This window comes from Priestia sp. P1_B12_1, assembly GCF_056406695.1.
The window spans coordinates 281,559-339,229 of the sequence record NZ_JBFTZR010000001.1 but is presented as its reverse complement, the minus strand read 5'-3'; the positions used below and the strand labels follow the sequence as shown (position 1 = coordinate 339,229).

Sequence of the window (57,671 nt, the reverse complement as noted above, 5' to 3'; positions counted from 1 at the left end):
AGTTCATTTTAAAACTGAAAAGAAAACAGCGACTCCAAAAGAAGCTGTGTTAACAATAAAAGAATTAGTAGTAGAAGACAGCCGAGGAGTAGAGGCTGTAAGTTCACTTAATCTAAGCGTTCGAGCAGGCGAAATTGTAGGCATCGCGGGTGTAGATGGAAATGGTCAAACAGAGCTGATTGAGGCAATTACGGGTCTGAGAAAAATAAAGTCGGGTTCGATCACATTAAAAAATCAAGAGCTGTCTACGTTATCCACTCGTAAAATTACGGAGTCAGGAGTAGGACATATTCCGCAGGATCGCCATAAGCACGGACTGGTATTAGATTATACAATTGGTGAAAATATCGGTCTTCAAACGTATTATCAAAAGCCGATGTCTAAATCAGGTATTTTGAATTATAAAGAGCTGTATAAAAAAGCAAAAGAGTTAATTGCAGAATATGATGTGCGAACGCCTAGTGAATATACGCAAGCGCGGTCGCTATCGGGCGGAAATCAGCAAAAAGCCATTATTGCCCGTGAAGTAGACCGCAGTCCGGAACTATTAATTGCAGCTCAGCCAACGAGGGGGCTTGATGTAGGAGCCATTGAATTTATTCATAAAAAGCTGATTGAAGAACGAGATAAAGGACGGGCAGTGCTGCTCGTTTCGCTAGAACTAGATGAAGTAATGAATCTAAGCGATCGCATTGCGGTTATTTATGAAGGGGAAATAGTCGACATTGTAGATCCAAAAGAAACCAATGAACAAGAGTTAGGATTATTAATGGCAGGCGGTACGCGTGAGAAAGCGGGTGGAACAGCATGAATAAACTTGTGAAAAATGAACGTGTAATGATGATTTTGATTCCTGTTGTATCGGCCATATTAGGACTCATTGCCGGAGCGGTTATTATGTTACTAGGCGGCTATGATCCGATGCTTGGCTATCAATCTCTTTTTGACGGGATGTTTGGAACGCCAAAAGCCATTGGAGAAACGATTCGTGCCATGACTCCTCTTGCTCTGGCTGGTATTGCGGTTGCGTTTGCTTATAAAACCGGTCTCTTTAACATTGGAGTAGAAGGACAGCTTTTAGTTGGCTGGTTGGCTTCAGTATGGGTTGGGTATGCGTTTGATTTACCAGCAGTCATTCATATTCCTTTAGCTGTATTAGCAGCAGCTGCAGCTGGAGCAGTTTGGGCGTTTATTCCAGGATTTTTAAAAGCAAAATTTCATGTTCATGAAGTAATTGTTTCCATCATGATGAACTATATTGCCCTTTATACAACGAGCAGCTTAATCCGTACGTATTTATACGCGGGTAATGAAAAATCGTATGATATTAAAGAATCGGCATCTTTAGCATCAAGCTTTTTAGCACAGTTAACCAATAACTCTCGCCTTCATTACGGCATTCTTATTACCATCGCTGCAGCCGTCGTAATGTGGTTTATTTTGAATAAAACAGCTAAGGGCTTCGAGCTAAGAGCTGTTGGTTTTAATCAACATGCTTCACAGTATGCAGGAATGAATGTAGGCCGAAACATTGTGTTATCCATGGCGATTTCAGGCGCTTTTGCCGGGCTTGCCGGGGCAATGGAAGGGCTTGGAACATTTCAGTATATGGGTACATTCACTGCGTTTACAGGTACGGGATTTGACGGTATCGCCGTAGCCCTTTTAGGAGCTAACAGTGCAATTGGAATTTTATTAGCTTCATTCTTTTTCGGAGGATTGCAAACTGCGGCTCCTCAAATGAACTTTATGACAGGCGTACCGTCTGAATTAATTCAAATTGTCATTGCGCTTATTATCTTTTTTGTTGCATCTAGTTATTTAATTCGCTGGGTGCTTGGCCGTGCAGGCAAGGGGGGAGCAAAATGAACTTCTTAGAGGTGTTAGCCATTATTATTCCAGCGGCGCTTTATTCAGCTGCACCGCTGATCTTTACCGCGCTAGGAGGGATATTTAGTGAACGTTCCGGGGTCGTGAACATCGGATTAGAAGGGCTGATGATGTTTGGCGCGTTCACAGGTATTGTTTCAACCCTTTTACTTCAGGATTCATTAGGTGCTTGGGCTCCGTGGGTAGCGATAGTAATTGCGGCTGTTGTTTGCGCTGTGTTCTCGCTGATTCATGCTGTTGCAAGTATTACATTAAAAGCAGATCAAACTGTAAGCGGGGTAGCGCTGAATTTTCTAGCTGCGGGTCTTTCAATCTTTTTAATCAAAAAGATTTTTGGGAAAGGACAAACTGATTTTATCCAATTCCGTATCGATAAAGTAAGTATTCCAGGTCTATCAGACATTCCAGTAATCGGTAAAATTCTGTTTTCGAATGTTCCTATTACGTCTTATATTGCAATTGTGCTAGCTTTTGCTGTATGGTACATCATTTATAAAACGCCGTTTGGTCTTCGTCTTCGTTCAGTTGGTGAACACCCAATGGCAGCAGACACAATGGGGATCAAAGTTGTGAGAATGCGTTACGTTGGGGTTATGATTTCTGGCATGTTCGCTGGAATCGGCGGAGCCGTGTATGCTACGTCTATCGCTACAAACTTTGCAGCAGGAACGATTGCTGGACAAGGGTTCCTTGCTATTGCAGCTATGATTTTTGGGAAATGGCATCCTATTGGTGCTTTAGGTGCAGCCATGTTTTTCGGATTAGCACAGTCTTTGAGTATCACGGGAGCTCAGATTCCGGTTATTCAAGATATCCCATCCGTCCTTTTAACTATTGCACCGTACGTATTAACAATCTTAGCACTTACTGGTTTTGTAGGACGTGCTGAGGCTCCTAAAGCGCTAGGCGTTCCTTACGAAAAAGGCCGCCGCTAATAAATCCACTATATAAGGTCTAACAATGACTAAAGTTGGATAAATATAGAAGGTGGAGACAAAGAAATCATATTCTTTTCTCCGCCTTTTTTTCATTGAGAGAAAGAATATGAAAAGAAATGAGGAAGCGCGCGGCAAGTTACTTGAAAATGTTTCCTTGAATTCGATATAGTGGTTATAAGACTAAAATTAGCGTTAAAGATTCAAAATAGAAGTATTGTCTAGTTAATACATCAAAATTTAAAAGGAGGTTTATATATGAAATTATTGACTGAACAAAAACATGAACTAGAAGGATTGACTGTTCATACCATTCAAACAGCTAAGTACAAAACAAACACGTTCATTTTAAAACTAAATGCCCCTTTAGATAAGAAAACGGTGACAATGCGTGCCCTTTTACCTTATGTGCTTCAAAGCGCTACCGAGTCGCTGCCGTCTACGACAAAGCTTCGTACATATTTAGATGAGCTTTATGGTGCTACTTTACAAGTAGACTTAACAAAAAAAGGTGATAACCACGATATTACGATTCGCATTGATATAGCGAACGAAAAATATTTGAAAGATTCAACTCCGCTTTTGCAAAAAGCGTTAGCGCTTCTTGGCGATATTTTATTAAAGCCAGCAGTTGAAGGGGACTCTTTTTTAAAGGATATTATGACAAAAGAAAAGCGTTCGCTTCGTCAGAGAATTCAAGCCGTATTTGATGATAAAATGCGCTATGCTAATTTAAGACTAGTTGAAGAAATGTGTAAAGAAGAACCTTACTCTTTACATGTAAACGGTCAAATTGACGACGTGGAAGAAATTACAGGTGAAAGTTTGTACGCCTATTATCAGCAGGTGTTAAAAGAAGATGCCATTCACCTTTATGCTATTGGAGATTTGCAAGTCGAAGAGGTTTTACAAACAGTAAAAGAAACATTTACGTTACCAAAGCGCGAGCAAAAAGACATTGAAGATTCTATTACGTCTAAAGATATCTCAAAAGTAAATGAAGTAGTGGAAAAACAAGAAGTAAAACAAGGGAAATTAAATATTGGCTACCGCACAAATGTTGTATACGGAGATAGGCAGTATTTTGCTCTGCAAGTATTTAACGGTATATTCGGAGGTTTCTCACATTCTAAGCTATTTATCAATGTGCGTGAAAAAGCAAGCTTAGCCTATTATGCCGCTTCAAGGGTAGAAAGTCATAAGGGGTTACTGATGGTGATGTCGGGTATTGATGCTAAAAATTACGACCAAGCCGTGACCATTATTAAAGAACAAATGCAGGAGATGAAGCAAGGGTCGTTCACAGACGGCGAAATCGCTCAAACAAAAGCCGTCATTCACAATCAGCTGCTTGAAACGGTGGATACTCCACGAGGACTAGTAGAGGTTATGTATCATAATGAATTAACAGGCAAAGACATTTCAATTGACGAATACTTAAAGCATATTGATGCGGTATCTAAGCAGGAAATTATTAAAGTGGCTGAGAAAATTGAAATGGATACAATTTATTTCTTAACAGGAACGGGCGGTGAAGAAAATGGAGAAAATTGAATTTTCGCAGCTTCAGGAACAGCTGTATCATGAAAAAATGGATAACGGGCTACAGGTATATATTTTGCCAAAGCCGGAGTTTAACAAAACGTTTGCTACCTTTACAACGAACTACGGATCGATTGACAATCAATTCGTACCGCTAAATGAAAATGAAATGACAAAAGTTCCGGACGGAATCGCACACTTTTTAGAGCATAAATTATTTGAAAAAGAAGACGGGGATGTCTTTCAGCAGTTTAGTAAACAAGGCGCTTCGGCCAATGCATTTACTTCTTTTACCCGCACAGCTTACTTATTCAGCTGTACGTCAAATTTTGAAGAAAACCTTGAAACATTAGTGGACTTTGTACAAGAGCCGTACTTCTCAGAAAAAACGGTCGAAAAAGAAAAAGGCATTATCGGTCAAGAAATTACAATGTATGACGACAATCCGGACTGGCGCTTGTATTTTGGCACCATTCAAAATATGTACAAAAACCACCCTGTTAAAATTGATATTGCCGGCACGATTGAATCGATTTCACATATTAATAAAGATTTGCTGTATACATGCTATGAAACATTCTACCATCCAAGCAACATGCTGTTGTTCATTGTAGGTCCTGTTGATGCGGAAAAGGTAATGAAGCAAGTTCGAGACAATCAGCAGAAAAAAGATTATAAAGAAATCTCTGACATACAGCGTCATTTTGACGAAGAGCCTGAAACGGTGGATCAAGAAAAACAAGTACTAAAAATGCCGGTGCAGTCTTCTAAATGTATGGTGGGTCTAAAAGCGAAAAAACCGCAGCGTTCAGGTGGAGAAATGCTTAAATATGAGTTAGCAATGAATATTATTTTAGATTACGCATTTGGTAAAAGCTCTTCGTACTATGAGGAGTTATATGCAGACGGGCTCATTGATGAAACATTTGCTTATGATTATACGGAGGAAAGAGGATTTGGTTTTGCTCTTATCGGAGGAGATACGGACCAACCGGAGCAGCTGTATGATCGTGTTAAACAAATTTTACTTGAAATGAAAACAAAATCACTAACAGAAGAGGAGCTTGAGCGTATCCGTAAAAAGAAAATCGGCGGATTTTTACGTTCATTAAACTCACCTGAGTTTATCGCTAATCAGTTTACACGCTATGCATTTAATGATATGAATTTATTTAATATTGTTGAAACGCTGGAAAAACTGAAGGTGAACGAAATAAAAGATGTGCTAAACGAGATTATTGATGAAAAGAACTTTACGGTTTGTGAAGTAGTACCTAAATAAAGATGATTGTTGCCAAAAAAGCTGATGTTCATCAGCTTTTTTGCATGTAAAGGAGAGAAGGTTATGGAGAAATTTGCCCTTGTGACAGGTGCAAGCGGAGGAATTGGCACAGCGATTGCCAAGCAATTGGCTGAGGATGGATATTCGCTTATTTTGCATTACCATCAACGAAGAGACAGAATAGAGGCGCTTGCACATGAGCTTGCTGAAAAGGTAAAAACCGTGTTTACGGTACAAGCGGATTTATCATGTAAAGAGGGAGTGGAGAAGTTTTTAGAGGAAATTATTGTTCCGGTAGAAGTTATTATTCATAACAGCGGACGAAGCGTTAGCGGGTTAATGACAGATACTCCGGCAAAAGAAACTGAAGAAATGATCTATCTTCACATCACGGCTCCCTTTGTTATTACCAAAGCTTTATTACCTAAAATGATTAGTGCTAAAAGCGGGCAAATCATCATGATTTCTTCCATTTGGGGACTTACAGGAGCTTCATTTGAAGTCCTTTATTCCATGGTAAAAGGTGCACAAAATACGTTTGTAAAAGCTTTGGCAAAAGAGGTTGCACTAAGTGGGGTTCGAGTAAATGGAGTTGCCCCCGGAGCGATTGAAACGGATATGATGGCCAGCTATTCAAAAGAAGAGGTTAAAGAGCTGGCTGAAGAGATCCCTTTAGGAAGAATAGGATATCCAAAAGAAGTGGCAGATGCCGTTTCATATTTAATATCTTCACGAGCTTCCTACATAACGGGACAAATATTATCGGTTAATGGCGGTTGGTACATATAAAGTGTGCATAAAATCAAAAACACGGTACAAACTATGATATGAATAAACCTTAAGGAGGGCTACTCATGTCAGTATTAGAAAACTGGGATAGCTGGAAAGATTTTTTAGGCGACCGTTTACATCATGCGCAAAACGAAGGAATGCAAGAAGAAGTTATTCATGATCTTGCTTATCAAATTGGTGGATATTTAGCAAACCAAGTTGATGCAAAAAATGATCAAGAGCGAATTTTAGCAGACCTTTGGAGCGTTGCTTCTAAAGAAGAGCAGCATGCGATTGCGAGCAGCATGGTGAAATTAGTTCAAAATAACGGATCAGTAAAATAAGTTATCGTTTCTAAAAAGGAGCTAATTCACCGCGTGTGAAAGCTCCTTTTTTCTTAGAATTAAATAGTACAAATAAATAAGCGCTTACATACATAACAAATGTAGAACTACTTGTCTTTAGGGTTTATAATATAATGGAAATCATTTATAGTTAAACTAGGTGAAAAAAAGGGGGCACCTCTCGAAGGCCAGCCAAGAAATGGGAGGGGTTTGATGGAGAAAATTGAGTGGTATTTAGAATATCAAATACAAAAAAATCGTCCGGGTCTTTTAGGTGATATTTCATCGCTTCTTGGAATGTTGTCAATTAACATTGTCACAATTAATGGAGTGGATGATATTCGCCGTGGATTATTGCTGCGCTGTGATTCACATGAGCAAATAGACAGGCTTGAATCTATTTTGAAAACAATGGATAATATCATTGTGACAAAAATGAGACCGCCTAAATTGCGTGATAAGTTAGCAGTGCGTCACGGTCGCTATATTCAGCGGGATGCAGATGATAAAAAGACGTTCCGTTTCGTAAGAGATGAATTAGGTTTGCTCGTAGATTTTATGGCGGAACTGTTTAAACAAGACGGTCATAAGCTTATCGGCATTCGAGGTATGCCGCGAGTAGGCAAAACCGAATCCATTGTAGCAGCTAGCGTATGTGCGAACAAAAGGTGGCTTTTTGTGTCTTCTACACTCTTAAAACAAACGATTCGCAGTCAGCTTATTGCTGACGAATACAACGCTGATAATATTTTTATTATTGACGGGATTGTATCGACAAAACGAGCGAATGAAAAGCACTGGCAGCTTGTTCGAGAAGTAATGAATGTACCCGCGACAAAAATTGTGGAGCATCCGGATGTATTTGTACAAAATACCGAGTATTCGTTAGATGATTTTGCCTACATTATTGAAATAAGAAACGACCCCAATGAGAAAATTACATATGAAATAATGGAAGGTCCTCAAATGTTTCAAGACGGTGGATTATCGATGTTTGATTTTTAGCATAATTGGTAGGTGTTAGCATTGACAGAGTTAGGACAAAGGTTAAGACAAGAACGAGAAAGCAAAGGATTGTCGTTAGAGGATTTACAAAAACTAACGAAAATTCAAAAACGCTATTTACTTGGCATTGAAGAAGGCAATTATGAGGTTATGCCTGGGAAATTTTACGTACGAGCGTTTATTAAGCAATACTGCGAAGCAATTGGGTTGGACACAGATGCTATCTTTGAAGAATACAAATCAGACATTCCTTCAACTCAAACAGAAGACATGCCGCAGCAGCTTTCGCGCGTTCGCAGCCGCAAAGAAATTCCTCAGCATACAAAAGGAGTTTCAAAAGCATATGACTACCTTCCAACTGTTCTAGTGGTGGCGGGAGTTGTAGTTGTTGGGATTATTATTTGGGTAATCGCTCAAAATATCGTCTCGGATAAAAACAAGGAGCAGGCTAACCAAGAAGCTCCAAACAGTGAAGTTCAGCAGTCTAACACGCAGGAAGAAACGAATGAAACTACTGCAAAAAATGACAATAGCAAGTCAGAAGATGAACAAAGTGCTGCTGATAAGAAAGAACAAGAAAAAGAAAAAGCTGAAAAAGAAAAAGCCGCAAAAGAAAAAGCTGAGAAAGAAAAAGCGGAAAAAGAAAAGAAAGACAGCGGTAAACAAGAATACAAGGAAGTTCAAAAAACAGGCAGAAGTGCTACGTATGCTCTTTCCGGTACAGATGCATTTAATCTAGAAGTAACATCCACTCAAGCAGATACTTGGTTAGATGTGAAAAATGGAAAAGGGAATGCCTTCTTTAGCTCCATTCTAAAAAAAGGTGAAACAAAAGAATTTGATTTGACGAAAGAAACTGAAGCTCGTGTCAACATCGGTTATTCACCTGGAGTAGAGTTAAAAGTAAATGGAAAAGCGGTTGACTTGCCGTTTGATTCATCCAAGCAAGTTCGACAAGTTGTAACGATTCAATATCAGCCGGCAGAAGCACAGTAAACAGCCTGTTTTAAAAAGTGATCAGGGTGTAAATAAAGATAATATGTGAATTAATTACTCATTCACGCTATAATAAAACCAAAGCCGTGCAAACAACTTCGTTTGCACGCTTTCAGTTTGTAACAGTAATTGGAGGCAGAAGAAGTGAATTTACCAAACAAGATTACCATTTCGCGAATTTTTCTAATTCCCGTATTCCTCATTTTTATGATGGTGCCGCTACCATTCGGTACAGTGGAGGCAGCAGGAAAAGAGATCCCGATCGCTCACCTATTAGGGGCAGCATTATTTATTATTGCATCTACAACAGACTGGATAGACGGATACTATGCTCGAAAGTACGATTTAGTCACGAACTTGGGCAAATTTTTAGATCCACTAGCAGACAAGCTATTGGTTTCAGCTGCGCTTGTAGCTATTGTTGACTTAGATTTAATTGCAGGTGCAGGATGGGCTGCTATCATCATTATTAGCCGTGAATTTGCTATCACAGGTTTAAGACTTGTACTAGCAGGGGAAGGGGAAGTTGTAGCAGCAAATATGTTAGGTAAAATTAAAACATGGACTCAAATTTTAGCTATTTCAGCTATTCTGTTGTATAACTTGCCTTTTGAATGGGTTTCCATTCCATTTGCTAGCGTAATGCTTTGGATCTCAGTGATTTTTACGGTTATTTCAGGCTGGGACTACTTTGCTAAAAACAAACAGGCTTTTGTTAACTCAAAATAAGTAAGATGGAGATGATATGATGAACGCTGAAATTATTGGAGTCGGCTCTGAGCTGCTGCTTGGACAAATTGCCAATACAAACGCTCAGTATTTATCGAAAAAATTAGCCGAACTTGGAATTAATGTTTACTATCATACGGTAGTAGGAGATAATGCACAGCGCTTAAAAGAAGTGATTGCTACAGCTCAAACGCGTGCGGAGTTAATTATTTTCACAGGCGGGCTTGGTCCTACAAAAGATGATTTAACAAAAGAAACAATTGCGAGTGTGCTAGGAGTAGAGCTGACAACAAATGCAGAAGCCCTTGAAAGTATTGAAGCCTATTTCAAACAGTCAAATCGTATCATGACACCTAACAATAAAAAACAGGCAATTGTGCTAGAAGGTTCGGCAGTGCTCCCTAACGATTACGGAATGGCTCCAGGTATGGGGCTTACAGTAGAGGGAAAACACTATATGCTATTTCCAGGGCCTCCAAAAGAGCTTTATCCAATGTATGAATCGTATGGCCAAGAATTTTTAGCTCAAAAGCTTGAATTAAAAGAAAGTATTGAATCACGCGTTCTTCGCTTTTTCGGAATAGGAGAATCACAGCTTGAGACGGAAATTGAAGATTTGCTTGATGCACAAACCAACCCGACGATTGCACCGCTAGCAGGAGATGGGGAAGTGACGCTTCGCTTAACTGCTAAGCACGCTGATGCTGCTGAAGCACAGCGCATGTTAGACGAAGTGGAAAAAACCATTTCAGAGCGCGTAGGCGAGTATTTATATGGATACGAAGCAACTTCTTTACATAATGAATTGGTAAAAGAATTAACGGCACAAGGATTAACGATTGCTTCAGCCGAAAGTTTAACCGGCGGTTTATTCAGCGAACGTTTAACAACTGTTTCAGGTGCTGGAGAAGTTGTTAAAGGTAGCCTGGTCGCCTATCATTATGAAATCAAGCAAAATATTCTCGGAGTGAGCGAACACACGCTGAATCAGTACGGAGCCGTTAGCGAGCAGTGCGCGGCTGAAATGGCTCAGCGTATTCAACAGTTATACAAAACGGATATTGGCATCGGGTTTACAGGTGTAGCTGGACCCTCCAAACAAGAAGGACATCCTGTAGGAACAGTATATATAGGGGTAGCCTATAAAGATCAAGCTCCTCAAGTTTACAGCCTGCAGCTATCCGGAAGCCGCCAGGGGATTCGTTCACGAACGGTTAATTATGGCTGTCATTACGTATTAAAGATGATAAAGAAATAAAGAAAAAAGGCTGTTTGGTTTTTCCAAAACAGCCTTTTTTTTATAAAATAATAAACGAACATTTATTCGCTTTTTGCTTGTCAAACGACTCAAAAACTAGTATAGTAAGTTATAGAAAGTTGTTAATTCGACATTGCTACTACATCGTAGTAAGTTTGCAGTTTATAGATGATTTCAAAGAGATAGAGGAGGAAATTGAGTGAACGATCGTCAAGCAGCCCTTGATATGGCTTTAAAACAAATTGAAAAGCAATTTGGTAAAGGTTCAATTATGAAATTAGGTGAACAAACGGAAAAAAGAATTTCTACGATTCCAAGTGGTTCATTAGCGTTAGATATAGCTTTAGGTGTAGGTGGATATCCACGTGGACGTGTAGTTGAAGTATACGGTCCAGAAAGCTCAGGTAAAACAACAGTTGCTCTTCATGCCATTGCAGAAGTTCAACAGCAGGGCGGACAGGCTGCATTTATCGATGCGGAGCACGCGTTAGATCCTGTATATGCTCAAAAATTAGGTGTGAATATTGATGAGCTATTATTATCTCAGCCTGATACGGGAGAACAAGCTTTAGAAATCGCTGAAGCTTTAGTTCGAAGCGGTGCAGTAGATATTATTGTTGTTGACTCAGTAGCAGCATTAGTGCCAAAAGCGGAAATTGAAGGAGAAATGGGAGACTCTCACGTGGGTCTACAAGCTCGTTTAATGTCTCAAGCATTGCGTAAACTATCTGGAGCTATCAACAAGTCTAAAACAATCGCTATCTTTATTAACCAAATTCGTGAAAAAGTCGGCGTTATGTTTGGTAATCCTGAAACAACTCCTGGTGGACGTGCGCTTAAATTCTATTCTTCAGTGCGTCTAGAAGTGCGTCGTGCAGAGCAGTTAAAGCAAGGAAACGATATTGTAGGTAACAAAACAAGAATTAAAGTTGTGAAAAACAAAGTAGCTCCGCCTTTCCGTGCTGCTGAAGTAGATATTATGTACGGAGAAGGTATTTCAAAAGAGGGAGAAATCTTGGATATCGCTTCTGAACTAGATATTGTTCAAAAAAGTGGATCTTGGTATTCATATAATGACGAGCGTCTAGGTCAAGGTCGTGAAAATGCAAAACAATTCTTAAAAGAAAATACTGATATTCGTCAGGAAATTGCGGGACAAGTGCGTGAACATCATGGTTTAGATCAAGATGGAGAGCCAGCTCCTGAGGATGACGATCAAAGCGATTTAAATATTTAATTTGCTGCGAGATAAAAAAAGACTCCTCTATTTCAAAGAAGGGGTCTTTTTTTTGTAAAAATTGTTAATGCTAGAAAAGTAACATACGAAATTTCAATATATACTGTAGAGGCAGGCTTGACAATAAAAATGCACAGATTTACAATTAAGATGTATATTTTCCCTTTTTAAAACATTTTAGCGTTTAAAAGCCTTTGTGTGTATATTGAAAGGTGAATACGATGTACATGCCGACATGAAATTTAAAACTTACAAGTTTATAGCAAGGGGAGGTGAAATGATGGATACTAATACAATCATCTTCGCTTTGCTTGGCCTAATCGTCGGTGCAGTTGTTGGCTTTTTTGTTTGTAAATCGATTGCTGAAGCTAAAATTGCGGGAGCAAAGTCTAGTGCAGAACAAATTATTGATGAAGGAACCCGCGAGGCGGAAGCTTTGAAAAAAGAAGCTTTACTAGAAGCGAAGGATGAAATCCATCAGCTTCGTACAGAGGCAGAACAAGATATTCGTGATCGTCGAGCAGAACTTCAAAAACAAGAAAATCGATTAATGCAAAAAGAGGAAAATCTTGATCGTAAAGACGAATCACTTGATAAACGTGAAGCGTTACTTGAAAAGAAAGATGATTCTCTTACTGTTAAACAACAGCATATTGAAGAGATGGAAAGCAAAGTTGAAGAAGTAGTACGTGCACAGCAAACAGAGCTAGAGCGCATTTCAAGCTTAACAAGAGAAGATGCAAGAGCGATTATTTTAGATCGTGTTGAAAATGAACTTTCCCACGACATTGCAATAATGGTAAAAGAAACAGAAAACCGTGCAAAAGAAGACGCCGATAAAAAGGCGAAAGAAATTCTTTCACTTGCTATTCAGCGTTGCGCAGCAGATCATGTTGCTGAAACGACTGTCTCAGTTGTTAACTTGCCAAATGACGAAATGAAAGGCCGAATTATCGGTCGAGAAGGTCGAAACATCCGTACGCTTGAAACTTTGACAGGAATTGATCTTATTATTGATGATACGCCAGAAGCAGTTATTTTATCAGGATTTGACCCGATTCGTCGTGAGACAGCAAGAATTGCACTTGATAAACTCGTTCAAGATGGTCGTATCCATCCCGCGCGTATTGAAGAAATGGTTGAAAAATCTCGCCGTGAAGTGGACGAATATATTCGTGAAGTTGGTGAACAAACGACTTTTGAAGTCGGTGTTCACGGGTTGCACCCAGACTTGATGAAAATTCTTGGTCGCTTAAAATTCAGAACAAGCTATGGTCAAAATGTGCTGAAACATTCAATGGAAGTAGCGCATTTATCAGGACTTATGGCTGCTGAATTAGGTGAAGATGAAACGTTAGCCAAACGAGCAGGATTGTTACATGATATTGGTAAAGCGATTGATCATGAGGTAGAAGGAAGTCACGTAGAAATCGGTGTTGAATTAGCTACAAAGTATAAAGAACATCCGGTTGTTATTAACGCGATTGCTTCTCACCATGGAGATACAGAGCCAACATCAATCATTGCTGTACTAGTTGCAGCAGCGGATGCATTATCTGCTGCAAGACCAGGTGCTCGTAGTGAGACGTTAGAAAACTACATTCGTCGTCTTGAAAAGTTAGAAGAAATTTCAGAGTCTTATGAAGGCGTTGAAAAATCATTTGCGATTCAAGCAGGGCGTGAAGTTCGTATTATGGTGAAACCAGATACGATTGGTGATCTAGAAGCGCATCGACTTGCTCGAGATATCCGAAAACGAATTGAAGATGAGCTGGACTATCCTGGCCACATCAAAGTAACCGTTATTCGTGAAACAAGAGCAGTAGAGTATGCAAAATAAAAATGAAGTGGCGTTTCGCCACTTTATTTTTTTTCGTAGAGATGAAGATGCAGATTAAGAATGAAGTATAGGAGCTTTTACATGAGAATTTTATTTATTGGAGACGTAGTTGGTTCTCCAGGCCGTGAAATGGTTGAAGAATATTTACCAAGATTAAAAAGAAAATACTCTCCGGGACTTACAATTGTGAATGGAGAAAATGCAGCTTCAGGAAAAGGCATTACTGAAAAGATTTATCGTCAGTTCTTGCAAGCAGGAGCTAACATTATTACCCTTGGTAACCACGCGTGGGACAAACGTGAAATTTTTGATTTTATTGACGATGCAAAAAATCTTGTTCGTCCTGCTAATTTTCCTGAAGGTACACCGGGCAAGGGAATTACGTATTTTACGTATAATCAGCTTGAGGTAGCCGTGATTAATTTACAAGGGCGCACGTTTATGGCCCCGCTTGATTGTCCATTTCAAAAAGCAGATGAACTGATTGAAGAAGCACGTCAGCGCACTTCGCTTATTTTTATTGATTTTCATGCTGAAACAACAAGTGAAAAGCAAGCAATTAGCTGGTATGTGGACGGTCGTGTCAGCGCTGTTGTCGGCACTCATACGCACGTTCAAACAGCTGACAATCGTATATTGCCAAAAGGAACAGCTTACATCTCTGACGTAGGAATGACGGGACCATATGACGGCATTTTAGGAATGGAGCGCGAAGCTGTTATTAAGCGTTTTTTAACGTCTCTTCCTGTTCGATTTGAAGTGCCAAAAGAAGGAAGAACACAGCTTAGTGGAATCGTTATTGATATTGATCAAAAGACGGGGAAAGCAACAAAAACAGAGCGGATTTTAATTAACGAAGACCATCCGTTTTTTGAATAAAGGGAAAAAGTCAATGTGTCGAAAGACGATACGTTGGCTTTTTTATTTTGTCAAAAACGTAAAAAGAAAAAAGAAAGGTGTAGAAATATAAGTTTTTGAATATTTAGGAAAAACAAGCAGGAATACGTTTGACATATCGTGAATATAGTAACATTGAAATCAATTAAGTCATTGGTCTAATGATCTCTCATCATACATTGTAAAGAATAAGGAGGAGCTAGATATGGAAATATTAAAAGTTTCAGCAAAGTCTAATCCAAATTCAGTTGCTGGTGCCTTAGCAGGCGTACTGCGCGAACGCGGCGCAGCAGAAATTCAAGCCATTGGGGCCGGGGCGCTTAATCAAGCAGTAAAAGCTGTAGCAATCGCAAGAGGGTTCGTTGCACCAAGTGGGGTTGATTTAATCTGCATCCCAGCTTTTACAGATATTCAAATTGATGGAGAAGAGCGAACAGCCATTAAATTAATTGTAGAGCCGCGATAATTATAAAAACCACGGACCTGTAAAGCATAGAAGCCAAACAGGTCCTTTTTGTATAGAGTTAAAGGGGTGTGGGTTGTGATATTTGATGCTCATTGTGATGTATTGATGAAACTCTGGTTAAATAAACGTTTATCTTTTACATATGATTCAGCGCTGCATGTGACGTTAGAAGGAATAAAAAAAGCAAAAGGGAAAGTTCAGCTATTCGCTATTTATATTCCAGAAGCGGTTCCCGCAGCTCAGCGCTTTGATGTTGCGTTAGAAATGATCCAGCTGTTTCAGAGTCATATTTTATCGCTTCCCGGTATGAAATGGGTTCGTTCAAAGCGCGATATAGATAGTTTAAAAAAAGATGAAATAGGAGCAATGCTGACGCTTGAAGGGTGCGATGCCATTGATACAAGTTTAGTTCGCTTAAAGACGCTTTTTTCACTGGGTGTACGTTCAGTAGGTTTGACATGGAATTACAGCAATGCTGTGTGTGACGGGATTTTAGAACCTCGAGGCGCCGGATTATCTTCTTTTGGAAGAGAAGTTGTTGAATTGAATAATGAACATAAAGTGTGGACGGATGTCTCTCATTTATCGGTAAGAGGTTTTTGGGATGTGATTGAGCTAGCGCATTATGTAGTGGCTACTCATTCCAATTCACACGTATTGTGTTCTCATCCCCGGAATTTAAGAGACGATCAAATTCATGCTTTAATAAAGCGAAACGGCGTGATTGGCATTACGTTTGTCCCTGAATTTTTAACGAGTTCTGCCAAAGCGCAAATAGCGGATGTGATTCGTCATCTTGATTACATGTGTGAAAGAGGAGGCGAATACTCGGTTGGTTTTGGCTCTGACTTTGACGGCATTGACAAAACGGTTCATCGTCTCGGAAGCTATGAACAGTATACGAATTTAATCGAAGAACTTCTTAAGCATTACACTGAGGAGCAGGTAAAACGTTTTCTGTTTCAAAACTTTGCTGATCGTGTATGCAACTAATAAAAAAGAGCTTTTTCTTCTTGGAAAAGTTCTTTTTTATAGAAGTCATTTATATACTAATGCCTCATGTGAAGGAAGAAAAGATCATTAAAAAACTTCATCTTATTCATTAAATATAAATATAATTAAAACGATTGAGAATTCAATGGAAAGGGTTGCATTTTTCTGGCAATCGGAATAAAATTGAAAACGGATTATGGAGCTGTTCAAGCAGAAACGTATCCTGCACAGCGACAAGGTGCTGTGGGAGTTTTGCGGATGATTTTGGTTCGTGAAATGCAGAAGCAAATGAAATCGTTTGCTATTTTACTTTTTTCAGTTTTTATCAATAAAATAGATTTCTATATTAAGAGCAATTAAAGGAGTGGCGTTGATTTATGGTACAGCAACTTTCATGGAAAGTTGGCGGACAGCAGGGTGAGGGAATCGAAAGTACGGGAGAAATCTTTTCAACCGCTTTAAATCGATTAGGTTATTACTTATACGGCTATCGTCATTTTTCTTCTCGTATCAAAGGTGGACATACAAATAACAAGATCCGAGTGAGTACAACTCAGGTTCGATCTGTGTCAGATGATTTGGATATTTTAGTTGCGTTCGATCAGGAAACAATTGATGTAAACATCCATGAGCTGCGCGTAGGAGGCGTTGTAATTGCAGATGCGAAATTCAATCCAAGTCTGCCTGAAACATGTACAACTGCTACGCTATATGCTGTTCCGTTTACGGAAATTGCAACGGAATTAGGAACGTCGCTAATGAAGAACATGGTTGCTGTAGGCGCTTCAAGTGCTGTGCTTCATATTGACACAGAAGTATTTGAAGAAGTAGTGCTTGAAATCTTCGGTAAAAAGGGCCAAAAAGTTGTACAAAAAAACATGGAAGCTATTAAAAAAGGTGCAGATTACATTCGTGAACAGCTAGGCGAACAATTAGAAACCATGAAACTAGATCCAGCGGATGGTAAAAAACGTATGTTTATGATTGGAAACGATGCGATTGCGCTAGGCGCTTTAGCCGGTGGAGCTCGTTTTATGCCAGCATATCCAATTACCCCTGCTTCGGAAATCATGGAATACTTAATTAAAAAGCTTCCTCAATTCGGTGGAACCGTTATTCAAACAGAAGATGAAATCGCGGCATGTACGATGGCTATCGGAGCTAACTATGCAGGCGTACGTGCGCTGACAGCATCAGCTGGACCTGGCCTATCATTAATGATGGAGTCGATTGGATTAGCGGGCATCACTGAGCAGCCTGTTGTGATTATCGATACGCAGCGCGGCGGTCCAAGTACAGGGCTTCCAACTAAGCAAGAACAGTCTGATTTAATGGCCATGATTTACGGTACGCACGGTGAAATTCCGAAGATTGTCATGGCGCCAAGTACGGTTGAAGAAGCATTCTACGATACGATTGAAGCGTTTAACTTAGCAGAAGAATATCAGTGTCCAGTTATTATGCTAACGGATTTACAGCTTTCACTTGGGAAGCAATCAGTAGAACCGCTTGACTATAACCGCGTTGAAATTCGCCGCGGTAAGCTTCAGCAAGGAGAGCTAGAAGAGCTGGAAGAAAAACAGTACTACAAGCGCTACCGCGTAACAGAAGATGGCGTATCACCACGCGTCATTCCAGGAATGAAGCATGGAATTCATCACGTAACGGGAGTAGAACATGATGAGACAGGAAAGCCATCTGAATCTCCAGTAAACCGCGATGATCAAATGAATAAGCGTCTTCGTAAAACAAAAGGAATTCGTTTTAATATGCCAATTCATGTTCACTCTCATGAAAAAGAGTCTGATATTTTATTTGTTGGATTTAATTCGACGCGTGGAGTTATTGAAGAGGCAATGGAACGTTTGGAACAGGACGGTATAAAAGTAAATCACGCTCACATTCGTTTAATTCATCCTTTCCCAGCTGACGAACTGCTTCCTTACGTACAAGGAGCTAAAAAAGTAGTCGTCGTTGAAAACAATGCTACTGGACAGCTTGCTAATATTTTAAAAATGAATATCGCAAGTCATGATAAAATTCAAAGCGTATTGAAGTACGATGGAAATCCATTTCTTCCGCAAGAAGTATACGCAAAAAGTAAGGAGATGTTTGTGTTAAATGGCAACGTTTAAAGATTTTCGTAACAGTGTAAAACCTAACTGGTGTCCGGGGTGTGGAGATTTCTCCGTACAAGCAGCCATTCAACGCGCATCTGCTAACGTAGGTTTAGAACCTCATGAGCTTGCTGTTATTTCAGGTATTGGATGTTCTGGACGTATCTCTGGTTATATTAATTCATATGGTTTTCATGGTATTCACGGGCGTGCGCTTCCAATCGCTCAAGGTGTAAAAATGGCTAATCGTGACTTAACCGTTATCGCATCTGGCGGTGATGGAGATGGGTTCGCTATCGGTATGGGACACACGGTACATGCGATTCGCCGAAACATCGATGTAACGTATATCGTAATGGATAACCAAATCTATGGTTTAACAAAAGGACAAACATCTCCTCGCAGTGAAGTAGGATTCAAGACAAAAAGTACGCCTGAAGGATCAATCGAGTCGTCTTTATCTGTCATGGAGCTTGCGTTAACTTCTGGAGCAACGTTTGTGGCGCAAAGCTTTTCAACCAATTTAAAAGAGTTAACAAGCTTAATTGAACAAGGCATCCAGCATAAAGGTTTTTCTTTAATTAACGTATTTAGCCCGTGCGTAACGTATAACAAAGTGAACACGTATGATTGGTTTAAAGAAAACCTAACTAGTCTTAGCACAATTGAAGGTTATGATGCAAACAATCGTATGCAAGCTATGCAGACGTTAATGGAGCATAACGGCTTAGTAACAGGGCTTATTTATCAAAATGCGCATCAGCCGTCGTATCAGCAGCTTGTTCACGGTTATAGTGAAGAGCCGCTGTCAAAAGCAGACTTAGGTATGACTGAGGAAAAATTTGATGAGCTAGTAGCTGAATTTATGTAAAAGAGGCTGCAATAAAAGCAGTTTAGTAGAGGGAAAATCCGAACGGTGAACTGAGATTCTTGATGGAGAATCCAACTCGTTCGGATTTTTTCATAGTGATAGCGAACGTAGGTTTCATATAGGTGGTGCCTTCTGGCTGTTGAGTGGAGAGTAAGGTGAAGGCCCTTGCGGGAAAAGGGAAATAGGTGAGAACTCGCGGGAGCGGAAGCGACAAGGAAGCTCATCGGCTGCTCGCGGAAAGCGAAGTCTTGCACGGAAATCAACAGGGGTGGAATAAGCGATTTACATGAACTCTTTTATACCATTTGTTCGTCTCTAAAATAGATTAATTTAGTTATGTATCAATCTCTTTTTGTGATTTAATAAATGTTTCGAAAGTCGAATGAAATTTTAACGAAACAGGTATAGAAAATAGGTATATGATTGTGTTCGCTACTTGAAAGTTATATACTATGTTAATGTGATGAGTTTTATGCATAAGCATAAAGCTGTCACATTTTTTTGCGATTTACAGGTGCAACGTGACAATTGTCATGGCGAAAGGAGATTTTTTATGAACGAAAAACAACGTTTAGAAAGCAACCAAGTTAATCCAGCGGACAAAAAATCCGAAAAGGATTACAGCAAATATTTTCAAACAGTATACATGCCACCTTCTTTAAAAGATGCGAAAAAACGAGGAAAAGAAGAAGTTTCCTATCACAATGATTTTGCAATCGATGAACAGTTTCACGGGATGGGACAAGGACGTAAGTTTTATATCCGTACGTACGGCTGTCAAATGAATGAGCACGATACAGAAGTAATGGCTGGTATTTTTCTAGGCCTTGGCTACGAGCCAACCGACTCTGTTGAAGATGCTCATGTTATTTTATTGAATACGTGTGCGATCCGTGAAAATGCGGAAAATAAAGTGTTTGGTGAATTAGGACACTTGAAGGCCTTAAAGCGCGAGCGCCCTGAGCTATTGATCGGCGTCTGCGGATGTATGTCTCAAGAAGAGTCAGTTGTAAATAAAATTTTACAAAAACATCAGCACGTGGATATGATTTTTGGTACACACAACATTCACCGTTTGCCTCACATTTTAAACGAAGCATACTTAGCAAAAGAAATGGTGATTGAAGTATGGTCTAAAGAAGGGGACGTTATTGAAAACCTTCCAAGAGCACGTAAAGGCAGCGTCAAAGCATGGGTTAACATCATGTACGGCTGTGACAAGTTCTGTACGTACTGTATCGTTCCGTATACGCGAGGAAAAGAACGAAGCCGCCGTCCAGAAGACATTATCCAAGAAGTACGTCATTTAGCTGCTCAAGGCTACAAAGAAATTACGCTTTTAGGTCAAAATGTTAATGCATACGGAAAAGATTTTGAAGACATCACATACGGCTTAGGCGACTTAATGGACGAAATCCGTAAAATTGACGTTGCTCGTATCCGTTTTACAACAAGTCATCCTCGCGACTTTGATGACCGTTTAATTGAAGTTCTTGCTAAAGGCGGAAATCTTGTCGACCACATTCACTTGCCTGTTCAATCAGGAAGCAGCGATATCTTAAAAATTATGGCACGAAAATATTCTCGTGAACATTATTTAGAGCTTGTTCGTAAAATTAAAGAAGCCATTCCAACAGCATCATTAACAACTGATATTATTGTGGGTTTCCCAAATGAAACGGATGAGCAGTTTGAAGAAACAATGTCACTATATCGTGAGGTTGAATTCGATAGTGCTTATACATTTATCTATTCACCTCGTGAAGGTACGCCAGCTGCTAAGATGCAAGACAACGTACCAATGGAAGTGAAAAAAGAGCGCCTTCAGCGCTTAAATGCTCTTGTAAATGAAATTTCTGCAAAGAAATTGAAGGAATATGAAGGTAAAGTTGTCGAAGTATTAGTAGAAGGTGAAAGTAAAAATAATCCGGAAGTATTAGCAGGCTACACGGAAAAAAGTAAGCTTGTAAACTTCAAAGCACCTAAGTCAGTGATTGGGCAACTTGTAAAAGTAAAAGTTACAAAAGCCAAAACATGGACGCTAAACGGGGAAATGGTAGAAGAAACAGCAGAGGTGAAGTAATATGGCGCAGTATAACAAGAGTGACGTAATTAAACGTGCTCAAGAGCTGGCAAAAATGATTGCTGAAACGGAAGAAGTAGATTTCTTCAAGCGTGCCGAAGCTCAGCTTAACGAAAATCAAAAAGTGCGTGAAACCATTGCAAGCATTAAAAGTTTGCAAAAACAAGCTGTTAATTTCCAACATTATGGTAAAACAGAAGCGTTAAAACAAGTGGAGGCAAAAATCGATCGCTTACAGGAAGAGCTGGACGAACTGCCGATTATTCAGCAGTTTCAAGAGTCTCAAATAAACGTGAATGATTTGCTTCAACTTGTTGCTAACACTATTTCAAACACAGTAACGGATGAAATTATTGTGTCAACAGATGGTGATTTACTGCGCGGTGAAACAGGTTCACAGGTGCGAAACAGCCCTGGATCTAGCTGCTCATAAAGAAAAAATGCCTCAGCAATTTGCTGAGGCATTTTTTTGTGCATCTCATGGCATGAAAATTGGGCAGATTTTCTCTCTAATAATTGTCACGTTTTTCTATATCCTTGCATACAATGGAACATAGGTTTTTTATGCCTTAAACCTAGTTTCTTAAAAATAATGTGCAAACAAGTGAATGAGCCTGCATAGGATGAAATGAAGATAGTTTGAGGAGGGTATGCTCACATGTCACAACACTATAGAGAAATTATTACAAAAGCAGTCGTAGGTAAAGGTCGCAAGTTTACACAATCGTCTCATACGCTTGCACCGAAAAATCGACCAACAAGCATCTTAGGGTGCTGGGTGATTAACCATGAGTACAAAGCAAAGAAAAGCGGCAGCAATGTAGAAGTTGACGGCAGATATGATATTAACATCTGGTATTCGTACAATAATAATACAAAAACCGAAGTTTGGACGGAAACCGTATCATACAAAGATAATATTAAGCTGCGCTATAAAGACGAAGATTCGATTGGAGACGATTACGAAGTAATTGTTCGCGTGCTGCAGCAGCCAAATTGCCTAGAGTGCACAATTTCACCAAATGGCAATAAAACGATTGTTCAAGTAGAGAGAGAATTGTTGGCGGAAGTGATTGGCGAAACCAAGGTTTGTGTTGCAGTAAATCCGAAAGGCTGCGATGATGAAGACGAATTTGATTTAGACGTAGATGACGATGAATTTGAAGATTTGGATCCTGATTTTATATTAGGGGACGATGAGTAACTAGGAAGAAGTTCTTCCTAGTTTTTTTATTTTTACTATTTTAAGAAAATTCTTATAAAAATAAAAAAATATATTGCTTTTTGTCGAATCCGCAGTGTATAGTAAATCTAAAGAAAATAATGCATTAATTTTCAGAAAATTTAGTTATATCAGATAAGTATTTCTTGGGGGTTTACTATGAGCTTATTTCGTAAAAAATCAATTCAAACGTTAATTAGTGAAACCAACTCTAAAGGTGTTAAATTAAAAAAGGATTTAGGCGCTTTCGATTTAACAATGTTAGGAATTGGAGCTATTATCGGAACCGGAATTTTTGTATTAACGGGCGTAGCCGCCGCTGAACATGCCGGTCCAGCTTTAGTTATATCTTTCATTATGTCAGGACTTGCGTGTGTGTTTGCAGCTCTTTGTTATGCAGAGTTTGCCTCAACAGTTCCCGTTTCAGGAAGTGCATACACTTACAGTTATGCAACATTTGGTGAATTAATCGCTTGGATTTTAGGATGGGATCTTATCTTGGAATACGGTCTTGCTTCTTCTGCTGTAGCCAGCGGATGGTCCGGGTATTTCCAAGGATTATTAGCAGGGTTTGGCATACATTTTCCAAAAGCTTTAACGAGTGCATATAATCCTGCAAACGGCACGTATATTGATATTCCAGCAATTATGATCGTATTTTTAATCACATTACTTTTAACGCAAGGAGTAAAAAAATCTTCACGTTTTAATGCTATCATGGTTATTATTAAACTGGCTGTTGTACTTCTGTTTATCGGGGTAGGAGTTAGCTATGTTAAACCAGAAAACTGGACGCCGTTTATGCCGTTTGGTTTCTCGGGAGTAGCGACAGGAGCAGCAACTGTATTCTTCGCCTACATTGGGTTTGATGCTGTAGCAACAGCGGCCGAGGAAGTACGCAAGCCTCAGCGGGATATGCCAATTGGAATTATCGCATCTCTTGCGATTTGTACAGTCCTTTATATCGTCGTATCGCTTATCTTAACAGGAATCGTCCCTTATACAGAATTAAATGTTAAAAACCCTGTAGCATTTGCTTTAAGCTACATTAACCAAGACTGGGTAGCAGGATTTATTTCATTAGGCGCAATTGTTGGTATTACAACGGTATTACTCGTTATGATGTATGGACAAACTCGTTTATTTTATGCGATCAGTCGAGATGGTCTATTGCCGAAGCCTTTTTCAAAAATCAGTGAGAAAAAACAAACGCCGGTAGTAAATACGTGGATTACATGTTTACTAGTATCCATCTTCTCTGGTTTAGTACCATTAGGAAGATTAGCAGAGTTAACAAACATCGGTACTCTTTTTGCTTTCATGACCGTATCAATTGGAATTTTATATTTACGTAAATCAAAACAAACTTCAGAATCGACTGGTTTCCGTGTACCGTTCGTGCCGGTGATTCCAATTTTAGCTTTTGTGTTCTGTTTATACTTAGCACTTCAGCTTCCAAAATTAACATGGATTAGTTTCGTAATTTGGCTTGTACTAGGGCTGGTGGTTTACTTCTTATACGGACGTAAGCATAGTCATTTGAATAGCAGTAAATAATGAAAAGCTTCGGACAAGCTTCTTCCTTCGTCCGAAGCTTTTTTATGTGTTTTATGAAAAGAAATTGAAGATTGTTCTATTTGAATAAATTAAGTTTAAGAAAGACTTATGTTATAATACGTGTAGCAAAAACGCACAACTAGATGTGGTATGGAGGAATAGTATGGCAGCGTATACGCCAATGATACAGCAATATTTGAGAATTAAGGCAGAGTATCAAGATGCCTTTTTGTTTTTTAGATTAGGTGATTTTTATGAAATGTTCTTTGAAGATGCTACGACAGCTTCTCAAGAACTTGAAATAACATTAACAAGCCGAGACGGAGGAGGACAAGAGAGAATTCCGATGTGCGGGGTTCCGTATCACTCTGCTCCTACGTATATCGAGCGTTTAATTGAAAAGGGATTTAAAGTAGCTATTTGTGAGCAAGTAGAAGACCCTAAGCATGCAAAAGGTGTTGTAAAGCGAGAAGTGGTACAGGTGATTTCACCCGGAACACTGATGAACGAACGCGGACTGCATGACAAGGAAAATAACTATATTTGTTCTGTTACTGCGTTCGAGGATCAAACGTTTGGTCTTGCTCTTTCTGATTTGTCTACAGGAGAAAACAGCGTAACGCTTGTTAGTGCGTTTCACGATATAGTCTCAGAGATTTATGCAAAAGAAGCAAAAGAAGTCGTTGTAAGCTCTGAGTTTCCTGCTGACTTATTACAAACACTAAAAGAGCGCATGACGATTACCGTTTCTTATGAGAATAGTACAGAGCAAGTAGAAGGACTAGATTATTTAGTAGAGTCGCTTCAGCAGCAAAAGCTTATCACAACGTTTGCGCGTATTCTTCAGTATTTAACTCGCACGCAGAAGCGTTCGCTTGAACACTTACAGCCCGTGCAGTTTTATCAAATCAATGAATATATGAAAATTGATTTGTTCTCTAAGCGAAACTTGGAGTTAACCGAAACGATTCGTTCAAAAGGAAAGAAAGGCTCGCTTCTATGGTTATTAGACCAGACCGTTACGGCAATGGGAGGCCGTTTATTAAAAAATTGGATTGACCGTCCGCTTTTAAAACAAGCGGATATTGATAATCGTTTGAATATGGTAGATGTCTTAATGAAACAGTTTTTTGAACGAGAAGAACTGCGTGAGTTGCTAAAAGACGTATATGATTTAGAACGCTTAGCTGGTCGAGTCGCTTTTGGTAATGTAAATGCTCGTGATTTAATTCAATTAAAAAAATCATTGCAAAATGTGCCTCAAATCCAAGAGGTTGTGAATCGTTTGAATCATCCTTATGCGACAAAGCTTGTTGAAGACATTGATCCTTGTGAGCGATTAGCTAATCTTCTTGAAAGAGGATTAAAAGAGCACCCTCCTTTGTCAATTAAAGAAGGAGACATTATTAATGACGGCTATCATGAACAGCTTGATCAATACCGAGATGCAAGCCGAAACGGAAAAACGTGGATTGCGTCACTTGAACAGCAAGAGCGTGAGAAAACAGGGATTCGCTCACTGAAAATTGGTTATAATCGCGTGTTCGGCTATTATATAGAAGTAACGCGGGCAAATCTGCATCTTTTGCCTGAAGGAATGTATGAACGAAAACAGACGTTAACCAATGCAGAACGTTTTATTACTCCTGAGCTGAAAGAAAAAGAAGCGCTGATTTTAGAAGCGGAAGAGAAAATTGTAGAGCTGGAATATGAATTGTTTTTACAAATTCGTGAGGAAGTAAAAGCATATATCCCAAGGCTGCAAGAACTCGCTAAAAAAGTAAGTGAGCTTGACGTACTGCAGTGCTTTGCAAAAATCAGTGAAGAACGTCATTACACAAAGCCTATTTTTTCAAGTGAAGATATTTCGATTCAAAATGGACGCCATCCAGTAGTAGAAAAAGTAATGAATTCACAGGAATATGTGCCAAACGACTGTCAAATGACGGATGATAGTTCAATTTTACTGATTACAGGACCTAATATGTCTGGTAAAAGTACGTACATGCGTCAGGTCGCTTTAACGGCGATACTAGCTCAAATTGGCTGTTTTGTGCCAGCGGACGAAGCAGTTCTGCCGATTTTTGATCAAGTGTTTACACGTATCGGAGCAGCCGATGACTTAATTTCAGGGCAAAGTACGTTTATGGTCGAGATGCTAGAAACGAAAAATGCAGTGACAAATGCCACTCAGTCGAGTCTAATTCTGTTAGATGAAATTGGACGAGGTACGTCTACGTATGACGGAATGGCTCTTGCTCAAGCAATTATTGAATACGTTCATGAACATATTGGCTGTAAGACCCTATTTTCTACTCATTATCATGAATTAACCGTACTCGATGAGTCGCTTCCTGCGCTTAAAAATGTTCATGTAAGCGCGGTTGAAAAAAATGGAAAAGTCGTCTTTCTACACAAAATCAAAGATGGTGCCGCAGATAAAAGTTATGGTATTCACGTAGCGGAACTAGCAGAACTTCCAGATCCGCTTCTAGAGCGAGCTCGCGTCATCTTACACGACTTAGAACAATCTTCTGAGCGTGAACCTGTACGTCAGGCTCCAAAAAGAGAAGAGATGACACAGCAAGTTCCACAAGAAGGTGCTTCTTTGGTTCAAGAAGAACGTGCAGATGGTAAAAAAGCAGATGAAGCCAACCAGCTTTCATTCTTTGAAATAGAAAAGAAAAAAGAAAAGCCTGCGCTTTCGAAACGTGAAAAAGCAATTGTAGATCGTTTAAAAGAGCTGGATATTTTGGAAATGACGCCTTTAGACGCAATGAATGCGATGTATGAACTGCAAAAATTATTAAAGAAGAAATAGAGTGAGAGGAGTGAGTCTGTGGGTAAAATTGTGCAGCTTTCAGACGAACTTTCAAATAAAATTGCTGCCGGAGAGGTTGTTGAACGACCTGCTTCGGTGGTGAAAGAACTAGTCGAAAATGCTATTGATGCAAACAGTACAGTTATTGAAATTGAGCTAGAAGAAGCTGGGCTTTCAAAAATTCGTATATTGGATAATGGAGACGGCATTGCTTCTGAAGACTGCTTGACCGCTTTTAAAAGACATGCGACAAGTAAGATCAAAACAGAACAAGATTTATTTCGAATTCGAACGTTAGGATTTCGCGGTGAAGCTTTGCCAAGTATTGCTTCGGTTTCAATGCTTGAACTCAAAACGAGTACGGGAGAAGAAGCCGGCACTCATCTTAAACTTAGAGGCGGAGAAATCGTTCATCACGAATTAACGTCAAGCCGAAAAGGTACCGAACTTGTTATTGAAAACTTATTTTTCAATACACCTGCACGTTTAAAATATATGAAGACGGTAAACACGGAGCTTGGTAACGTAACGGATGTCGTCAATCGTCTTGCAATGTCTCATCCTGAAGTTTCAATTAGGCTGATGCATCAAGGAAGACAGCTTCTGTATACGAACGGAAGCGGAGATGTGCGCCAAGTGCTTGCCGCTATTTATGGAATGGCAGTAGCCAAAAAAATGATTCCGATTAACGTTCAGTCACTTGATTATGAAGTGAATGGTTACGTCGCTCTTCCTGAAATCACAAGAGCTTCTCGCAACTATATGTCCACCATTATTAACGGTCGGTTTGTTAAAAACTACGGGTTGTTAAAAGCGGTACAGCAGGGCTATCATACCCTTTTACCTATCGGTCGTTTTCCGATTGTGTTTTTAACCATTACAATGGACCCTTTATTAGTGGACGTGAATGTTCATCCAGCAAAATTAGAAGTGCGGTTGAGTAAAGAAGCGGAGCTGTTTGAGCTTATTGAACAAGGAGTGAAAGCTGCTTTTAAAAAGCAGCAGTTAATTCCAGATGCTGTAGTGCCAACTAAGTCAAAAGCAGCTGTGCAGCCAACTGAGCAGCAGACCTTTACATTTGATCATCAGTCTAAACCGTCTGGCTATCAGCCGTCTAATACGGTTCGTGAGCCTAGCTTTAAGGAGGCCCCCCCTCGTGTAGACGAGATCATGCCGCCTGTTAAAACAGAGGTCATACGTCAAGATGAAGAAATCCAACCAACGTTTCGAGAAATAGAACAATATGAAGAATCGGTGGAAGAGAACGCTCCTATTCCAGAACCAAACCATTTAGCCAAAGAGCAGCCAGAACCGCGTGTTCCTGCGATGTACCCAATTGGCCAAATGCACGGAACGTATATTTTGGCACAAAATGAAAAAGGATTATTTATTATTGATCAGCACGCGGCGCAGGAGAGAATTAAGTACGAATATTTTAAGCGAAAGCTTGGAGAAGTAGATTCAGAAGTTCAAGAACTGCTTATGCCGCTTACGCTAGAGTTCTCGGGAAATGAAGCCTTGATTTTAGAAGAGTACAAAGACATGCTTGCTGAAGTAGGAGTCTTTTTAGAACCGTTTGGACAAAACTCCTATATCGTTCGTTCGCATCCGCAGTGGTTTCCAAAAGGAGAGGAACAGGAAACCATTGAAGAAATGATTCAGCAAATCTTTACGATGAAACGAGTCAATATCGAAAAGTTACGAGAAGAAGCGGCTATTATGATGAGCTGTAAAGGATCGATTAAAGCGAATCATCATTTGCGAAACGATGAGATTTTTGCTTTACTTGAGACGTTGAGAAAAACAACAGATCCATTTACGTGTCCGCACGGACGACCAATTATTATTCATCATTCGACGTATGAAATGGAAAAAATGTTTAAGCGAGTGATGTAGGCAATGCGGCTAGCTGCAGCTAGCCGTTTTGTTGAATAAATCATGGCCATTTGGATAAAATGGAATGATGTGAATGCCTATAGATGAAAGTAGTGTTGTTATGACGGGAGAGAAACCAAAACTTATTGTCATTATTGGACCAACTGCGGTTGGTAAAACAAAATTGAGCATTGAACTTGCCAAACAGTTAGACGGAGAAATTATTTCAGGTGATTCCATGCAAATTTATAAAGGGATGGATATCGGAACAGCAAAGGTATCAGAAGAAGAGATGCAGGGTATTCCCCATTACCTGATCGATATTAAGGAGCCGGATGAATCGTTTTCTGTGGCAGAATTTCAAGAGATTGTAAGAAAACAAATCGATGATATTCACGCTAGAGGAAAAATGCCGATGATTGTTGGAGGGACGGGTCTTTATATTCAATCCGTTATTTATGATTATCAGTTCACAGAAACTCCTAGTGATGAAAAAGTTCGTGAACGAATGGAAGTATTTATTAAAGCTCATGGCATTGATCCCCTGTATGAAAAGCTAAAAGAAATTGACCCGGACAGTGCAGCTGCTATCCATAAAAACAACCATCGCCGTGTAATCAGAGCGCTTGAAGTTTATGAAGTAACCGGCAAAAAATTCAGTGACTATACAAAAGAACAGTCGCAAGAGTTATTATATGACGTAAGCATTATTGGACTTACAATGGATAGAGACGTATTATATGAGAGAATTAATCACCGAGTCGATATGATGATGCAGGCTGGACTGCTTGATGAAGTCAAATCATTGTACGAAAGTGGTCTGCATGATGTACAATCAATTCAAGCTATCGGCTATAAAGAGCTGTATGCTTATTTTGAAGGACGCTGCACGCTCGAAGAAGCCGTTGAACAGTTGAAACAAAATTCACGCAGATATGCCAAGCGTCAGTTAACGTGGTTTCGAAATAAGATGCCTGTAAAATGGATAGAGATGGAAGTTGACAAATTTCCCGAAAAGTTTGCTGAAATTTTTACATATATTGCAGGAAAGCTGAAGAAAGAAGCGAATTAAGTAAACAGATAGAGAAACGAGGAGGCCGAATAATGAAACAATCAGTTAATATTCAAGACCAATTTTTAAATCAATTACGTAAAGAAAATATCTATGTGACGGTATTTCTTTTAAATGGTTTTCAATTAAGAGGACTAATTAAAGGATTTGATAACTTTACTGTGTTAATTGAATCTGAAGGAAAACAGCAGCTGATTTATAAACATGCGATTTCGACATTTGTACCAAATAAAAATATTACAGTAGAACTTGAATAGAGATTAAAGAGAAGCATCCGCATATTCGGATGCTTTTTTTATGCAAATAAAGGCTTAAAAAAGTTTCTTAACATTGTTTTTACTCATTGAACATAAACCTTATAATAGACGATTATTTCTTCGGTAATAAGAGATCATTGTCTTCGTATCGTTCATCGCATGCAGCTATGCGATACAGAGAAGTGGGATGAAACGAGAGGTGAACATGGTGGAGCAGCCGATAACTCTTAAAAATAATGGGCAAATTAATATCATTTTAAATAATGAAACAAAAAAGGAAAAATCGTATACGACATCAATTCCGCGTCCTGCCAAAAAAGCTGTCATAAATCATGAGCCGCTTCGGGAAATTGAACGAGAAATGAGCGGACTGGTTGGAATGGAAGAATTGAAAAAAATGATAAAAGAAATATATGCGTGGTTATATATTAACAAAAAAAGAGAGGAACAGGGCTTAAAAGCGGGAAAGCAGGCGCTGCATATGATGTTTAAAGGAAATCCAGGAACAGGGAAAACGACGGTAGCCCGCCTGCTAGGTAAATTATTTTTGAATATGAACATCTTGTCTAAAGGACATTTAATTGAAGCAGAGCGGGCTGATTTAGTTGGGGAATACATTGGCCATACCGCTCAGAAAACGAGAGATCTTGTAAAAAAAGCGCTTGGAGGTATTTTATTTATTGATGAGGCTTATTCTCTTGCAAGAGGGGGAGAAAAAGATTTTGGAAAAGAAGCGATTGATACATTGGTCAAACATATGGAAGATTCAAATGATAAGTTTGTATTGATTTTAGCTGGTTATCCAAGAGAAATGGAAAATTTCTTAAGTCTTAATCCAGGGCTGCGTTCTAGGTTTCCGTTCATTTTTGATTTTCCGGATTATGATGTCAATGAACTGATGGACATTGCCGGTCACATGATGAATGACAGGCAGTACCAGTTTAGTACAGAGGCCTATAAAAAGCTAAAAGATCATTTCATGGACGTGAAGTACAATCAGACGCCTAGGGATTTTAGTAACGGTCGATACGTGCGAAACATTATCGAACGTTCCATACGTACTCAATCCATGAGGCTTTTAGAAGAAGAAAGCTTTGAGCGCAACGAGCTTCTAACTTTAACGTCAAGCGATATTCAGCTGTAGAAAAAAAGCCTTTCGTCACGAAAGGCTTTTTTCTACATATTTGGCTGTCGAATCGTTTTGATCGGCAGGCGCCATTTGTAAATATATGAACACATCCGAAGGCCTACAAGTAAGATAAATAATGTATAAAGTTCTATAGGTGTATTTGTAATATGCAGCCCTACGCTAAATCCTGCGATAATCGCCCATACCGCATAAATTTCATCTTTAAGAACAGTAGGCTTTCGGCGTGCTAATAAATCTCGGATAATCCCGCCGCCGCTTCCTGTTAAGACCGCAGCTACAATAACCGCGCTAAGCGGATGGTTCATATGAGTGGCATAAAGCGCTCCTTGAATCGCGAATGCTGCAAGGCCGATGGCATCCGAAAAGTTTCCCCATCGCTTCCAATGTTTTAATATATTGTTTGGAAATAAAAAAGTGGCAGTGATAGATAATAAAGCAATCTGAAAAAAGAGTCCTTGTTCCCAAAGGGCAGACACCGGTACACCGATAAGCAGGTTTCGAATGGCTCCTCCGCCAAAAGCCGTTACGATTCCGAGTATGTAAACGCCTAAAATATCATATTCCTCTTCCATCGCAATGAAAGCTCCGCTGATTGCAAAAGCAATCGTTCCAATAATGCTAAGTACGTCCCAAGTCATGATGCTATCCCCTTTATTCTGTTTTCACCAAGTAGCGACTATTATTTTAAAATCAGGCAGCCTGATTCAAATTTCGATAAGTAAACCAACTCAAATTGTATACAGAATTTCGTGATATTTCAATGTTTTTTTAATCATCATTTTATAGATTTTAAAAAGGGTGTTAAACTAGTAAAAGACAATGTATTCTGTCTCTTTTGCAAAGATGGAGAAATGGGCATTTTTTTGATATGATATGAATGATTTGTCAATTTAATAGTAAGGGAAGGAAAAATCTTTGACAGCAGAAATGAATACTGAACTTGAACGCGTAATTTTAGTCGGATGTCAGCTTCATGACGATGACGAACGTTTTGAATATTCAATGGATGAGCTAGCATCTTTAACTGAGACTGCAAAAGGCGAAGTGCTGGTAAGGTTAACGCAAAAGCGCGATCGCATTCATCCAGCTACTTATATTGGAAAAGGGAAAGTAGAAGAACTTGTGGCTCTTGAAGAAGAGTTAGAGCCTGATTTAATTGTATTTAATGATGAATTGTCACCGAGTCAAATCCGCAATTTGTCAGCAGGGTTATCTGCGCGTGTTATTGACCGTACGCAGCTGATTTTGGATATCTTCGCACAGCGTGCTCAAACGCGAGAAGGAAAAATGCAGGTGGAACTTGCTCAATTAAATTATCTGCTACCTAGGTTAGTAGGACAAGGTACCGCTTTGTCACGTCTTGGAGGCGGAATTGGAACAAGAGGTCCTGGTGAAACGAAACTTGAAAGTGACCGCAGACATATTCGCCGTAAAATTGATGAAATTAAGCGTCAGTTAAAGACAGTGGTAAGTCACCGCGAACGTTATCGAGAAAGACGTAAGCGTAATCATGTCTATCAAATTGCAATTGTGGGCTATACGAACGCTGGTAAATCGACGATCTTTAACCGCTTAACAGAGGCGGGTATTTTTGAAGAAAATCAGCTGTTTGCAACTCTTGATCCAACGACAAGACAGTATACGCTTCCGTCAGGACTAACGGCTCTGTTAACGGATACGGTTGGATTTATTCAAGATCTCCCAACAACGTTAGTAGCCGCGTTCCGTTCAACACTTGAAGAAGTAACCGAAGCTGACCTTGTTCTGCACGTGGTAGATTCATCTAATCCAGATTACAATAACCACGAAAAAACAGTGCATCGCTTACTAGAAGAGCTGAACGTAACGGACATTCCGATGCTGACAGTTTACAATAAAGAAGATATGCAGCATGAACTATTTGTCCCATCCGCTTCGACATCTTTATCAATGAGCGCTTTTAAAGCTGCTGATTTAGTGAAGCTTGGGGAAAGAATTCAAGAAGAAATGAAAAAAGAAATGGCATTTTTTCATGTGCTGCTGCCGGCTTATGAAGGGAAAATGCTCGCTGAACTCAAAACGGTCTCTATTCTTGAGTCGTTAAAATTCAATGAAGAAACTGAGAAGTATCAGTGCAAAGGGTATATTGCAAAAGAGCATCCCCTTTACAAAAAGCTACAAACGCTTGAAGAAAGTTGAGGAACAAAGAAATGATGTTTGATCAGTTAAAAAACGGGGCACGCATTCGGGAACTTGCTGCAAAAGTAGAAAAACAAATTAAGCCCGTACATGAGAAAATTGACGAGCGCATTGAAGCAAATCAATTTCGGGTGCTGCAAAGCTTTCAGCAAAATCGAGTGAGTGATTCACATTTTAATCCGACAACGGGGTATGGATATGACGATCTAGGCCGCGATACGTTGGAGAAAGTATACGCGGATGTTTTTGGAACAGAAGCTTGCCTGGTGCGTCCGCAAATTATTTCAGGTACTCACGCAATTGGCATTTCGCTGTTTGGTGTACTGCGTCCTGGAGATGAACTATTATATATAACTGGAAAGCCTTATGACACTCTTGAAGAAATTGTTGGTATACGAGGAAGCGGCGTAGGCTCTTTAAAAGAATATAATATTAGCTATAAATCAGTAGATTTAACAGCGCAAGGTCAAGTGGATTTTGAAGAAGTGAAAGCGTCTATTCATGAGCACACAAAGATGATAGGCATTCAGCGCTCAAAAGGTTACGGCATTCGTCCTTCTTTTACAGTCGCGCAAATAAAAGAAATGATTTCTTTTGTAAAGAGTATTAAGCCTGACGTTATAGTATTTGTCGATAACTGCTACGGTGAATTTGTAGAAACAATCGAGCCAACGCATGTAGGAGCAGATTTGATGGCAGGGTCGCTTATTAAGAACCCCGGTGGAGGTCTTGCTAAAATCGGCGGCTATATTGCAGGACGAAAAGACCTAGTCGAAGCTTGTTCATACCGAATGACAACTCCTGGAATCGGTGCAGAAGCTGGAGCGACGCTGTATAGCTTACAAGAAATGTATCAAGGGTTCTTCTTGGCGCCGCACGTAGTCGGTCAAGCATTAAAAGGAGCGGTTTTCTCATCCGCTATGTTCGAAGAGCTAGGGATGCAAAGTGAGCCGAAGTGGAACAGTGAACGAACGGATTTAATTCAATCCGTGCAGTTCGATGACCGCGATAAAATGGTTTCTTTTTGTCAGGCTATTCAATTTGCTTCGCCAATTAATTCACACGTAACGGCCTATCCTGCTTATATGCCAGGGTACGAAGATGATGTGATTATGGCAGCTGGAACGTTTATACAAGGAGCAAGCCTTGAGCTGACGGCAGATGGACCTATCAGGCCTCCTTATGTCGCTTACGTGCAGGGCGGGTTAACGTATGCTCACGTAAAAGTAGCAATATGTATGGCAGTAGATCAAATGCTGACGAAAGAACTTTTATAAAATATAAGATAGAAAGACTATTTTCTCCCTGCTAAGAAAGAAAAGATAGGCTTATAAAAATAAACGAAGCGCTATTTATTTGTATAGAAGAAATGTTCAGAAAAATTTATGTTAGAATTACTAACATTCGGTTGACAGGTGAACTAACATAGCATACAATGTAAATAGTTAATCCAAAGGAGGAACTGAAATGAGTGACAACATTCGAAGAAATACGCCACTTTTCCCAATTGGAATTGTGATGCAGTTAACTGAGTTGTCGGCTCGCCAAATTCGCTACTATGAAGAACATGAATTAGTTGCACCAGTAAGAACAGAGGGAAATCGACGATTATTCTCATTTAACGATGTTGATAAGCTGCTTGAAATCCGTGATCTTATTGAACAAGGTGTAAACTTAGCAGGTGTAAAACAGCTGTTTCATCTTCAAAAGGAGCAAAAAGGGCATAAGCAAGAAGAAAAAGTTGTGGCAGCAACAGCAAAGCCAGAATTAACGGACGATGAATTGCGAAAAATGCTTCGTGCAGAACTTATGCAAGCAGGCCGTTTTAATCGAGCAACTTTAAATCAAGGAGATATGTCCAGGTTCTTTCATTAATAAAGTTATCAATATTTATGCCGTTCGTATATGAGGGGTATAGATTATAAATATTATATAGAGATTTAGGGGAGGATCACACGATGGCAAAGTACACAAAAGAAGATATTTTCCGCAAAGTTCAAGAAGAGAATGTAAAGTATATTCGTCTTCAGTTCACTGACATTTTAGGAACAATTAAAAACGTTGAAATTCCAGTAAGTCAATTAGAAAAAGCGTTAGACAACAAAATGATGTTTGACGGTTCTTCTATTGAAGGGTTTGTACGTATTGAAGAATCAGATATGTACCTATTCCCGGACATTGATACATTTGTTATTTTCCCTTGGACATCTGAAAAAGGTAAAGTAGCACGTTTTATTTGTGACATCTACAATGCAGATAGAACTCCGTTTGATGGCGATCCACGTAATAACTTAAAACGTGTGTTAAAAGAGATGGAAGAGTTAGGATTTACTGATTTTAACCTTGGACCTGAGCCAGAGTTCTTCTTATTCAAATTAGACGAAAAAGGCGAACCTACATTAGAATTAAATGATAAAGGTGGCTACTTCGACTTAGCGCCAACTGACCTTGGTGAAAACTGCCGTCGTGACATCGTATTAGAGCTTGAAGAAATGGGCTTTGAAATTGAAGCATCTCACCATGAGGTAGCTCCTGGACAACACGAGATTGACTTCAAATATGCTGCTGCATTAAAAGCTTGTGATGATATCCAAACGTTCAAACTTGTTGTAAAAACAATTGCACGTAAACATGGCTTACATGCTACATTTATGCCAAAACCATTATTTGGTGTGAATGGTTCAGGTATGCACTGTAACGTTTCATTATTTAAAGATGGTCAAAACGCATTTTATGATGAAAACGGTAATCTAGAGCTAAGTGATACTGCTCGTCAATTTATCGCAGGTATCATCAAGCACGCACACAGCTTTACAGCAGTAACAAATCCTACTGTAAACTCTTATAAGCGTCTAGTGCCTGGATATGAGGCTCCTTGTTATGTTGCATGGTCTGCTCGTAACCGTAGCCCATTAATCCGTATCCCAGCTTCTCGCGGCGTAGGAACTCGTGTTGAGGTACGTAGCGTAGACCCAGCTGCTAATCCATATTTAGCAATGGCTGTTCTATTAAAAGCTGGTTTAGATGGAATCAAGAACAACCTTGAAGCTCCAAAACCTATCGATCGTAATATCTATGTAATGACAAAAGAAGAGCGTGTTGAAGAAGGTATCGTAGATTTACCTGCAACATTAGCTCAAGCTTTAGATAGCTTCCAATCAAACGAAGTTATGGTTTCTGCATTAGGTGAACACTTAGCAGAGCACTTCGTTGAAGCGAAAGAAATCGAATGGGATATGTTCCGTACACAAGTTCATCCTTGGGAACGTGACCAATACATGAGCCAATATTAATTCTTAAAAGTCCGAGAGATCGTTTATACGTTCTCTCGGACTTTTTTGTTTTCAAAATGAATAACATTGCGCATATTAAATATTGAACTAAACTGTTCATAAAATAAGTATAGCTGCCTGTCGTACAATTTACGGGAGGCTTTTTATTGTTTTGTTAGATACAGGAAAGAATTTAGTTATATGAATTAAAAAGGATAAGCTTTTTGTCTCATTGAATCTATATGTAAAAGTAGTGTATAACAGATAGAGAGATTGTTTATGTGTTCACTCTGCACTTCAGTATAACTTCAGAGAATTTTCAGCCAGTCGTAGTATCATTAGAAAATACTGTTGGAGAGGAATGGAATGAAAATGCAAGAAGGAAATTTTTTCAAAGGTTTAGTAATAGGCATATTAATAAGCATTCCAATTTGGATTATTCTCATTGTTATAGGCGTTCTGCTTTTTAAATAGGTCTTAACGTTATAAATAATAGACCCTCTTGATCTATACTTTAATCAACCAGAATAGAATCTGGACCAAAAATATGTTAGGGGGGAGAGAAGATCCGCACGATGAATTGTGCGGATTTTTTTATTGGTAGGGTGAACGTAGATTTCATCTATTTAGTTGCTTCTAGCAGTTGATTGGAGGGAAAGGCGAAGACTCCTGCGGGAAAAGCGGAATAGGTGAGACCCCGCAGGAGCGCACGCGACGAGGAGGCTCACCAGCCGCCCGCGGAAAGCGAAGCCTTGCACGGAAATCAACAGCGATGTAACAAGCCATCCATACTAGCGCATTTATCCCATTTGTTCGTTTTTAGGTTGAAGTGATGTCGTTATGTCTCAATCTCCTTTTTTAGTAATTTTTCACTAAGTAGGCTAGTATACGTAGCACTTTTTTCCCCCATGCATATGTTAAAAATAAGGAGGGACAAGTAATATGAAAAAAATCTATCTTGATGCAGGACATGGTGGGGCAGACGCAGGAGCGGTTGGAGCAAACGGACTGTATGAAAAAAACTTAGTTTTAAAAATCCAACAATATTTAATAAGCTATTTAAATAGCATGTACAGTGATTTTACAATTAAAACCACTCGTACCACAGATGTTTTTTTATCGTTATCTCAGCGCGCTTCTCAAGCTAATTCGTGGGGCGCAGATGCATTTATGTCTATTCACGTAAATGCCGGTGGAGGAACAGGGTACGAAGATTATGTTTATAGAAGCGCTAGCAATGCCAGTAAAACGTTTCAATCGATTGTCCACGGCCAAGTACAGCCAGCGCTGCTGTCGTATAATCATCCGAATCGCGGTCGAAAATCAGCCAATTACGCGGTGCTTCGCTTAACAAATATGCCTGCAGTACTAACTGAAATAGCTTTTATTGATAACAGTACAGATGCAGCACTTCTTCAAAATGAAGCTTTTTTAAAAAGCATGGGTGAATCGTATGCAAAAGGAATTGCCGTATATTTAAATTTACCTCGTCGTGCAGTTCCAAACCCAAATCCAACACCAACTCCGAATCCATCGCCTTCTGAACCGGGTACAAAAACGTATACGATCAAGCAAGGAGATACGCTTTACAGTATTGCACAGAAGTACAAAATAACAGTACAGGCGCTTCAAGAAGCGAATACAGGGCTTTCTGATCCGTTAACACTGCAGGTTGGAAAAACAATCGTTATTCCTTCAGGAACTTCACCAATACCATCTCCAACACCACCTTCTGAACAATATCCACTTCCTAATGGAATTTTAAAACAAGGCGATTCTGGAGAAGCAGTGAAACAGATTCAAAGAGCATTAAACGCGGTTAATTTTAAAGTAGGGTCAGTAGACGGAATATATGGAGTACAAACGAAAGATGCAGTCAGACGTTTTCAGCTTGTGTATCTTCCTTATGATGTAGATGGCATTTATGGTCCTCAAACGAAAAACAAGCTAGCAGCCGTTTTAAAAGCAAAAAGTTAAAGAAAGCAGGTCTTCTGTAAGCAGGCAGAAGGCCTTTTGTTTTCCCCTTAAAAGCGCCTTAAGTACTATTTTATCGTTTACGTAAAATAATGCTTTACAAACCATTTGTACGGGAGTATATTATCTAAGAACAAAGGATAGTTATGAAAGAAACTTGTTATCAATCATACCCTTTAACCGAAAATTATATTGACCTGTTATCGCTTAATTCGTCAGAAGTGGGGGACCCAAATTTGTGCATTGTCACTTGGGGTGAATCCTTTTTTAAAAGGTAGGGCTACTCTCATAGCCCGAATCCGACAGCTAACCCCATAAGCGTTTTGGAGAGGAGGTTTAAGCTGTGTAAAAACGCTGAGAACCCTTAGTGTTTTTTTTGTGCGCTTTTTTAACATAAAAAGGTATTTTTTAGGGATAATATCACTTATTCATGAACTTGTAACGGAGCTTAGCAACGAACAGTGAATAGTAGCTAAGCAATCATCGGAGGGAAATTACGTGAACTATTCAGTTCTCAAGAGATTATTGATTGGAAAGCCGCTCAAAACAAAAGAGTTAGGCGATCAAAAGCTTAGTAAGCTTAAAGCGCTGGCTATTTTATCATCAGATGCCTTATCTTCAGTGGCTTATGGAACAGAACAGATTTTGATTGTCCTTGCAACAGTGGGCGTGCTTGCCTATTGGTATTCGATTCCAATTGCGATTGGGGTATTGGTGCTGCTGACGGCTTTAATTCTTTCATACCGTCAAATTATTTATGCGTATCCGCAAGGCGGAGGAGCTTATATTGTTTCCAAAACCAATTTAGGAGAAAATCCTGGGCTTATCGCTGGAGGATCACTGTTGGTGGATTATATTTTAACAGTTGCTGTGAGTGTTTCAGCAGGAACCGATGCTTTAACTTCGGCTTTTCCAACGCTGCATCATTACAATGTAGTAATTGCGTGTTTGCTGGTGATTTTTATTACCGTCTTAAATTTACGCGGTGTAACAGAATCCGCTTCTGTATTAGCTTATCCGGTTTATTTATTTGTTATTGCTCTTATTTTGTTAATAGCGGTAGGCTTTTTTAAAATAGCGACAGGTCAAGTTTCACCTGAGCTTCATCCATCTCTCGGTACAGTAGTGCCAGGTATTAGTTTGTTTTTATTATTAAAAGCTTTTTCATCAGGCTGTTCGGCATTGACAGGTGTAGAAGCTATTTCAAATGCAGTGCCTAACTTTAAAGAGCCAGGTGCAAAAAATGCGGTTCATACATTAATGCTGATGGGCGGTATTTTAGCCGTTTTATTTTCTGGCATCACGTTTTTAGCTTATTGGCTTGGTATTTCTCCAAAAGCAGATGAAACGGTTGTATCACAAATTGCATCGAGTGTGTTTGGACGAAATGGATTTTATTATTTTATTCAAGGTACAACAGCTCTAATTCTAGTGCTAGCGGCGAATACGGGCTTTTCAGCGTTCCCTTTGCTGGCTGTGAACTTATCGTCTGATAAATACATGCCAAGAATGTTTCAAATTCGTGGCGATCGACTAGGCTATTCAAATGGAATTGTGACCCTTGGAATTGCTTCTATTGTCTTAATCGTAGCTTTTAAAGGAGCGACTGAACAATTAATTCCTCTTTATGCAGTCGGGGTGTTTATTCCATTTACGCTTTCTCAAACAGGAATGATTGTCAAATGGCTTAGAGAAAAGCCGGCCGGCTGGCAAGGGAAGCTAACCATTAACTTAATTGGTGCCCTCATTACTTTAACGGTGCTAATCATTTTGTTTACAACGAAGTTTTCACAAGTATGGTCCGTGCTCATTTTCTTGCCGGTTATTGTCTATATTTTCCATCGCGTTCATACGCATTATGAAGCGGTAGGAGAACAGCTTCGCATTAAGCAAGGAGAAAAGATTGGAAAGCTTGAAGGAAGTGTGGTCATTGTTCCTGTAGCAGGAATGACAAAGGTAGTAGAAAATTCATTAAATTATGCAAGAACGATTGGTGATACCGTTATTGCAGTGCATGTGGCCTTTGATCGAGAAAGCGAAAAGAGAATGGAAGAGAAGTGGGAGAAGTGGCAGCCCGATATTCGTATTGTTACGTTTCATTCTCAATACCGCAGCTTAGTGCGGCCGCTGTTTCGATTCATCGATATGGCTGAGGAAAAAGCGCGGGAAAACAATATGGCTATTACGGTCGTTATTCCGCAATTCATTACGAAAAAAAGCTGGCAAAATATCCTGCACAATCAGTCCAGCCTACTGTTAAAAGCACATTTGCTTTACCGTAAAAACGTAATCGTTACAACTGTACCGTATCGTTTTAAAAAATAATGAAACATGACTAAAAACCTCCAACTTAGATGTTGGAGGTTTTTAATTTTTAAATTCACATACACTAACCGTAATCGAATCTCATCAAAGGCGCAAACGGAGGGATTGTATGAGTGAATTAATTAAATTGTTGCGAAAAGGAAATAAATCGGCTATGATGGCCGCTATAGTGAATACCATTATTTCCATTATTAAAGGGATTGCATTCGCTTTAACAGGGAATGTAGCAATGTTTGCTGAAACGATGCACAGCTTAGGAGATGCAGCTAATCAGTTTTTTGTCTTTATAGGTTCGGCATTAAGTAAAAAAGCCCCGACCAAACGATTTCCAAATGGTTTCGGCCGATTGGTTAATCTTGTTCTATTAGGAGCAGTTCTTGTAGTAGGGATTATGGCGTTTGAAACGATTAAAGAAGGATATCACCATATTCTTCATCCAACGAAGTCTTCAGGCTTTATTTTAAATATTGCAGTACTTGGCATCTCGGTATTGCTTGAGATGTTTGTCTTATTTAAGGCAATGAAAGAAATTTTGCACGATGTCGGAATGAATACCGCAGAGGTCAATGTTTTTACGCACAGCTTTGTTCATTTAAAGAAAGCAAAGCCAGCAACCAAGCTGGTCTTTATGGAAGATCTGGTAGCTACTGGAGGAGGCGTATTGGCGTTAATAGCCGTTTTCATTTCACGGTTTACACCTTTTCACCAAGCTGAAGGAATTGCTTCTATTTTAATTGGGCTTATGATGTTTTTTGTAGTAGGACGAGTATTTTTAGATAATGCTGCTGGAGCCCTTGGTGAAGCAGATAAAGAAATGGAAATAAAAATTGGCGCGATTGTCATGCAAGATGTACAAGTGCGTGATATTCAAACGTTAATGGTGATGAAAGAAGGGGAAGAGCTTCACGTTGAATTAAAAGTAGAAATTGATCCTTCTTTAACAGTGGCAGAAGCTGATGATATTAAAGATCGTCTGGAAAATCGTATTTTACAGGAAAAAGGAGTAACGGATGTCATTATTGAATTTGATGAAGATAATGGAATTCCGGACTGGGCGCCAAGTGATTTACAGCTTCAAAAAGAATAAAAACAAGGAAGAAAACAACTGTTTTCTTCCTTGTTTTTTTAGCTATATACTTTTTCACGTACGTTTGGAGAATCTGTTGAAGCTTTCGAGAAGTTAATGGTTTCACGTACAACGTAAATAGGTCTATTTTTACTTTCATCGTAAATTCTTGCGATGTATTGTCCGACTAAACCTAAACCAAGTAGCTGAATACCGCTAAAGAAGGTGATAGCTACCATAATAGAAGTCCAGCCAGGCTGAATATTTTTACCTATCAGCCAAACAACAATCGAATAACTTAACACTAAAAGTGATACAAAAACCGATAATAAGCCAATAACCATTACTAAACGCAAAGGCTTCGTTGAAAACCCAATAATTCCATCTGAAGCAAACTTGATCATCTTTTTTAAAGGATATTTTGTTTCACCAGCAAAGCGTTCATCACGCTCATATTCTACGTATGTTTGCCTGAAGCCAATCCAAGACATCATTCCTCGTACAAACCGATTGCGTTCAGTCATTTTTTTGAATACATCCGCTACTTTTCGGTCGATAATACGAAAATCTCCCGTATCTTTAGGGATTTCGATATCGGACATATAATTTAAAAAGCGATAAAAATACTTAGCCGTGGCTAATTTAAAAAAGGTCTCTCCGCTTCGTTTCTTGCGCTTTGCATATACAATTTCATAGCCTTGCTGCCATTTAGCAATTAATTCGGGAATCATTTCCGGCGGATCTTGTAAGTCCGCATCAATAATAACGATAGCATCACCTTGAGCATAATCAATGCCTGCTGTTACGGCAGTTTGGTGCCCGAAATTACGAGCAAAATCAATAACTTTTACGTTAGAATCCATAGCCGCTACGTCTTTCAAGATTTCAATTGTTCGGTCGGTGCTGCCGTCATTGACGAAAATGAATTCATAGTTAATGTGGTTTTTATGCATGACCGAAAGCAAGCGATTGTAGCATTCATTAGCTACTTCTTCTTCAAAATACATAGGTACCACGATTGAAATTAGTTCTTTCATGCTTTACCTCCTATCGAGCGATGGTTTGTGTGCTTAAACGTCCATATTTTATTAAGGAAAAAATTGATAAACATTCCTATACAAGTAGACAACAGTTGTCCGATTATTGGATTAGCAGGTGTATAGTGTACAAGAAGGAATAAGCAGCTTGTATTAATTGCTAAAGTAATAAGGTTTACGATGAAAAATTGAGCTAGCATCCATTTATGTACAGTTGCTTGAAACACCCACGATTTGTTCCAATAGTAGCTGTTTATAACGCCAATAAAATAAGATAGTACGTTAGCCAATATATAATTCATATCAAAATGAATGAGTGCTAAGTAACTGATAATAGTGAGCAGGGTATTCATTATACCTACAAAACCGAATTTCAGGAATTTTATCACGGTTGTATAATCCCTTCCATTTAATTTATCTCTTCACATTTTGTCTTGGGCTTATTTTTAGTAAATCGTACTATTAAATAGGATAGAATCACTGAAATACCAAATCCTTCGAGCAGCATAAAGCTTGGAAAAATAAAGAATCGATAGCGAGTTTGAATTTCAATAAGCAAGTGAATAAGAACGTATCCTATGATTAGTAATAAAAACAGTGTATATGGATATTTATCCTGCTTCCTCACGAATAAACATATAAGGCCAATAATGGAAAGAATAGTAGTTGAAACGTAAATGATTCTTTCATAACTTTGAGCAGCACTAATTAATTTCTCTTTATTAAAAGGTACATCTTCTTGAGGAGTTAATGAAATGCTCCAAAATGTAGATGCATCCGTTCCTCCCCACATATTTAGGAATTTAATGTGAAAGAGATCTAAAAGCTGCTCTTTATCTGCTACCCGTTCTTTAATTACCTCTTTTTCTGCTTCAGCTCGTTTTTCTCCAATTGGCATACCCATAAAACGACTAGCATCCTCTGAAGAATAGGAACCGCTTGTTTCGTAATTAAAGCCAATGACGAATTTCCATAAAGGATCTCTGTTACTTAAAGGATATTTAGAAATGCCGCTAGCTACAAAAGAATAGTTGATCAGCGCATTTGCAATAAAAAAAGTAGCCAGTATGCCTACGAGTTTTTTTCCTATTTTCTTTCGACGAGCTTTTAACTCAGCAGCATTCTTCGTTTTAATGTAAGGTTGAAGAATTTGCAAGATGAAATAAATGAAAACAGCGACGATAATAATGGGTCCTAGAGGACGCATTAAATTTCCTAACGACAATAGAAGGCCAATATAAAGCCAGCTAAACTTGTTATGAGCAAATCTTTTTATAATAAGGTAAAAAGCTGCATAAAATAAAAAAGTAGCTAAATGCTGATTAGTTAACACTGAGCTATAGAGAATGTTCGGAATGTAGAACGCATATAGAAAAGCTGCCATTCTCCCAGCAAGTTCGTTAAATACTTTCGCGCCAATTAAATAAATAAAAATAACGGTTCCAGTGGAATAAAAAATATTTAACAATTTTAATATGAAAATATTATCTCCAAAACAGCGAATAATAACAGATTCATAGAATGAAAAGCCTAGCTGATATACCCATGTAGTAAAATAAACGCTTTGGTTAAATTCATAATTTCCTTTTGCGATATTACGCGCGGCATCTAACATGACAAGAAAGTCAGATTTTACAGGCGTTTGAACAGAAAGCATCCATGCTAGTCGAATACCTAAGGTCAAAACGATCAGTGAAATAAAAAAAACAGTTTTGTTCATGTATCTACTTGCAATAGCTATTAGAAAAATGACAAGGAAAGTGATAAAGATTCCTTCAATAATAAATGAATTACTTAAAGCCAAGCCCTTTAATTCCAATGAATTTGTCATCGCATTATAACTGCCCCATAGAGACCATGTAAGAATAATGACACATAAAAAGATCAGGCTTTTGGATAAAAATGATTTAAGCATATTACCTCCTGCAAATTATTTCAAAGATAAGGTACAAAATTCCTACCCTATGATACCATATTTTATTATTTTGTATATATTTTTCTTATAGAGTATAATGTTAGATTGTTCTGAAATTACGACAGCGGCATAACGTTTGATAAAAGGGTAAGCCGAGTAGGAAAACGATTTTGTAATAGAAAAAGCTGTTTGCATCCATACGTATGCGAACAGCTTTTATGTTTTAAACCGATCTTTTAATAAATTCCATAGGGAACTCACTCCGAGACTAATGCTGATCAGAATTCCTGACAGAGCTACTATTAAAGCGATATATTCAAAGATAGAAAACTGCTTCATGCTATCCCAATTGATGTTTCCCTTTAGTTTGCTAATAACTAAATTCATTCCGTAAATACCGGAAAGAACCGTATAAATCGTTAAAATTAATAATAAGTAATTGTGACGTTTGGCTGCGATTTTCTCTTGATTTTGGTACAAAGTACCAAGGGTTTCTTTGACTTCTTGATAAAGAGAATTGATATGAAAGATTTTTTTAAAGAGCTCAGAAAACTCTTGACCTTCTGTGCGAGAGCTAATTTCTAAAAATAAATATTTACCTGAAAACACGGTAATAGAGCGGATTAGTCGTTCAATGCCCTCTGAATTTTTATGAAACGTGAGCTGCGAATATTCATAAGATAATTTTAGCAACACGATTTTATAGAAAAAATGTAAAAATAAATTATAGTAATGCTGGCCAAATAGATGATTCATCAAAAGCTGATCCGTTTTAGAGTCTGTCGATTTAGAAATACACGAAAACACATGGTCTGTTATGACGTAATAGGTTTCAGGAGCCCACCTTTCATACACGTGTTTAGTATTATACGTTTTAATATACTCATGATTGTGTGCAGAAATAAACGCTTTCCCGTCAGGCGTATAGCTATTTAGCTGCCCAGTACGAAATAAAGTTGTGGAATTAATTTCTTGCTCTTGATTTACCGTTACATAACTTAACACAAACATCCGTTCATCGATAAAATAAGGAAGGCTCCCAACGTGCTGTTCACGCGTGGCTTCTTTCTTGATGTGTTCGTTCAAAAATGGCGCAAGCTGTGAAAAAATATAATCTTGCACTTTGCTATAGCGATGATGTTCATAGGTAATGGTGGATCCATGCTCTTCAGCAAGCTTCGGTTCTAGTACACGAAAATGATTCATGAATTCTAAAATATCATCATAGGTGTAATGATTATGGCTCATCTCAGTGCGAATGGTCATGACGCCAATTTCAAAAGGACATAAAAAAACATCCACAGACAGCACGTTGCTAGACACGGTGGTGGAGGAAGTGTGTAACGTAATAGTATGGTCTATTTTTTTGGAAAATCGAAGCAACCCTTCTTTTTCGCACGAGTCAGGGAATAGAATGCATTCAATGTAAGGAAGAAAATATTGATCCAGGCTATCATGAGATACGTAATACTGTTCTCCGTAGTATTCTTTTTCTAAATGTTTTTTTTGAATGGAAAAAAATTCGAACAAATTTTCTTTTAGTGCATGAACAAGCTGCTCTTTATTTTTTCGGTCAAAGGAAAAAGGAAAAAGAAACATGTTCATTGCTTTGGTAGGTACGATGGTTTGAAATGGTTCTGTTTTCCTTGGTGTATTGGTCATAAACTACATCCTTCTTATGGTCGGTTGTATTTCCTTGTAAGAGTCGAGGAAATGCAGATAGAAAGTAAAAGGTGAAACAAGCTTTACAAAAACCGTTCTACCTGCCTGCGGTGATTCAACGTATCATTTATAATATGCCAATTTTTTTAGAAAACAAACGTAAAAAAACCAACTAACATCATGATTAGTTGGTTTTACATACAGTGTCTGATTAGTGAATCGTGCGATATACACCAGTTACTTTTCCTAAAATCGTTACGTGGCGAAGAATAATAGGCGCCATCGTTGAATTTTCAGGCTGTAAACGAACGAAATTTTCTTCTTTAAAGAAACGTTTTACCGTTGCTTCGTTGTCCTCGGTCATAGCGACCACAATATCTCCATTATTAGCTGTTTGCTGCTGACGTACGATTACCATATCGCCATCTAGAATACCTGCTTCAATCATACTTTCTCCCATAATTTCAAGCATAAATACATGATCATCTGGAGAAACGAATTTATCTGGAAGAGGGAAATATTCTTCCACATTTTCAACGGCTGTTATAGGAAGACCCGCTGTTACTTTACCGATAACAGGAACATTAATGACATTGCTTTTAGGGATGTTTACTTCATCTAGTTGAAGAACTTCGATTGCTCTTGGTTTTGTTGGATCTCTGCGAATTAACCCTTTGCTTTCTAAACGAGCTAAATGCCCGTGTACAGTGGAGCTAGAGGCTAATCCTACCGCTTCCCCAATCTCGCGAACAGAAGGCGGATAACCTTTTAATTTTACTTCGTGCTTAATAAAATCTAGTATGTCTTGTTGACGTTTTGATAGCTTCATATTTTTCACCTCGATTTTAGCTATTCTTTAGGTGAATTATACCACGTGATGTGTCAATATACAAACATAAGTTCGAAGAATTCCATTGACAGAAACAAATGTTCTCAATAAAATAAGAACATATATTCTGATAGGGGGATCATAATATGCAACAATTCTTACATTCTATGAAACATTACGCTATTTTTTTTGCAGCAATCGCTGCACTTACATATGTATTGACGCTGGTTTTAGGAGCGGATAAAGTAGATTTAGACAAATATTCAACGGTTACTATTACAAAAGGAGATACGCTTTGGGACTTGTCCAACAAGTATCATAATCACCACCATTTGACCACCAATGAATTTGTTAAATGGGTTGAAGACGTCAATGATTTAAACTCAGACACTGCCCAGTCTTTATCTCCTGGAGATAAATTATATATTCCTGTTTTAAAACAAGAGTTACATAATCAAGTGGCAATTGAACAGTAGTGTGTAACGGCCGTTCCTGAATATTGTTAGAAGCCGAAAAGGTCGTGATAAAAGTGGACGCCATTATTTATTGCCGTGTCAGTACGGATAAAAAAACCCAAGAAACATCTTTACAGCGCCAGCAAGAAGAATTAAAAAAGCTTGCTGGTCTTCACCATCTAGACGTAAAAAAAGTCGTGATGGAAAAAGCAAGCGGATATGACGTAGACAGAGAGGGTATTTTGGATGTTCTTCATACAATGAAAGAAGAGAAGATCTCTGTGCTGCTTATTCAAGACGAAACACGATTAGGCAGAGGAAATGCCCGAATTGCGCTGCTTCATGCTTTTCATAAAGAAAATGCTACCATCTATACGATTAGTCATCAAGGTCAGCTTCAGCTTTCAGAATCTGATTCAATGGTGTTAGATATTATTAGCTTAGTGGAAGAGCATCAGCGGAAATTACATAATGCTAAAATTAGAAGAGGAATGAAAAGAGCCGTAGAAAACGGTTATCGTCCGCAGAAAAATTTAAAAAATCAAGGAGTTAACTCGGGAAGGGAAAAAAAAGAAGCGCCTATTGAAGAAATTGTCCGCCTTCGTCATAACGGCTTAACCTTTGCTGAAATTTCAGTTACGCTAAAGGGTTTTGGCTATAATATTTCAAAAGCGACGGTACATCGCCGCTATCAAGAGTACCAAGAGAGTGCTCAATCTCTTGATAAAACGAAAGAGATTTAGTAAGATGACTACATGTTGCCGAAGCGGTTCGGTAATTTTAATTATTGATTATAAGGAGATAGGTTTTATATGCTATCAAAAGATAAACTTGCTCGTATTAATGCTCTTTCAAAAAAGGCAAAGGCTGAAGGTCTGACAGAATCTGAAGCGAAAGAACAGCAAGAGCTACGTCAGGAATATTTAAAAGTTTTCCGACAATCTATGACAAATCACCTTCATACGATTAAAGTTGTGGACGAAGAAGGTAAAGATGTTACGCCTAAGAAGTTAAAAGAGAGTAAAAAGAAGCGTCTTCACTAAGACGTTCTAGTAAAACTAGAGGGAGTGTTCCCTCTAGTTTTTTGTATATTTTTAATAAGGGGCACAAAAACTGTAAAAGTGGAAATTTTTTTGGTTCAAGTATTGTACAAATAAGCAAATCATTAGTATGATAACATATGTACATAGTTTTGAAAGGAATGAAGAGTATGACACAACGTATTGAAGATCTTTCGATTGCAACAATTCGTACTTTATCAATCGATGCGATTGAAAAAGCAAATTCAGGTCACCCAGGTATGCCAATGGGAGCTGCTCCAATGGCATATACATTGTGGACAAAATTCATGAACATCAATCCAAAGAATCCAAACTGGTTCAACCGTGACCGCTTTGTATTATCAGCAGGACACGGATCGGCACTATTATACAGCTTGCTTCATTTAGCTGGATATGACTTATCAATTGAAGACCTTAAAAACTTCCGTCAATGGGGAAGTAAAACACCAGGTCATCCAGAGTTCGGTCATACAGCAGGTGTTGATGCAACAACTGGTCCACTAGGACAAGGTATTGCAATGGCTGTTGGTAAAGCAATGGCAGAACGTCATTTAGCTGAAACATACAACAAAGAAGGTTTAGAAATTGTAGACCACTTTACGTATGGTATCTGTGGTGACGGAGACTTAATGGAAGGTGTATCTGCTGAAGCAGCTTCATTAGCGGCACACTTAAAATTAGGACGTTTAGTTGTTTTATACGATTCAAATGATATTTCTTTAGACGGAGATTTAGATCGCTCGTTCTCTGAGAACGTAGAAGATCGTTTCAAAGCTTACGGATGGCAAGTAATCCGCGTTGAAGACGGCAATGACTTGACAGCGATTGCAAACGCAATTGAAGAAGCAAAAGGCGATTTAACACGCCCAACGCTAATTGAAGTAAAAACAACAATCGGATTTGGTTCTCCAAACCACGCGGGTACTTCTGGCGTGCACGGTTCTCCATTAGGTTCCGATGAAACAAAATTAACAAAAGAAGCTTATGCATGGACATTTGAAGAAGATTTCTATGTGCCAGAAGAAGTGTATGCTCACTTCAAAGCTACAATTGCTGAAGATGGCCAAAAGAAAGAAAACGAATGGAACGATGTATTTGCACAGTATAAAGAAAAATATCCTGAACTAGGTCGTCAATTTGAACTAGCAGTAGAAGGAAAGTTACCGGAAGGCTGGGAAGAAACGCTTCCAGCATACGAAACGGGTTCAAGCTTAGCTAGCCGTGCTTCTTCTGGAGAAGTATTAAACGCAGTAGCACAAGCTGTACCTCAATTCTTCGGCGGTTCAGCTGACTTAGCTGGCTCAAATAAAACAATGATTAAAGGTTCAGAAGACTTCACTGCAGCTGATTACAGCGGACGTAATATCTGGTTCGGTGTACGTGAATTTGCAATGGGAGCTGCATTAAACGGTATGGCTCTACACGGCGGTGTAAAAGTATTTGGAGGAACATTCTTTGTATTCTCTGATTATCTTCGCCCAGCAATTCGCTTAGCAGCTTTAATGAAGCTTCCTGTAACATATGTATTCACACATGATAGTATCGCAGTTGGAGAAGACGGCCCAACACATGAGCCAATTGAACAATTGCCATCACTTCGTGCAATGCCAGGTCTTTCAGTGGTTCGTCCTGCAGATGCAAATGAAACAGCTGCTGCATGGCGCTTAGCATTAGAGTCAACTGACCGCCCAACGGCGCTTGTATTGACTCGTCAAAACTTGCCAACGCTTGAAGGTACAAAAGAAAATGCATACGAAGGCGTGTCTAAAGGTGCGTACGTTGTATCTAAAGCTGGTAAAGACCAAGCGGATGCATTAATACTTGCAACAGGCTCTGAAGTAAGCCTAGCAGTAGAAGCACAAAAAGCATTAGCTGCAGAAGGCATTGACGTATCTGTAGTAAGTATGCCTGCATGGGATCGTTTCGAAGAGCAATCTGCTGAGTACAAAGAAAGTGTTATCCCTAAATCAGTGAAAAAACGTTTAGGTATTGAAATGGCTTCTACACTTGGCTGGGAACGCTATGTTGGAGACGAGGGACAAGTTCTTGGTATTAATCACTTCGGTGCATCTGCTCCTGGTGAAACAATCATGAAAGAATTTGGTTTTACAGTTGAAAATGTAGTAGCAAAAGTGAAAAGCTTGCTTAATGCATAATTCTTTTTCATAAGAAAGAGCAGACTCCTGTGGTCTGCTCTTTTTTTTCGACAAAAAAACAAAGGAATTTTTTCATCGATAGACAAGCATTGCGTACACCATTCGGTATAATGGTACAAAAAAGAACGAGCCGAAAGGGAGGATGAATCGTGAGAACGTATGAAGTATATTTAATGGAGGAAGAAGTTGCATCATCCTATTTTCGAAGAGAAAAGCTCATTTATCAGCTGCTGATTGAATATAGAATGAAACGTCACTTGCAGGAAACGCACTTACAAAAACAAGTTCATTACATTACTCGCCAACTGCCCATTTCATTTATTCAACGAGAATTGCTTCAGGCGTTTTCTCATTATCCTCATTTTTTTACTCATCAAGAGACGTTTGTGCTGGAATATCCTCATAAAAAAAGTCGAGCATCTATAAAATTAACGAATCGCTGTATAACAATTGAAGGAGATGGCAATGTTGATGCTGAGACAGCTTTTTTTGAAGTATTACGCAAGCTAGATCCTTGTTTTTTAGCAGTGAATTATGGAACGGATGAATACGGCTGGCTGAGGCCTGTGAAAACAAGAAAATTTGTGTAATTATTTAAGGAAATTGGAACGGAAATATTGTATAATAGCGTATGGTCTAGTACACTGTAAGTTAGACAACACGAAGGAGGAAGTAATACCATGGGAATGTATATTCTAGTTGGTGTTCTAGCATTAATTGTTGGGATAGCGCTAGGATTTTTCATTGCTCGTAAATATATGATGAGCTATCTGAAGAAAAATCCACCAATTAATGAACAAATGTTAAAAATGATGATGATGCAAATGGGCATGAAACCATCGCAGAAAAAAATTAACCAAATGATGAAAGCAATGAACGGCCAAATTAAATAATGGTTAATTGGACAGACACTCTCTATTCAGAAGGGTGTCTTTTGTTTTAAGATAGAGATAAGAAAATGGTTGTGGGGCTAGGGGGATACGATGAAAATTTTTCGAGAGTTATGGTGGTTTTTCAAACAGGAAAAAAAGTCTTACATAACGGGGGTAGCGCTGCTCATTATTGTCGCAGCATTAGAACTTCTCCCGCCTAAAATTATTGGTTTAACGGTAGATGGCATTAAAGAAGGGACGCTGAATGGAAAGCGCTTAATGCAGATGGTTGGCATTTTGCTAGGAGCTGCTGTTGTGGCCTATTTCACAAGATACATATGGCGTATTATGATATTTGGTTCATCTGTTAAACTAGCCAAGCAGCTGAGAAATACCCTCTACACTCATTTTACCAAGATGAATCAGGCCTTTTATCAAAGGCGGCGAATTGGGGATTTGATGGCCCATGCAACAAACGATATTCAAGCTATTCAACAAACTGCAGGTTCGGGCGTTTTGACACTCGTGGATTCCATTGTCACAGGAGGGCTTGTTCTATGCACAATGGCCCTCACAATCAGCTGGAAATTAACGCTTATTTGCCTTATTCCTATGCCGCTTATGGCCGTTTTAACAAGTTACTATGGTACATTGCTTCATGCGCGGTTTCATCACGCACAAGCAGCATTTTCTACTTTAAATGATAAGGTTCAAGAAAGCATTAGCGGGATTAAAGTCATTAAGACGTTTGGGGAAGAAGCAGCTGATGTCGAAGAATTTCGCATCAAGTCTGCAGATGTTGTCCAAAAGAACATGAAAGTAGCCCGAATAGATGCATTGTTTGATCCGACCATTTCGATTATTGTAGCACTTTCTTTTTTACTTGCTCTTATTTTTGGCAGCAAGATGGTTATTAGTGAAGAGTTAACACTGGGGCAGCTTGTTACCTTTACAACTTATTTAGGCCTTCTTATTTGGCCGATGCTCGCGTTTGGCTGGCTATTTAACATTATGGAACGTGGAAGAGCATCATATGACAGGGTATTTTCTTTATTAAAAGAAGAAAATTCGATTGAAGAAGCAGCATATCCTAGTGTTGAAATGCCAACAGGAAATATTGAAGCTGTTATTCATAGGTTTTCGTATGGTAAAGAAGACGAATATACGTTAAACGAAATTTATTTTACACTTTCTCGCGGTCAAACGTTAGGTATTGTCGGAAAGACGGGTGCTGGGAAAACCACGCTTTTAAAGCTGCTGCTTCGTGAATTTGATGTAAGAGACGGAGCTGTTTTATGGGGAGGAAAAGATATTAAAGACTATGCTTTTGATTCATTGTACAAAAGCCTTGGATATGTTCCTCAAGATCACTTTTTGTTTTCAACAACAGTTGCTGATAATATCGCTTTTGGAAAAAGAGAAGCAAGCAAGCAAGAGATTGAAGAAGCGGCTAAAGTTGCCAATGTACATAGAGACATCCTTGATTTTACAGATGGCTATCAAACAATAGTAGGCGAAAAAGGCGTTTCGTTATCGGGTGGACAAAAACAGCGTATCTCGATTGCAAGAGCTCTTCTATTAGATCCTGAGCTTTTAATTTTAGACGACTCGCTATCAGCGGTAGATGGAAAAACGGAAGCGAGTATTTTACAAGCGCTGAAGCAGAAACGTCAAAATCGAACAACGATTATTACAGCGCATCGGCTGAGCTCGGTTACTCATGCAGACCTGATTCTTGTACTTGATAAAGGGAAAATTATTCAGCGAGGAACTCATGAGGAACTGCTTAGCGTGAGCGGCTGGTACCAGGATATGTACGATAGACAGCAGCTTGAGCGTGCGGTAGAAGAAGGAGAGACGAAAAATGAAAATTGAGCATTCTTCGGTACATAAACGTCTGTTTCGCTATACAATTCCGCATAAAAAATCATTTTTTTTAGCGTTCACACTATTATTAATTGCTACGGCTGCGGATTTATTAGGGCCCATTTTGATTAAAATTTTCATTGACGATTATTTAACTCCTAAGTATTTGCCTCTTCAGCCTCTTGTGTGGCTTGCAAGCAGTTATTTGCTTTTACAGCTTTTAAAAATTGTCGTTCAATACTTTCAGCTTCTGCAGTTCCAAAAAATTGCGCTTCAAATTATTCAGCAGATTCGAATTGACGTTTTTTCTCATGTTCATCGCCTGGCTCTTCGCTTTTTTGACAACACGCCAACAGGAAGCCTGGTATCTCGAATTACAAATGACACGGAAGCCATGAAAGAAATGTTTGTGGAAGTCATCGCGGTTTTTATTCAAAATGGGGTGTTTTTGGTCGGTATTTTTATAGCCATGTTTATGCTAGATGTGAAACTGGCTTTTTATTGTTTAGTTCTTCTCCCGTTCATTTGGGGACTTATGAAGCTTTATCAGCATTTCAGCGCTATTTACTACGGACAGCTTCGAGAGAAACTAAGCCAGTTAAATGCCAAGCTTCATGAGTCTTTGCAAGGCATGTCTATTATTCAGTTATTTCGTCAAGAAAAGCGGCTGCGCTCGGAGTTTGAAGAAATCAATGATGAACATTACAAAGCGGGGATGCGCAATATTAAGTTGGATGGTTTGCTGCTAAGGCCGGCAGTCGAAATTCTTTACATTTTAGCCGTTATTCTTGTGCTCAGTTATTTTGGTATTTCCGTAGCTGACAGTCCTGTTAAAATTGGTGTTCTTTACGCGTTTATCAACTATTTGGATCGTTTTTTTGAGCCTGTTAATGAAATGATGCAGCGTCTTTCTATGTATCAGCAAGCGATGGTATCAGCCTCTCGGGTATTTGACTTGATGGATGAAAAAGAAAAAAATCCAGTCATGACAGGAGAACAAAAGCAGGGGGTACAAAAAGGAACGGTAGAATTCAGAAACGTAACGTTTTCCTATGATGGTGTTCGAGATGTACTTTCTGATATATCGTTTACGGTAAATGAAGGAGAAACAGTGGCTTTAGTAGGCCATACGGGAAGCGGGAAAAGCTCCATCATTAATTTATTAATGCGTTTTTATGAGCAGCAAAAAGGAGACATTTTGATCGATAATAAACCGCTATCGTCTTTTTCAAATAAACAGCTTCGAGATAAGGTAGGGCTGGTGCTTCAAGATGCCTTTTTATTTGCAGATACCGTAAAACGAAATATTACGCTGCACGAAGACCATTTTTCTGATGAACAAGTAAAAGCAGCGGCGGAATTTGTGCAAGCTCATGCATTTATCGAAGCTCTTCCTAATAAGTATAATGAAGTGCTAGTCGAAAGAGGTTCCACTTTATCAAGCGGCCAGCGTCAGCTCTTAGCATTTGCAAGAACGGTCATCCGGAATCCTAAAATCCTTATTCTTGATGAAGCAACAGCACACATTGATACAGAAACAGAAGAAGCGATTCAAGAAGTGTTAAGAGATATGGGAAAAGGCCGTACAACAATTGCGATTGCCCATCGTTTATCCACTATTCAACACGCCGACTGTATTTTAGTACTGCATAAAGGAAAAATCGTCGAAAAAGGCACACATACTGAACTGCTAAACAAAGGCGGTTTGTACTATAATATGTATCAGCTTCAGCACAGTGAAAAAGAGGAGAATTTCAGCAAAGAAACAGGAGTAAAAGAGACTTATACAGAATTGATAGAGTGAAGGCAAAAAAAGAAACAACCTTCATGGAGAGGTTGTTTCTGTCGTTTGAGCAGGGAATTCATTGTAAACGTTTAATAAATGATCTAATTCTTGACTATGTTTAATAGCAGGTGGAGAGTTTAATCCACTTACTCGGACTATGCGGATGAGTTCTTCTCGTTTCTTTTCAATCGCTAATAGAATATCTTTTTTGGCCAATGCTATGTATCCCTTCTAACAAGTCGTTTACCTAATTATACAAGATAATGGTACTATTTGAAAGAAGTGAGATAAGACAATTTGGTTACAAAATGGTAACGAAAAAGAACAAAAAGAACAAAAAAGGGAAGTGTGAAATGTGGGAGATTTAAATTTGTTTTTGGCATTTGGCGCAGGTTTTTTATCGTTTATTTCACCTTGCTGTTTGCCTTTGTACCCAGCTTTTTTATCGTACATAACGGGAGTATCAGTTAGCGAGCTAAAGGAAGGCGCTAAGTCACATCAGCGAAAAGCTTTTATTCACACAGCTTTCTTTTTGCTTGGGTTTTCTGTCATTTTTATTATGATTGGTTTTGCGACGTCTTTTATTGGTCAGTGGTTTTTTAACTATAAGGATTTAATCCGGCAGATTGGCGCTATTCTTATTATTTTCTTTGGTCTAGTTGTACTAGGGATTTTTAAGCCTCGCATTCTTATGCAAGAACATAAGCTTAGATTCGCAAATAAGCCGGCTGGTCTCTTAGGTTCTTCTTTCATAGGCATGGCGTTTGCTGCGGGCTGGACTCCGTGCACGGGCCCTATTTTAGTATCGGTTATGGCGCTTGCAGCGACAAACCCAGGCTCTGGCCTTTTGTATATGATAGCTTATTCACTTGGATTTTCTATTCCATTTTTTATCATGACGTTTTTTATTGGGAAAATGAACTGGTTAAAAAAACATATGAATTCCATGATGAAAGTTGGCGGATACGCAATGATTGGCATGGGATTTATTTTGTATTTTGACTGGATGACAAAAATTATTATTTATACAACGAGCGTATTTGGAGGGTTTACGGGCTTTTAAAAAGGGAAAATGATACAAAAAGAATCTGAGAATTGGCAGATTCTTTTTATTTTTCAAAAGACAAAATAGTTACTTTCGCTCTTAGGAAATATACAAGAATATGGGGTGAAAAAATATATAGAAAAAATTTATTTTTACTATATCTTCTATAAATACGGAGTGATACAATGAAATCGTCATATTTTTAATTGTTAAAAAGAGGTGTATAAATTGAAAGATATTTTGTTAATCTTGCTTTTGCAACTGATCTATGTACCGATCTTGACGCTGCGCACAATTTTTTTAGTCAAAGGTATGAGTATGTATGCCTCGGTTTTTGGATTTGTTGAAGCGTTAATTTATGTATTCGGCTTATCTCTTGTATTTTCAGGAGATCAAAGCACGCTTGCTATGGTTGTATATGCAGTTGGGTTTGGAGTGGGAATTATCCTTGGAAGTTATATCGAATCTAGGCTTGCTATCGGATATACAACATTCTTAGTTAACCTTATGACCAAAAATGAAGAGTTGATTAACCGCCTTCGACAGGAAGGTTTTGGTGTTACTGTTTACCAAGGAGAAGGAAGAGACAGTGCACGCTATAGATTAGACATTTTAACAAAAAGAAGTAGAGAAGAAGAGCTATTAGCATTCATTGAAGAATATGAGCCTCGTGCTTTCATTATTTCATACGAGCCGCGTAAATTTAAAGGCGGGTTCTTACTAAAAGCAATGAAAAAGCAAAAACAAAAACAAAAAGCAAAAGCAGATATCACCTCTACTAAATAAAAACAGAAGAGATCCTCTTCTGTTTTTTTGTTGCACTTTTACTTCTGATGTTTTTTGGATTATAATATAAGTAAACACTAAACTATAGTAAAGGAAGGATTTCATTGGTTATTGCTTCAACACTTGTCGCAATTTTTATGGCTTCTTTCATATTAGTTGTTCGAATGAAAGCTGCT

The 57,671-nt window shown here is 38.8% G+C and carries 54 protein-coding genes and 1 riboswitch (2 of these 55 cut by a window edge); of the genes, 47 read left to right on the top strand and 7 right to left on the bottom strand.

Annotated features, from left to right (window positions below):
• The 28 genes from AC1D0Y_RS01795 to spoVK all read left to right on the top strand — a co-directional run.
• Nucleotides 1–811, top strand: the 3' portion of a protein-coding gene (locus AC1D0Y_RS01795; protein ID WP_028410852.1) for an ABC transporter ATP-binding protein. The gene continues 719 nt to the left of window position 1, outside the view; only the last 811 of its 1,530 coding nucleotides appear in the window; its start codon lies beyond the left edge, outside the window; its stop codon occupies nucleotides 809–811.
• Nucleotides 808–1,869: an ABC transporter permease gene (locus AC1D0Y_RS01790; RefSeq protein WP_014458483.1), complete on the top strand. Its 1,062-nt coding sequence runs from the start codon at nucleotides 808–810 to the stop codon at nucleotides 1,867–1,869. Before AC1D0Y_RS01795 ends, AC1D0Y_RS01790 begins: the two co-directional genes overlap by 4 nt.
• On the top strand, nucleotides 1,866–2,825 hold the full coding sequence (locus tag AC1D0Y_RS01785) for an ABC transporter permease (protein WP_028410853.1): 960 nt from the start codon (nucleotides 1,866–1,868) through the stop codon (nucleotides 2,823–2,825). The genes AC1D0Y_RS01790 and AC1D0Y_RS01785 overlap by 4 nt, the downstream gene beginning before the upstream one ends.
• A gap of 258 nt (nucleotides 2,826–3,083) precedes the next feature.
• On the top strand, nucleotides 3,084–4,379 hold the full coding sequence (gene yfmF / locus AC1D0Y_RS01780) for an EF-P 5-aminopentanol modification-associated protein YfmF (RefSeq protein WP_013058812.1): 1,296 nt from the start codon (nucleotides 3,084–3,086) through the stop codon (nucleotides 4,377–4,379).
• The gene (gene yfmH, locus AC1D0Y_RS01775; RefSeq protein WP_477707314.1) at nucleotides 4,366–5,649 is read left to right on the top strand and encodes an EF-P 5-aminopentanol modification-associated protein YfmH; all 1,284 of its coding nucleotides are present in this window, start codon (nucleotides 4,366–4,368) and stop codon (nucleotides 5,647–5,649) included. The genes yfmF and yfmH overlap by 14 nt, the downstream gene beginning before the upstream one ends.
• Nucleotides 5,650–5,712: 63 nt before the next feature.
• Nucleotides 5,713–6,438 carry an elongation factor P 5-aminopentanone reductase gene (gene ymfI, locus AC1D0Y_RS01770; protein ID WP_060745995.1) on the top strand — a complete coding sequence of 242 codons (726 nt, stop codon included), beginning with the start codon at nucleotides 5,713–5,715 and terminating at the stop codon, nucleotides 6,436–6,438.
• A gap of 65 nt (nucleotides 6,439–6,503) precedes the next feature.
• On the top strand, nucleotides 6,504–6,764 hold the full coding sequence (locus tag AC1D0Y_RS01765; RefSeq protein ID WP_013058809.1) for a DUF3243 domain-containing protein: 261 nt from the start codon (nucleotides 6,504–6,506) through the stop codon (nucleotides 6,762–6,764).
• A 213-nt stretch (nucleotides 6,765–6,977) separates the two neighbouring features.
• The gene (locus AC1D0Y_RS01760; RefSeq protein ID WP_013058808.1) at nucleotides 6,978–7,769 is read left to right on the top strand and encodes a DUF3388 domain-containing protein; all 792 of its coding nucleotides are present in this window, start codon (nucleotides 6,978–6,980) and stop codon (nucleotides 7,767–7,769) included.
• Between the two features lie 12 nt (nucleotides 7,770–7,781).
• Nucleotides 7,782–8,765 carry a helix-turn-helix domain-containing protein gene (locus AC1D0Y_RS01755; RefSeq protein WP_223546233.1) on the top strand — a complete coding sequence of 328 codons (984 nt, stop codon included), beginning with the start codon at nucleotides 7,782–7,784 and terminating at the stop codon, nucleotides 8,763–8,765.
• A gap of 144 nt (nucleotides 8,766–8,909) precedes the next feature.
• On the top strand, nucleotides 8,910–9,494 hold the full coding sequence (gene pgsA / locus AC1D0Y_RS01750; RefSeq protein ID WP_013058806.1) for a CDP-diacylglycerol--glycerol-3-phosphate 3-phosphatidyltransferase: 585 nt from the start codon (nucleotides 8,910–8,912) through the stop codon (nucleotides 9,492–9,494).
• Between the two features lie 16 nt (nucleotides 9,495–9,510).
• Nucleotides 9,511–10,752, top strand: coding sequence for a competence/damage-inducible protein A (locus tag AC1D0Y_RS01745; RefSeq protein ID WP_028410856.1), 1,242 nt, complete (start codon nucleotides 9,511–9,513; stop codon nucleotides 10,750–10,752).
• Nucleotides 10,753–10,951: 199 nt separating this feature from the next.
• Nucleotides 10,952–11,989, top strand: a complete 1,038-nt coding sequence (gene recA, locus AC1D0Y_RS01740) for a recombinase RecA (RefSeq protein WP_028410857.1) — start codon at nucleotides 10,952–10,954, stop codon at nucleotides 11,987–11,989.
• Nucleotides 11,990–12,269: 280 nt separating this feature from the next.
• Complete coding sequence (rny, locus tag AC1D0Y_RS01735) at nucleotides 12,270–13,829, top strand: ribonuclease Y (protein WP_013058803.1); 1,560 nt, start codon at nucleotides 12,270–12,272, stop codon at nucleotides 13,827–13,829.
• A gap of 81 nt (nucleotides 13,830–13,910) precedes the next feature.
• Nucleotides 13,911–14,708: a TIGR00282 family metallophosphoesterase gene (locus tag AC1D0Y_RS01730; RefSeq protein WP_025750269.1), complete on the top strand. Its 798-nt coding sequence runs from the start codon at nucleotides 13,911–13,913 to the stop codon at nucleotides 14,706–14,708.
• A 223-nt stretch (nucleotides 14,709–14,931) separates the two neighbouring features.
• A complete protein-coding gene (spoVS, locus tag AC1D0Y_RS01725) occupies nucleotides 14,932–15,192 on the top strand; it encodes a stage V sporulation protein SpoVS (protein ID WP_003181955.1) in 261 nt (86 codons plus the stop codon).
• A 75-nt stretch (nucleotides 15,193–15,267) separates the two neighbouring features.
• Nucleotides 15,268–16,185, top strand: coding sequence for a dipeptidase (locus tag AC1D0Y_RS01720; protein WP_060745996.1), 918 nt, complete (start codon nucleotides 15,268–15,270; stop codon nucleotides 16,183–16,185).
• Nucleotides 16,186–16,368: 183 nt separating this feature from the next.
• On the top strand, nucleotides 16,369–16,545 hold the full coding sequence (locus AC1D0Y_RS01715; RefSeq protein ID WP_161968309.1) for a hypothetical protein: 177 nt from the start codon (nucleotides 16,369–16,371) through the stop codon (nucleotides 16,543–16,545).
• A gap of 17 nt (nucleotides 16,546–16,562) precedes the next feature.
• Nucleotides 16,563–18,320, top strand: a complete 1,758-nt coding sequence (locus tag AC1D0Y_RS01710; RefSeq protein ID WP_060745997.1) for a 2-oxoacid:acceptor oxidoreductase subunit alpha — start codon at nucleotides 16,563–16,565, stop codon at nucleotides 18,318–18,320.
• On the top strand, nucleotides 18,307–19,173 hold the full coding sequence (locus AC1D0Y_RS01705) for a 2-oxoacid:ferredoxin oxidoreductase subunit beta (protein WP_013058799.1): 867 nt from the start codon (nucleotides 18,307–18,309) through the stop codon (nucleotides 19,171–19,173). The genes AC1D0Y_RS01710 and AC1D0Y_RS01705 overlap by 14 nt, the downstream gene beginning before the upstream one ends.
• 553 nt (nucleotides 19,174–19,726) lie before the next feature.
• On the top strand, nucleotides 19,727–21,256 hold the full coding sequence (gene miaB / locus AC1D0Y_RS01700) for a tRNA (N6-isopentenyl adenosine(37)-C2)-methylthiotransferase MiaB (RefSeq protein ID WP_013084741.1): 1,530 nt from the start codon (nucleotides 19,727–19,729) through the stop codon (nucleotides 21,254–21,256).
• A gap of 1 nt (nucleotide 21,257) precedes the next feature.
• On the top strand, nucleotides 21,258–21,689 hold the full coding sequence (locus tag AC1D0Y_RS01695; RefSeq protein ID WP_013058797.1) for a YlbF/YmcA family competence regulator: 432 nt from the start codon (nucleotides 21,258–21,260) through the stop codon (nucleotides 21,687–21,689).
• Between the two features lie 225 nt (nucleotides 21,690–21,914).
• The gene (locus AC1D0Y_RS01690) at nucleotides 21,915–22,460 is read left to right on the top strand and encodes an outer spore coat protein CotE (RefSeq protein WP_013058796.1); all 546 of its coding nucleotides are present in this window, start codon (nucleotides 21,915–21,917) and stop codon (nucleotides 22,458–22,460) included.
• Between the two features lie 177 nt (nucleotides 22,461–22,637).
• Complete coding sequence (locus AC1D0Y_RS01685) at nucleotides 22,638–24,035, top strand: amino acid permease (RefSeq protein WP_013084740.1); 1,398 nt, start codon at nucleotides 22,638–22,640, stop codon at nucleotides 24,033–24,035.
• A gap of 163 nt (nucleotides 24,036–24,198) precedes the next feature.
• Nucleotides 24,199–26,856 carry a DNA mismatch repair protein MutS gene (gene mutS, locus AC1D0Y_RS01680; RefSeq protein ID WP_060745998.1) on the top strand — a complete coding sequence of 886 codons (2,658 nt, stop codon included), beginning with the start codon at nucleotides 24,199–24,201 and terminating at the stop codon, nucleotides 26,854–26,856.
• An 18-nt stretch (nucleotides 26,857–26,874) separates the two neighbouring features.
• Nucleotides 26,875–28,752 (top strand): DNA mismatch repair endonuclease MutL, encoded by a 1,878-nt coding sequence (mutL, locus tag AC1D0Y_RS01675; RefSeq protein WP_477707313.1) that lies wholly within the window; start codon nucleotides 26,875–26,877, stop codon nucleotides 28,750–28,752.
• A gap of 100 nt (nucleotides 28,753–28,852) precedes the next feature.
• Complete coding sequence (miaA, locus tag AC1D0Y_RS01670) at nucleotides 28,853–29,803, top strand: tRNA (adenosine(37)-N6)-dimethylallyltransferase MiaA (protein WP_050689712.1); 951 nt, start codon at nucleotides 28,853–28,855, stop codon at nucleotides 29,801–29,803.
• A 32-nt stretch (nucleotides 29,804–29,835) separates the two neighbouring features.
• A complete protein-coding gene (hfq, locus tag AC1D0Y_RS01665) occupies nucleotides 29,836–30,060 on the top strand; it encodes an RNA chaperone Hfq (protein WP_013058791.1) in 225 nt (74 codons plus the stop codon).
• Nucleotides 30,061–30,247: 187 nt separating this feature from the next.
• Nucleotides 30,248–31,204: a stage V sporulation protein K gene (gene spoVK / locus AC1D0Y_RS01660; protein ID WP_016765353.1), complete on the top strand. Its 957-nt coding sequence runs from the start codon at nucleotides 30,248–30,250 to the stop codon at nucleotides 31,202–31,204.
• Nucleotides 31,205–31,236: 32 nt separating this feature from the next.
• Here spoVK and AC1D0Y_RS01655 read toward each other — a convergent pair whose 3' ends face one another.
• Nucleotides 31,237–31,848, bottom strand: a complete 612-nt coding sequence (locus AC1D0Y_RS01655; protein ID WP_013084735.1) for a trimeric intracellular cation channel family protein — start codon at nucleotides 31,846–31,848, stop codon at nucleotides 31,237–31,239.
• Between the two features lie 277 nt (nucleotides 31,849–32,125).
• On the opposite strand from AC1D0Y_RS01655, the gene hflX reads away from it, so the two are divergent.
• From hflX to AC1D0Y_RS01615, 8 genes are all read left to right on the top strand, one after another.
• Entirely contained in the window at nucleotides 32,126–33,388 is a 1,263-nt protein-coding gene (hflX, locus tag AC1D0Y_RS01650; RefSeq protein WP_081085247.1) for a GTPase HflX, read from the top strand.
• A gap of 14 nt (nucleotides 33,389–33,402) precedes the next feature.
• Nucleotides 33,403–34,665, top strand: coding sequence for a methionine gamma-lyase family protein (locus AC1D0Y_RS01645; RefSeq protein WP_025750257.1), 1,263 nt, complete (start codon nucleotides 33,403–33,405; stop codon nucleotides 34,663–34,665).
• A 190-nt stretch (nucleotides 34,666–34,855) separates the two neighbouring features.
• Nucleotides 34,856–35,263, top strand: coding sequence for a MerR family transcriptional regulator (locus AC1D0Y_RS01640; RefSeq protein ID WP_013058786.1), 408 nt, complete (start codon nucleotides 34,856–34,858; stop codon nucleotides 35,261–35,263).
• 83 nt (nucleotides 35,264–35,346) lie between these two features.
• The gene (gene glnA / locus AC1D0Y_RS01635) at nucleotides 35,347–36,681 is read left to right on the top strand and encodes a type I glutamate--ammonia ligase (RefSeq protein WP_013084732.1); all 1,335 of its coding nucleotides are present in this window, start codon (nucleotides 35,347–35,349) and stop codon (nucleotides 36,679–36,681) included.
• A 622-nt stretch (nucleotides 36,682–37,303) separates the two neighbouring features.
• Nucleotides 37,304–37,438, top strand: coding sequence for a hypothetical protein (locus tag AC1D0Y_RS01630; protein WP_255293578.1), 135 nt, complete (start codon nucleotides 37,304–37,306; stop codon nucleotides 37,436–37,438).
• A gap of 164 nt (nucleotides 37,439–37,602) precedes the next feature.
• Nucleotides 37,603–38,637, top strand: coding sequence for an N-acetylmuramoyl-L-alanine amidase (locus tag AC1D0Y_RS01625; RefSeq protein ID WP_060746000.1), 1,035 nt, complete (start codon nucleotides 37,603–37,605; stop codon nucleotides 38,635–38,637).
• Nucleotides 38,638–38,828: 191 nt separating this feature from the next.
• Nucleotides 38,829–38,970: riboswitch (cyclic di-AMP (ydaO/yuaA leader) on the top strand.
• A gap of 162 nt (nucleotides 38,971–39,132) precedes the next feature.
• On the top strand, nucleotides 39,133–40,959 hold the full coding sequence (locus AC1D0Y_RS01620) for an APC family permease (protein ID WP_060746001.1): 1,827 nt from the start codon (nucleotides 39,133–39,135) through the stop codon (nucleotides 40,957–40,959).
• 109 nt (nucleotides 40,960–41,068) lie between these two features.
• Nucleotides 41,069–42,046: a cation diffusion facilitator family transporter gene (locus AC1D0Y_RS01615; RefSeq protein WP_098331922.1), complete on the top strand. Its 978-nt coding sequence runs from the start codon at nucleotides 41,069–41,071 to the stop codon at nucleotides 42,044–42,046.
• 38 nt (nucleotides 42,047–42,084) lie between these two features.
• Here the strand turns inward: AC1D0Y_RS01615 and AC1D0Y_RS01610 are convergent, their stop codons facing one another.
• The 5 genes from AC1D0Y_RS01610 to lexA all read right to left on the bottom strand — a co-directional run bounded on the left by AC1D0Y_RS01610 (nucleotide 42,085) and on the right by lexA (nucleotide 47,468).
• Complete coding sequence (locus tag AC1D0Y_RS01610; protein WP_013084727.1) at nucleotides 42,085–43,062, bottom strand: glycosyltransferase family 2 protein; 978 nt, start codon at nucleotides 43,060–43,062, stop codon at nucleotides 42,085–42,087.
• Nucleotides 43,059–43,451, bottom strand: a complete 393-nt coding sequence (locus AC1D0Y_RS01605; protein WP_060746004.1) for a GtrA family protein — start codon at nucleotides 43,449–43,451, stop codon at nucleotides 43,059–43,061. Before AC1D0Y_RS01605 ends, AC1D0Y_RS01610 begins: the two co-directional genes overlap by 4 nt.
• Before the next feature lie 20 nt (nucleotides 43,452–43,471).
• Nucleotides 43,472–44,977 carry a glycosyltransferase family 39 protein gene (locus tag AC1D0Y_RS01600; protein WP_477707312.1) on the bottom strand — a complete coding sequence of 502 codons (1,506 nt, stop codon included), beginning with the start codon at nucleotides 44,975–44,977 and terminating at the stop codon, nucleotides 43,472–43,474.
• 216 nt (nucleotides 44,978–45,193) lie between these two features.
• Complete coding sequence (locus tag AC1D0Y_RS01595; protein ID WP_028410870.1) at nucleotides 45,194–46,639, bottom strand: magnesium transporter CorA family protein; 1,446 nt, start codon at nucleotides 46,637–46,639, stop codon at nucleotides 45,194–45,196.
• Nucleotides 46,640–46,850: 211 nt separating this feature from the next.
• Nucleotides 46,851–47,468: a transcriptional repressor LexA gene (gene lexA, locus AC1D0Y_RS01590; protein ID WP_013058778.1), complete on the bottom strand. Its 618-nt coding sequence runs from the start codon at nucleotides 47,466–47,468 to the stop codon at nucleotides 46,851–46,853.
• 146 nt (nucleotides 47,469–47,614) lie between these two features.
• Here lexA and yneA point away from each other — a divergent pair, with 146 nt between their 5' ends.
• The 8 genes from yneA to AC1D0Y_RS01550 all read left to right on the top strand — a co-directional run bounded on the left by yneA (nucleotide 47,615) and on the right by AC1D0Y_RS01550 (nucleotide 55,682).
• Nucleotides 47,615–47,944 (top strand): cell division suppressor protein YneA, encoded by a 330-nt coding sequence (gene yneA, locus AC1D0Y_RS01585; protein WP_028410871.1) that lies wholly within the window; start codon nucleotides 47,615–47,617, stop codon nucleotides 47,942–47,944.
• A 53-nt stretch (nucleotides 47,945–47,997) separates the two neighbouring features.
• Nucleotides 47,998–48,666 carry a YneB family resolvase-like protein gene (locus tag AC1D0Y_RS01580; protein ID WP_028410872.1) on the top strand — a complete coding sequence of 223 codons (669 nt, stop codon included), beginning with the start codon at nucleotides 47,998–48,000 and terminating at the stop codon, nucleotides 48,664–48,666.
• 69 nt (nucleotides 48,667–48,735) lie between these two features.
• Entirely contained in the window at nucleotides 48,736–48,966 is a 231-nt protein-coding gene (locus AC1D0Y_RS01575; RefSeq protein WP_013058775.1) for a DUF896 domain-containing protein, read from the top strand.
• Between the two features lie 167 nt (nucleotides 48,967–49,133).
• Nucleotides 49,134–51,140, top strand: a complete 2,007-nt coding sequence (tkt, locus tag AC1D0Y_RS01570; RefSeq protein WP_013058774.1) for a transketolase — start codon at nucleotides 49,134–49,136, stop codon at nucleotides 51,138–51,140.
• A 149-nt stretch (nucleotides 51,141–51,289) separates the two neighbouring features.
• Nucleotides 51,290–51,730, top strand: a complete 441-nt coding sequence (sirA, locus tag AC1D0Y_RS01565; protein ID WP_013084721.1) for a sporulation inhibitor of replication protein SirA — start codon at nucleotides 51,290–51,292, stop codon at nucleotides 51,728–51,730.
• 90 nt (nucleotides 51,731–51,820) lie between these two features.
• Entirely contained in the window at nucleotides 51,821–52,033 is a 213-nt protein-coding gene (locus AC1D0Y_RS01560; RefSeq protein WP_013058772.1) for a YneF family protein, read from the top strand.
• A gap of 90 nt (nucleotides 52,034–52,123) precedes the next feature.
• On the top strand, nucleotides 52,124–53,887 hold the full coding sequence (locus AC1D0Y_RS01555) for an ABC transporter transmembrane domain-containing protein (protein ID WP_477707311.1): 1,764 nt from the start codon (nucleotides 52,124–52,126) through the stop codon (nucleotides 53,885–53,887).
• Nucleotides 53,877–55,682, top strand: coding sequence for an ABC transporter ATP-binding protein (locus AC1D0Y_RS01550; protein ID WP_477707310.1), 1,806 nt, complete (start codon nucleotides 53,877–53,879; stop codon nucleotides 55,680–55,682). The genes AC1D0Y_RS01555 and AC1D0Y_RS01550 overlap by 11 nt, the downstream gene beginning before the upstream one ends.
• 21 nt (nucleotides 55,683–55,703) lie before the next feature.
• Here AC1D0Y_RS01550 and AC1D0Y_RS01545 read toward each other — a convergent pair whose 3' ends face one another.
• The gene (locus AC1D0Y_RS01545) at nucleotides 55,704–55,880 is read right to left on the bottom strand and encodes an aspartyl-phosphate phosphatase Spo0E family protein (protein WP_014458520.1); all 177 of its coding nucleotides are present in this window, start codon (nucleotides 55,878–55,880) and stop codon (nucleotides 55,704–55,706) included.
• 139 nt (nucleotides 55,881–56,019) lie between these two features.
• Here AC1D0Y_RS01545 and AC1D0Y_RS01540 point away from each other — a divergent pair, with 139 nt between their 5' ends.
• The 3 genes from AC1D0Y_RS01540 to AC1D0Y_RS01530 form a co-directional block, all read left to right on the top strand.
• On the top strand, nucleotides 56,020–56,727 hold the full coding sequence (locus AC1D0Y_RS01540) for a cytochrome c biogenesis CcdA family protein (protein WP_028410875.1): 708 nt from the start codon (nucleotides 56,020–56,022) through the stop codon (nucleotides 56,725–56,727).
• Between the two features lie 210 nt (nucleotides 56,728–56,937).
• On the top strand, nucleotides 56,938–57,495 hold the full coding sequence (locus AC1D0Y_RS01535; RefSeq protein WP_013058767.1) for a DUF2179 domain-containing protein: 558 nt from the start codon (nucleotides 56,938–56,940) through the stop codon (nucleotides 57,493–57,495).
• Between the two features lie 104 nt (nucleotides 57,496–57,599).
• Nucleotides 57,600–57,671, top strand: partial view of a CcdC family protein gene (locus AC1D0Y_RS01530; protein WP_013058766.1) — the 5' end (the start) only. It continues 420 nt past the right edge of the window; 72 of the gene's 492 nt are visible here — the first part of the coding sequence; its start codon is at nucleotides 57,600–57,602; its stop codon lies off the right edge, out of view.

Coding starts and splice junctions, on each gene's coding strand:
- spoVS (WP_003181955.1), top strand. CDS start 14,932: ATGGAAATATTAAAAGTTTCAGCAAAGTCTAATCCAAATTCAGTTGCT.
- miaA (WP_050689712.1), top strand. CDS start 28,853: ATGACGGGAGAGAAACCAAAACTTATTGTCATTATTGGACCAACTGCG.
- mutS (WP_060745998.1), top strand. CDS start 24,199: ATGGCAGCGTATACGCCAATGATACAGCAATATTTGAGAATTAAGGCA.
- AC1D0Y_RS01640 (WP_013058786.1), top strand. CDS start 34,856: ATGAGTGACAACATTCGAAGAAATACGCCACTTTTCCCAATTGGAATT.
- hfq (WP_013058791.1), top strand. CDS start 29,836: ATGAAACAATCAGTTAATATTCAAGACCAATTTTTAAATCAATTACGT.
- yfmF (WP_013058812.1), top strand. CDS start 3,084: ATGAAATTATTGACTGAACAAAAACATGAACTAGAAGGATTGACTGTT.
- AC1D0Y_RS01555 (WP_477707311.1), top strand. CDS start 52,124: ATGAAAATTTTTCGAGAGTTATGGTGGTTTTTCAAACAGGAAAAAAAG.
- yneA (WP_028410871.1), top strand. CDS start 47,615: ATGCAACAATTCTTACATTCTATGAAACATTACGCTATTTTTTTTGCA.
- AC1D0Y_RS01610 (WP_013084727.1), bottom strand. CDS start 43,062: ATGAAAGAACTAATTTCAATCGTGGTACCTATGTATTTTGAAGAAGAA.
- AC1D0Y_RS01685 (WP_013084740.1), top strand. CDS start 22,638: ATGAGCTTATTTCGTAAAAAATCAATTCAAACGTTAATTAGTGAAACC.
- AC1D0Y_RS01785 (WP_028410853.1), top strand. CDS start 1,866: ATGAACTTCTTAGAGGTGTTAGCCATTATTATTCCAGCGGCGCTTTAT.
- miaB (WP_013084741.1), top strand. CDS start 19,727: ATGAACGAAAAACAACGTTTAGAAAGCAACCAAGTTAATCCAGCGGAC.
- AC1D0Y_RS01645 (WP_025750257.1), top strand. CDS start 33,403: ATGTTTGATCAGTTAAAAAACGGGGCACGCATTCGGGAACTTGCTGCA.
- glnA (WP_013084732.1), top strand. CDS start 35,347: ATGGCAAAGTACACAAAAGAAGATATTTTCCGCAAAGTTCAAGAAGAG.
- AC1D0Y_RS01730 (WP_025750269.1), top strand. CDS start 13,911: ATGAGAATTTTATTTATTGGAGACGTAGTTGGTTCTCCAGGCCGTGAA.
- yfmH (WP_477707314.1), top strand. CDS start 4,366: ATGGAGAAAATTGAATTTTCGCAGCTTCAGGAACAGCTGTATCATGAA.
- AC1D0Y_RS01550 (WP_477707310.1), top strand. CDS start 53,877: ATGAAAATTGAGCATTCTTCGGTACATAAACGTCTGTTTCGCTATACA.
- AC1D0Y_RS01695 (WP_013058797.1), top strand. CDS start 21,258: ATGGCGCAGTATAACAAGAGTGACGTAATTAAACGTGCTCAAGAGCTG.
- AC1D0Y_RS01690 (WP_013058796.1), top strand. CDS start 21,915: ATGTCACAACACTATAGAGAAATTATTACAAAAGCAGTCGTAGGTAAA.
- AC1D0Y_RS01600 (WP_477707312.1), bottom strand. CDS start 44,977: ATGCTTAAATCATTTTTATCCAAAAGCCTGATCTTTTTATGTGTCATT.
- AC1D0Y_RS01575 (WP_013058775.1), top strand. CDS start 48,736: ATGCTATCAAAAGATAAACTTGCTCGTATTAATGCTCTTTCAAAAAAG.
- AC1D0Y_RS01710 (WP_060745997.1), top strand. CDS start 16,563: ATGGTACAGCAACTTTCATGGAAAGTTGGCGGACAGCAGGGTGAGGGA.
- AC1D0Y_RS01595 (WP_028410870.1), bottom strand. CDS start 46,639: ATGACCAATACACCAAGGAAAACAGAACCATTTCAAACCATCGTACCT.
- AC1D0Y_RS01745 (WP_028410856.1), top strand. CDS start 9,511: ATGATGAACGCTGAAATTATTGGAGTCGGCTCTGAGCTGCTGCTTGGA.
- AC1D0Y_RS01615 (WP_098331922.1), top strand. CDS start 41,069: ATGAGTGAATTAATTAAATTGTTGCGAAAAGGAAATAAATCGGCTATG.
- AC1D0Y_RS01705 (WP_013058799.1), top strand. CDS start 18,307: ATGGCAACGTTTAAAGATTTTCGTAACAGTGTAAAACCTAACTGGTGT.
- AC1D0Y_RS01760 (WP_013058808.1), top strand. CDS start 6,978: ATGGAGAAAATTGAGTGGTATTTAGAATATCAAATACAAAAAAATCGT.
- tkt (WP_013058774.1), top strand. CDS start 49,134: ATGACACAACGTATTGAAGATCTTTCGATTGCAACAATTCGTACTTTA.
- ymfI (WP_060745995.1), top strand. CDS start 5,713: ATGGAGAAATTTGCCCTTGTGACAGGTGCAAGCGGAGGAATTGGCACA.
- AC1D0Y_RS01765 (WP_013058809.1), top strand. CDS start 6,504: ATGTCAGTATTAGAAAACTGGGATAGCTGGAAAGATTTTTTAGGCGAC.
- AC1D0Y_RS01790 (WP_014458483.1), top strand. CDS start 808: ATGAATAAACTTGTGAAAAATGAACGTGTAATGATGATTTTGATTCCT.
- lexA (WP_013058778.1), bottom strand. CDS start 47,468: ATGAAGCTATCAAAACGTCAACAAGACATACTAGATTTTATTAAGCAC.
- AC1D0Y_RS01560 (WP_013058772.1), top strand. CDS start 51,821: ATGGGAATGTATATTCTAGTTGGTGTTCTAGCATTAATTGTTGGGATA.
- rny (WP_013058803.1), top strand. CDS start 12,270: ATGGATACTAATACAATCATCTTCGCTTTGCTTGGCCTAATCGTCGGT.
- AC1D0Y_RS01625 (WP_060746000.1), top strand. CDS start 37,603: ATGAAAAAAATCTATCTTGATGCAGGACATGGTGGGGCAGACGCAGGA.
- AC1D0Y_RS01655 (WP_013084735.1), bottom strand. CDS start 31,848: ATGACTTGGGACGTACTTAGCATTATTGGAACGATTGCTTTTGCAATC.
- spoVK (WP_016765353.1), top strand. CDS start 30,248: ATGAAACGAGAGGTGAACATGGTGGAGCAGCCGATAACTCTTAAAAAT.